Consider the following 57671-nt stretch of genomic DNA (forward strand, 5'->3'; position numbering starts at 1 on the left):
GTGGAAATCGTTCAGGAAGCCCCTGTTTCGCTATTACGTACGTGATGAATATGCCAGAAGCAGCTAAGGAACCTACTATAAATTTCCAGTTCCACCCCAGCTTGTAGCGTGCGGCATACATCCCAATCAAGTAGTAGGGAAAATATTGCACTACGGGAAAAGAAGCAAACTTTCTTGTGCCAATCAATAGCCCTAACTGATTCACAGTCACTTTGTCATAAGGGAGATACGTAGTGATTAGCAGCAATAAAACGACCACCCAAAATTTGAACTTTCGCTCAACCAACCAAGTTAATGGCTTAAATAATACCAACCCGACCAACATGATAAGTGAAAAAGAAATCAGAAACTCCGACCAACCAGGAATATCCTGAAGTATCAGAATAGGCTTGATTGTACTCCAATTTAGGGGCTTTCGATCTAAGAACAATCGATAATAAGTACCTGAAATATAAAAAGCAATTAGCATTTTCAACGCGGTTGACAGCATTCTTCCGTATACTGCTTTGAACGGTTTATTGTAATAGGCTAATTGGCCAACGTAACCGAAACTAAATACGAAACCTGTAAACGTGACAATATTAACAACATCGATCACTCGTTGTGCTCCCGTAAAGACCATGGGATCGCTGAAAAACTGCAAAATATGACAGTACACCATCCCTATGACCAATAACCCTTTGAAGATGTCGATGCTGTAATCTCTTTCTTTATTCATGGATTACCCCTTTATACCCGAGAAGCTCAGACCTTTTACTATTTGCCGCTCGAAGAACAAGAACGCAACCATGACAGGAATAGATGCTACCGAGTTAATGGCCATAGGTCTTACATAATCTTCCGAGTACTGGGACATCAGGGTGGGAATCCCCATCGGCAGTGTAAACAATTCTTCTGAAGTAATCGCAATGAACGGCCATAGGAAGTTGTTCCATTGGGCAATAAACGTAAGAATTACAATGGAGGCCAAAGCAGGTTTAGCAAGCGGCATCACGATACTGGCGTAAACCCTTAACTTGCTTCCCCCATCCATCTCAGCGCTTTCCAGTAATTCATTGGGAACCGCGTCAAAAAAACTTTTCAGAACAACAACTGCGAATGGAGAGGCCACAGCCGGTAATATTAATCCTTGATAAGAATCTAACATCCCAAGTTCTTTCACAACCTGATAAAGCGGAATCAGAATCGCTTCGCCTGGGATTAATAGGCCAGCCAAGATCAAGACGAACATGAACTTTTGATATCGGAACTTGATTTTGGACAAGGCGAATGCGCTCAGAGAAGAAATTAACAGCGTAAGCGTTGTAACGGCAATAGCAACAACAAGAGAGTTGAACATCCACCTGACCAGAGAAGTTTCTTGAAAAATATACGCGTATGTCTCAAAGGTGTAAGGTGGTTTATACCAATCCAGCACACCTGTAATCTTCATACCTTCATCTTTAATAGAAACAATCAGCATCCATGAGATGGGAACAAGAAAAAATAGAGCAAGAAGCACCGATAAGGATAAGCGAAGAGCCCGCATCTTAGACCGCCTCCTTCTTCGCACTCATTTTCAATTGGGTCAACGACAAGACAAGGAGTATGGCAAATAGCGCATAGGACATGGTAGCTGCATAACCCATATGGTTGTTTTTGATTCCTTCCTCGTAAATATACTGAATAATTGGCCGTGTATCTGTACCCGGTCCACCCCGCGTAATAATGTAAATTTGCAAAAACACTTTATACGAAGCAATAATTTGAAGCAGTAATATCGTTTTTGTAATGGGACCTAGCAGTGGAAGCGTAATTCGAAAAAACATTTGTCTCTCCGATGCGCCATCGAGTCTCCCAGCTTCATAAATATCATCTGGAATATCCTGCATAGCCGATAAATACAAAATCATGTTAACCCCAACAGTCCACCACAGTGTAATGGCTGTAATGGCAATCCAAGCAAGGGATGATTCCGTCAACCAAAATATCTCTTGATCTACCGAAAGAATACCAACTAATTTAAGTAAATTATTCAGAAAGCCTGTGTAAGGCTGTATAACAAACAGACCTACATATGAAACGACAGAGACAGATAGGACACTTGGCAAGAAAAAGACACTGCGGAAAAATTTCTGAAGTCTCGTTTTTTGGTTGGCAATGACCGCGAGCAGTAAAGCAAATATAAGCATACTAGGCGTAGATAAGATAACAAAGTAAGTTGAGTTCCAGAGCGCTCGCCAAAAATTTGCATCCTGTACCATAGCGATATAATTATTAAGGCCAACAAAATCCATCTTTTTAATTAGCGTCCAGTCGTACAGACTCATCTGCAGCCCTTTGATCATCGGGAATATCGAAAACACGACGTATACGGCAAGAAAGGGCAAAAGAAATAGAAAAGCCAAGATGTCCAGCCGCCACTGCCTTGTTTTCGTTTGAGAACGCGCAGTGACCGATGTTTTATTCAAATCAACTTCATTTGTACGCATGCAGTATCGCACCTCTCTTTCTTGAAAATAACAAGCTTGAAGTATGATACTCCAAGCTTGTTATCCGGTTTAATGGCATTTATTTAGAGAGCAATGTTTTTAACTCACCATCAATCTTCTTAAACACAGCGTCCGATGGCGTTTTATTCAACCAAATTTCATCCAGATATTTTTTCAAAACATCATTCTTAGGCCATGTTTTGTCTGATACCTTAGGGAATACAACATCACCAGCTACACTTGCGTAGTCACTACGGTATTTCAGACCTTTGTATTCTGCTGTATCGAAAACAGTTTTGTTAGCAGGAATGTGACCTGCTTTTGCCCAAACTTGACCGCCTTTTTCAGCAACATAGTTGGCAAACGTCAATGCAGCTTCGCGCTTCTTAGGATCTTCCTTCGCGGTCACTGGCAAGATGATTGTGTGGGAATCTCCCCATGTTTTCGTATTTCCGAAGATATTAGGAATTGGCATAGCACCGAAATCAAGATCTTTGGTCGTTTCCCAAGTTCCTGTAGCCCACACACCTGTCATCATAATTGCGCCTTTGCCGCTTTGGAACGTTTTGTAAAAATCAGGGTCCTGCGGTTTAATTACTTTACTTGTATAATATAAGTCCTTAATATAGTTTGCAGCTTTAATCGCCTTATCCGTATCAATCGCAGGTGTCTTGCCGTCATCCGAAATAACGTCATTCCCGCCTTGTTGGGAATAGAGCGCCCACCATAATCGATATGGATCATCCGCATTATTAGAAAAAGCGAATGGCGTTACATCTTTAGGAAGCTTATCTTTCAGCGTTGTTAAGAATTTGACGAAGCCATCAGCACCTGTCTCCATTGTAGGTTTGCCATCAGCGCCCAGCAATCCAGCTGTTTGTAAATGCTTCTTATTGTAATACATGATGAACGGATGCGTATCGATCGGTACCGCATAATGCTTTCCATTTACTGTAGCGGAACTCAAAATATTGCTGTTATAGTTATCCCAGTTGAGATTAATGGCCTTACCAGTCGTATCTAGCTCAGATACAACCCCCGCCTTAATTAGCTCAGGTAATTTAGATGTATGGGAAATCCCGATATCCGGACCTTTACCGCCTGACACACCAGTCACGAGCTTGGTGTAATATTCTGCCCACTCCAACTTGACGTTCTTGATTGAAATATTGTCCTGCGATTTATTAAAAGAACTAATGATCTGATCCATGTATTCGCCATCGCCGCCCGCAAACAGCGTCCAGAATACAAGCTCTGTTTTCTTGCCCCCGGCACTTTCTGTTTTCGCCGTCTCTGCTGCTTTTTCAGTGGTGGCTGGAGTTGCGTTTGAACCACCGTTACTTGAGCAACCTGCCAATAGGGATACTAACATTGTGGCACCTAGCATTGACGTTAATACTTTTTTTGTTTTCAATTCAATCGCTCCCTTTTTAAATTGAAAGATACAAAACAATAATTTTGTATTATAACCATTTTTATGTATCTTATAAGAGAATAATAACGCTTACATAGCATTTTGTCAACGTTTATTTTAATATTATTGTATTAAAACGGCGTTTTCATTTCATTATTACATTATATTTGTACATAAAGAAAGGTCAACACAACATTATTGTTGGTATGACCTCATTTCCCATCATTTAACCGTATAGAACACTTTCATGACGATCCCTTGTTCATAATCCCCGAATTTGTTACCGAATAAGTTAATACCGCCCTTATGTGTTGCATCATCTTTCACGCCTAATCTTAAATCGATGAAGCTATTATTTCCAAGCACTAATTGATGCAAATTGACCGAAGACACTTGAACGTTATCAATTGCAGTCATGGTACCATCCACACTCAACGTTTTTAGCAATCCAAATTGGGTCGAAAATTCTTGCCACCATCCTGGATTTAACTTCCCTTTTCGCCCTCCGAAATCGCCAGGAGAGGTCCATGTCCCAACGTCAACCCCGTTCACCCAAAACGAAATATCAGATGGCCAGTTGTTATCATAATTTGGAGCTTCTGAGCAGATTTCAAAACTGAACTGGATCGATTGAATTTTAGCACCTTTCGGAAGTTCCAACGGAAAACGGTAATCAACGAATCCTTTGCGGAACCAGATGATTTGTGCAGAAAAGCGATCGGGATGAAAGAATCCGGCAGGCGAATCTTCCTGAATAATCATTTTCTCCGTATTGGCCATCCCACAGGTAGGCGACACCTGGCAATTCGTAAAGTATCCGATGGGCATTTCGATCTCATAGCAGTTTTTATCCGGCTGAACATGATAGAACTGTGAATTTAATATGATATGAATGTCATGGTAAGTTCGTGTACATACTTTCATAGCTCCGCGTGTCGCCGGCAACAGCTCAGTTTCAATGAGACGAGCCTTTTCTAATATCTTCACATTGGAAGCTGCCGTGGATACAGGAATCTGAAGTGCGTCAGCAATTTCATTAATATTCAACTTCTTTGTATTTAAAAGTTGGATGATGTTGACCCTTAAATCAGTGGATAATGCATGAGCCACAAGAACAAGCTCATCTGGATTTTCTATATTTAACTCTAGCATCGAATTCACTCCCGATTTTTTGTATGAATACATATATCATATAATAAATGATGATATACGTCCATGGATGCATATTCATGAAATAAAAAGCATAAAAAAAACCAGTCAGAACACTAGAATAAAGTGTTGACTGGCTTTTTTTAGTTCACCACGCAGCGGAAACCGATGTTTCCTGTAGAACTATCCGGCGTATTTTTGCTTCTTGCCGCTACCCGGTAGCGATTACAGTAAGACTTATGACATAGATAAGATCCCCCGCGAAGCACTCGGTTATCACCAGATGACGGACCGAGCGGGTTAACTTTAGTGCTATTCAGATGATATGTCGGGCTGAACCAATCCGCGCACCATTCCCACACGTTGCCAGATACGTTATACAACCCGTATCCGTTCGGCTCAAACGAATTCACCGGTGCCGTTCCTGCATACCCATCACTTTGATTGTTTTTATCCGGAAATTTCCCCTGCCAAATGTTACAGCGGTGAACACCTCCCGGCTTTAATTCGTCTCCCCATGGATATCGTTTCTGTTCCAGTCCGCCGCGAGCGGCATATTCCCACTCCGCTTCCGTTGGCAAACGCTTTCCCGCCCAGCGGCAGTAAGCCGTCGCGTCATTCCAGGAGACGTGGATAACCGGATGGTTCAGACGCTCTTCGATGCTGGACTCCGGCCCCTCTGGATGCCTCCAATCAGAGCCTTCCACTACCAACCACCAGGGTGTATGCTGCGCTTTGTTTTTCACCTTCGCGGCTGTTTCCGGAGAAACAAACAGATGGAACACAAACGACCAGCCAAATTTCTCCGCTTCAGTAACATACCCAGTAGCTTCGACGAAAGTATGAAATTCTGCATTCGTAACCGCAAACGGATCGATATAGAAGGAACTGATCTCTACTGTACGGATAGGTCCTTCGCCATCCGCAGGAAAGCCTTCCCCATCATCCGTTCCCATCAGAAAAGAGCCGCCCGGCAAATAAATCATGTTATCTTTGGACGTTCTAGCCGTTATATCCAACGCACCGGATTTCTGTTCAAGATTACCAAATTTCACCAAAGCCGTTTCTATCTGATTTCTTCCTGCACCGCAGCAGGATGGTTTGTAAGAAGTATGATCTGACATCCTCTGTGCCTCACTTTCTATTTAAGCGTGCCAAATGCGTGGCATGGGCATCGATTCTTTTCCCAACTCCGCCCAAGCGTATTTCAAGAGCAATTCGGATTTAAGTGCAGCGTACTGTGGCTCATCCCAAAGGTTCTTAAGCTCTCCGGGATCCTCTTGAAGGTCGAAAATTTCACCGTATGTTTGATTATAGTAAACAGTGATTTTATACCGTTCATCGACATACGTCTTCTGATGAATGGTCGTTGGCTCGTGCCGGAACTCGCAAACGGTATGATTTCTGGCCTCCGGTTGTGTACCCAACCAGACACCGCTTTGATCCACCCCTGTCATTACTGGAGGAATCGGAATACCGGAAAGCGATAGGAAGGTGGGCGCAAGGTCGACAAGCGATTGAATCGCCGGGGAAACGCGGCCTTTCGGGACGTGGGCGGGATAACGGACAATAAAGGGTAGCTTGATCAAATCTTCATAGTGAAAGCCGCCTTTGTACTGCAGCCCATGCTGACCAAAGAAGTGCCCATGGTCCGTCGTAAACACGACAATCGTGTTGTCTGCAAGACCAAGCTCATCCAGCTTATTGAGAATTTTGCCGATATATTTGTCCATACAGCTGATCATTCCGTAATAAGTCGCAACCAGTTTTTTACGTTCGTCCGGGGATTGCAGAGAATGAGATTGGTAGCCGTGAATCCCTTGGCCGGTTTCGCGCCATGCGGAGAAATCAGGATTCTCCTCCTGTGTCATCCGGAAGTGCGGCGGATTCCGGTCATGCTCTCCTGGGGTAACCGCCGGTATCGTAAGCTGGTCCGGATCATACATTGTATCCCAAGGCTCAGGCACGAGATAATCCGGATGCGGATCGAAGAAGCTTGACCATAGGAAAAATGGCTCGTTATTCTCCTTGTACTGCTCGAGCAGAGCATTTGACCGTTCAGCGATCCAAGTATTGTAGTGAAACTTTTCCGGTATCGGCCATTTGTGCATAATGCTTTTATCCATTGTACCGGTTGGGGGGAGAAAATAATCACGCCAATTCTTGCAGCCCTTCTCCTCCATCCAAATGGCATAATGCTGGCCTACATGCGCTTCATTTGTATGATTTCGGGCTAACTCCACATGGTCAAAGCCATAGAATGGCCCCGTAAATTTCCTCCATATATCCAAATCCTGGAGTAATGGGTATGCTTCAAGCGAAGGATACTCATCTGTACCGCGCAGGGGTTGAAAGTGAGCCTTACCGATCAAAGCTGTTTGATAACCGTTCTTGTTGAAATCCTCCCCTACGGTATGCCGATCTTCCAGCAGCTTGGTGCCGAGTGTCCACGCCCCGTGTTGACTCGGATACATGCCGGTAATGATCGACGATCGGGTCGGAGTACAGGTCGGATTCGGACAATATGCTCTCGTAAATGTCGTCCCATCCCTAACCAATCGATCCAGATTAGGGGTATGGATTTCCTCGTTAAACGCTCCTATTGTATTCCAATGCTGCTGGTCGCTGGTGATTAGCAGAATGTTGGGTCTGGTCACAAACTTCAGCTCCTTTAACTATCCATATATTTCTTTGTAAACATCCTATACTAAACTTCACGATCTGAAAATAACAAGATGATTTGCTGACTGGTACGGTAAAAGTATGACAAGACAAATCACCTTCTCCTGTGCCAGATAGGCCACAGAAGAGGGTGATTTTGCCGTTTATTCCGCCGGATTCGGCGTGACTATGAAGTTATCGATTAAGCTTTCACTGTTGAAGCTTCTAACTCCTATTTTGCCATGCGTGAAAGCCGTCCCGCTCTGATCCGTGTAATCAATTAGCGATTTTTCCATGTCCCCAACATAAACCTTGATCCTAGTGCCGCTCGCAACTACCTTCATTTGCTGCCAATTCCCAACCGTGCCCGCTAGCGCCGTTCCGGTCAAGTACTGGAAGTTATAATTGAATTTACCCAGATGCACGCCATCTGTGGTCAGGTATGCGATGTAACCCTGAAGGAAATCGTTTCTGTTCTGCCCTAATAACGTTCCGTCAGCGGGATTGTTTACACGGAAAATGATGCCTGCATTACCTCCCGCTTGCGTATTTGCGCCCAACTTGATATCCGTCTCCACGATATAGTCCGACCAGCTGCTGTCGCCGATAATCGATTTCGGATACCCTTTCGGCTGCGATTTGTATACGCCTTGTTTAGGAACGATCGGGTCATTGTGGAAACGGAAGCTGTAAAAGTCGAACTCGCCGGTTACAATTTCCACCTTGATGGTGTGATTGCCTGCGGGAAGGGCAACTCCTTCTTTCGTTACCGTCATCCATTCGTGAAAACCGCTGGTGTTCGGAACATTGATAATACCTGTAAGGTCGGTTGTATCATCAAGCCAAAGTCTGACTTGACTGCCCTCCATGCCTGTAGCCACTCGCAAATCCAGCTTGTATGAACCTGCTTCGGTGACATTCACATTGTATTTCATCCACTCGCCGGTCTGGTTCCAACCCGTCGTGACCCCTTCCGGGAGCATACGGATATCGACGGCATCGGTACGGTATAGACGACCAATGTTGTCCGGCGTGTTGTCATGGTACGCAACCCCTTCCCCTCCATTCATGTAATCCACGGCAAGAACGGTCCCAGGAAGCATCTGGGATTCATGTAACGTATTAAACGAGAGACTAGCGAAATCATATTCGCCCTGGACGATTTCAACCTTGATGGTATGGTCGCCTTCCGGAAGCATTAGGTCTCCAAGCTTGACGTTTCTCCAGTTATTCCATCCTCCGGTATTGGGAATATCCACGACACCAGTTAAATCGATCGTATCATCAAGCCACAGCCGGACTTTCCCGCCGTCAAGCCCCGTTGCGATCCGGACACTGACGTCATAAACAGCGGGCTTGGCAACGCCCACGTTATACTTCAGCCACTCGCCTGTCTGGTTCCAACCGACATTCCAGCCTCCTTTCGGATTGACGCGAATGTCGACCGCATCTTTGCGATATTGGCCGCCGATATTCGTTGACGTATTGTCATGGTAACCGACACCCTCGCCACCTGTGTTATAATGAACGGCTTCTACAACGCCCGGAAGAGATTTGGGTACGTCGAAGGAAACGAACTTCAGCCTTGCGAAGTCATACTCGCCTTTAAGCGTTTCGAAGGTAATCGCATGCCGGCCCTCCGGCAAATAGACGCCTTCGGACACCGTTGTCTGCCAATTGTTCCAGCCCCCGGTACTCGGTATATCAATCGCACCGGTCAGATCCGTATGATCGTCCAGCCATATACGCGCTTGATTATCGTTGAACGTGGTTGCTGCCGTTACTTCGATCTTATACATTCCTGCGCGTTTCACGTCGATGTTGTATTTGAGCCATTCGCCGGCCTGGTTCCAGCCGACATTAAGACTGTTGAAATTATTGTTCGTACGGATATCGACGGAATCGCCTCGATATGCACCGCCGATGTTTTCAGGAGTATTATCATGGTAGGCTATACCTTCACCGCCCGTATTGTAGAAAGGCGCTTCGATGATACCCGGGACCAGTTTCGGAATGTCAAACGGAGTTGCTTCCCCGGTATCTACCCGCCAGCCCTGTTCGAATTTCATCCAGTCGAAATCATTGCCGTCATTGAAATCATCGGATATGGGTGTCGTAGCAGCGGAGCGGCCAAACTTCAAAGAGGCCAAATTGAACGGTCCCCCGACAGTTATCACTTTGATCTTATGCAGCCCTTGCGGAAGCTTGACATCCTGTATCACCAGATTGTTCCATTGATCCGCACCTCCTGTTGAAGGAAGCCGTACCGTATCCGTCAGTTCGGTCGATTCATCAAGTTCAAGCTTCACTCGCGCATCGGTTGCTGCGGCATACCTGATTACGACATCATAGGTTCCCGCTTCGGATACATTTACGTTATATGGCAAATTCCCTTTATTGAACAATGCGACATGATAACCGCCATCCGGATCTTCGGCGATATTGGATTGATCGAACTTTCCATCGGACTTGCCATTTCCATTCGGGTTGAAATGGACGGCCTGGATCTCGCCGGGAATCGGCTTGTAAGCGGCGTTGGCACTGTTTCCGCCAACCTTGTTGCTAAATGCGACATATCCGAAATCCGCTTGCGCATCTGTTGTCGTGTAACCGATCTTGCCCTTGCCAAGGCGTTCGACGGATCGGGTTTGCTTCAGCATGCCGTCTACATGGATGCGATAGTCGGAGCCCTCCTTCTCAACACGGATCTGATGCCATTTCGTATAATCATAGCCATCCGGAAGAGGGGTAGTTACCTGGTCTGTATCCTTGCCGTCCACGCGGAACACGGTCTCCAAACGATTTTGTTTGGGGTTAAGTACGGCAACACCATAATTGTTCTCATTCTTGTAGGAGAATACTGCACCCATCAGCGGGTTCGCGCTGTTCCCCTTCTCTGATTGCTTGAGGTTGAACTCCGCTGTGAAGTTGTCATCCGTCGCTTTCTGGGATAGAAGCTTATGAGATTGTTCCGGTTCACCCATTGCATCTTGATACAATGTACTACCGTCCCGGATTCCCCAATTTCCTCCGCCTACAACCCTCCAATCATCACCCAATCCATTTCTTTGGAACCGGTCGCTGAACTCAGGCATTGCCGGGTCGGGCTGTTCGGATGTCGTGGGACCCAGCACGAGCAACTTATCCCCGTTCCATACAATCCGGTCAAGGTTCAGATTTCGCCCCGGATTGGCATGACTGTGGTATACCATATAATCGGAATCCAGATCGGGACCACGAACAATGGAGTTATGCCCAAGCCCGACATGATCTCCTTCCGCATCGAGAAGAATCGGGTTCTGGGATGCGGCCGACACAAAGCCCGTAACCGGACTCGAGCTGCTTGCATAATCCACCCTATAAGCATCGCTCCATACATGGTTTCCGGTATACGTCATATAGTATTTTCCATTGCGTTTGATTAACGTCGGACCCTCGGTCCAGCCCTTCATCACGGCTCCCGTATTCGCTTTCTCTCCGAACGAATACGGATCGGACATCGGACGAACGTCAATATTGCCATTGCCCGTGCTGTAGAAGTACCATTGTCCGTCATCGTCAATGAATACGTGCCCGTCAATGCCATTTACCTTGTTGCCCGTTTGGTCCGTGAAGGGACCCGTAGGACTGGAGCTCCTCAGCACGCGATGACCGCGCTGCGTGGTACTGTCATCCCGAAGCAGAGCCGTATACATGTAAAAATCGCCGTTCCAGTAAACAACCTCCGGTGCATAGGCTCCTTTCGTAACCGGTTCCGCAGCGCACAGACCGCGATATTCCCAATGCACCAGGTCTTCCGACGACCAAACCTTCACACCTGGCTTATCGTCCACCGTACTGGTGTACAGATAGTAGACTCCGTTAAATTTCAAGATGAACGGATCACCTTCCCCATAAAAATCCCCATTTTCCCAACGCCATGAGTCTGGTACGATTTGCGGATTGCTGTATGCGAATCCTGATGCCGGAAAAGACATGATCAAGACAAAAGCAAGAAGTCCCGTCAACCATTTTTTCATTTATCATCAGCTCCTATTCCTGTTACCGTAACAGTGAGACCTTTACTCCCGTTAGCGAGTGATTTCTAATACATAAACGGATGACGCCCTCAGCTGACAGGTCACTTGAGATTTCATTACTGATAATTCATGAGCTTCGCAGACCACCGCATCCGGATTATTCACACTATTGAAACATTCGTAATCATCCGCCGTTACTTCCAACAGACGAGCTGTGCCCGATTCGGCAAATCCGTCCAACTGCACGTCGGTTAGCGTAGCTTCGAGACTTCGATTCACCATAAAGATCGTCAGTTTATCGCCACTAACATTCGTACAAGCCACGACGTCCAAATTCGGCAGGTTATCAAGCTGGAGTGCAGCAGGCGCAAGGCTACCCACTTGAAAGCTGCCGCAATCGGTATAGCTCTCCACCACATAGAACAAGTCTTGGTTTGCATACATTTTCATGACATAATAGCTTGAAGTGCCATATACGGTTAAGGAATTCTCGCTTCTGCCAGCGGACTTACCGCGAAACTGATCCGCATAGAAATCCCCTACTCGGATACATCCGCCAAGCCAGCCGTTGACGAGGTCGGAGAAGCTGCCTATTTCAATCAAATCGCTATTTCGAATGTATTCATTTAAATTCGCTGCATTTGCAGCTGCAGCTTCTAAGGTGTGTTCATTCGGAAGACCCTTGCGGATGGTATTCGGATAATACATCATATTGTATTCGGTGATCGCCAATTTCAGGTGAGCATAACGGGCGGATGATCCGAACATCTCCCTTAATTGCCTTACGGTTTCCCTCGTCCATTCCGGATAAGAGAGGATGGCCTTATAGCGCTCTTCTTTCGACGTATGAGCATTCATCCCAAAACGATTGTATCCATGATACAAATGCAAGGTTAAGTAATCGATCTGCTCAGCAGCTCGTTCCAGCAAGGTTTTGTTCCAATCCATTTTCTCATAACCGCAAGCGAGCAGCCTAATCCCTGGATCGATTGCTTTCATAGATTCGGCAAATCGCATGTAGCGTTCCGCGAATTGCTCGGCGCTGCAATGTCCGACCTGCCACCCACCCCATACCTCATTGCCGATCTCCCAGTACTTCACGCCATACGGCTCGGCGTGCCCATTAGCAGCCCTCAGTTTTCCCATGGGGGTATTCGCATCGCCATTACAATACTCAACCCACTCGGCCGCTTCCTCCGGAGTACCCGAACCATCGTTTACACAAATCAGAGGCTCCACATTCAGTTCACGGCAAAACCCAATAAACTCATCCGTTCCAAAATACTTATTCGTCCAGCCCCCCCATGCTTCATTGATGACACTGGGGCGCTCATACAAAGGGCCAATCGCCTGCTGCCAATGATAGGCACTAATATAATTCCCTGCAAGCCGCATCATGCCGGCATTCAAGTCCCTAGTCATATCCATAACTTCCTTGCGAACATTGCCTACACTGTCAGAAGGTAGCAGCGAAATATGATCAAGCCAAAGCATCCCCGTGGATACATGATCCAGCCAGCGTTCATGCTCCAAAGGTACATATAATCGGAACTCCGCATGCTCACAAGACCGACTGACCGTCAGTCTCGATTCATAGTGCTTCCAATTATGGCTCACCACATCGATTCGTGTTGAACCAAGCACTTCTTCACTTTTCTTATCTACAATCTCTGCTACAACATACTTGATTTCGATAGAAGCTCGTGCATACAGAGTCAAATAACAGCCATCCGGGTCCTGTTTTACAGCAATTGCTTGGCTTAGACCTGCGTAAGCCTCATCGTCGCTATAGATTCGTACCCGCTGACTATGTCCGGAATGATGCGCAGCAGCGGGTTCGAGCGCATAAAGAGTACTCTTCCCATTCGTATAAGGACGCCAGCGTCCGGAAAGCCCCCTGCATGTCACATCTGCACTTTCAAAATCCATATCCGCAAGCGGATAGGCCAACATCGCATCCATATGATCACGGATATCTTCCACAAAATGTCCGAATATATAAGGATTAATTCTGTCTTTACGGACTTCATTCGTCTTCACCTGGATCTTAGCTCTTGCTTGCATGAACACAACGCTTCCTTCCATCCGTTATCCTTTTAATGAACCAATCATAACGCCCTTCACAAAATGCTTCTGTACAAAAGGATACATCAGCAGTACTGGCAAGCTGGAAATAATAATCACCACATATTTAATACTCTCAGCCAGTAGTATTTTGGATTCCAGACCAACATTGCTGTCAACCGCATCCGCCTGACTGACCATCAGCACTTCGCGCAGCACAAGTTGTAACGGGTACATATCTTTGCTGCGAATATAGATCAAGGCATTGAAGAATGAATTCCAATGACCAACCGCATAAAACAGGATCATGACAGCCAAAATTGGCTTGGATAGCGGCAATATCACATGTGTTAACAGCTTCCAGTTCGAACACCCGTCGATATGGGCTGCTTCCTGAATTTCCCAAGGGATGCTGGATTGAAAATAGGTTCTCATGACAATTAGATTATAGGTGGCAATTGCGCCAGGAATAACTAGCGCCCACATCGTATCCACCATACCTAAATTTTTCACAAGGAGATAAGACGGAATGAGACCACCGCTGAAAAACATCGTAAGCGTTACAAAAAACATAATGATTCCCCGCCCGGGCAGGTCTGGTCTCGACAGCGGATAAGCTGCTAATGTCGTCATGATCAGGTTGATGACCGTACCTACTGCTGTATACAGAACGGTATTTCCATATCCGTTCCAGATTTGATCGTTTTGAAAGACATTCCGATAGGCCTCCAAAGTGATCTGTTTAGGCAGCAAAACCACTTCCCCATTCAGTACCAGTGCAGGATCACTGAAGGAGGCACTAACGATAAATATTAGCGGGTACAACACTACTGCTACGATAAGGACGGCCAATGCGCTTACCACGGCATCGAATATTTTTTCATCCGACTTCCTTTTCTTGAGCGTATGTTCCTTCATCTCATGGCCCTCCTCACCATAAACTTGTCTCCGCCTTTTTACGGGCAAAGCGATTCACGAGTAACAGCAGCGCCAGGTTAATTACAGAGTTAAACAAGCCTATGGCAGCGGTATAGCTGTACTCCCCTTTTAAAATACCTGCCGAATAGACGAAGGTAGATATGACATCGCTTGACTCTAAATTCAAATTATTTTGCATGAGCAAAATTTTCTCAAAACCGACATTCATGAAATGTCCGACATCGAGAATGAGCAAAATGACGATGACCGGGAGAATGCCTGGAATGGATACGTGCCAGATGCGCCGCAACCGGCTTGCTCCATCCATTTTGGCCGCTTCATACAGCTGCGGATTGACTCCGCTGAGCGCTGCAATATAGATAATCGATTGCCATCCCATATTTTGCCATATGTTGGAACCGATAAAGATCGACTTAAACCAGGCCGCCGAATCGAGAAATCGAACCGGAGATCCGCCAAATGCCTCAATGATCGTATTTACAGGACCTCCTCGCGGAGATAAAAACACCATCAGCATCCCTACCATAACGACGATGGAGATAAAATGAGGGATATACGTAATGTTTTGCACAATTTTGCTGAATGCTTTGTTACGAATTTCAGTAATGAGTAAAGCCAGAAGGATGGGAATTGGAAAAGCAAACAATAAAGAGAACAAGTTAATCGAAATGGTGTTCCACAGCAGCCTCCAGAAATAATAAGATTCTATGAAGCGCTGGAAATGATCAAAGCCCACCCACGCGCTGCCGCTGATCCCTTTGGCCGGACTGAAGTTTTTAAACGCGATTTGCAAACCATACAAAGGCCCATAATGGAACACAAGATACCATGTAATAGGAATGAGCAGCATCAGGTAGAGATCGTATCGACTACTCAGTGATTTAAAGAGGCTGGAGCGCCTCGATTTGGATCGAGACGAGGCGCCCGCCGTACTTGCTGTATTGTTCATCTGTAGCCCTCCAGCTCATTGGTGCTTATTTTTGCTGTTTGAGGTTGTCGTAGGCGACCTGGTACAGCTTTTGCAGCTCGTCCATTTTCATTTTCTTCAACGTGTTCTGGAACTCTCCCCACTTATCGAAGCTAAGAGCGCCTGCAATAAATTTTGTGCTCTGCTCTTCGTAATATTTATCAATATCGTTACGCAGCACATTGATTTGTTGGGCTGTTTGCTCGTCAAACATAGGGACTGCATAGCGAATCTTCGGCATGTAAGGATCCAATTTCTTTTGGGCTTCCTGAACCTGCGGCGGATTGATGTAAGAAGCTACATTCTCGCTGATCAGATGCGGCGCCCCACCTCCGGCATAAGGGGTGATTTTGGATTGATTGCCTGTCGCCAGGAAGGCATTCGTATAATAAGGAATCCCATCGCGTAATTCATAATTCTCGCCTTTGCGACCGAATCGGAGTAACGTGGATCCTTCGTCGCCGTAGAAATAATCCACCCAACGCATCGTTGCTTCCGGATTTTTGTTCACCGAGGTGATGGCAAAAGCTCCAAAATCCCTTGGTATCGGAGCGGCCAACTGCAGTCTGTCACCATGCGGGCCTTTGACCGGAGCTATACCGATATATTGATCGGCCACTTTCGTATCCAGCATGGGATTGTTCGTCTGATCAAAGAAGAAGCCGGTATTTCCTGTCCCTTGTTTCGTCAAATATTGAGCTTCCTTCTGGGTAAAAAGCTCCGGATCCAGCAGTTTTTCCGAATACAGCTTATTTAAATACATCAACAATTCTTTATTCCGATCGCTTCCCATCCAAATATTAACTTTGTCATTCTCCAGGTTAATGTTATAACCTAACTGAAAATCCAAACCAAATGATCCGGCCATGATCGGTACGATACTCAAGGCGTTACGTGCAGTCATCGGAAGCTCGTCTTGTTTGCCGTTGCCATTCGGATCTTTATCCCGGAAAGCTTTCAGCACCTCGTACAGATCATCCGTAGTCTCAGGTTCCTTCAGGTTCAGCTTCTTCAGCCATACTTGGTTCATCCAGCGTTTATCGGTTCTGGCAGCGTTTACAGTTACAATACCCGGCAGGGCATAAATATGACCTTCAGGTGTTGTAATGGCGGAACGAATCTCTGGATACGTATCCATTAGCTTCTTGAGGTTAGGCGCGTACGAATCTATCAGTTTCTCTAGCGGGATTAATTGACCGCCAGTGCCATAGCGAATAGCCTCCAAAGGAGTAAGACCTGAGCGGTACATAGCATCAGGGAGCTCATTCGATGCAAACAACAGGTTCTTCTTCTCATTAAAACCGTCCGTTGGTGCCTCGATAAATTCAACTTGAACATTGCTCATTTTTTCGAAATCCTTGAAAACGGGCATATCCTTAAAAGGTCCATTGGTTGGCGCAATTCTTGTGAACATCTTCAGCTTAAGCGGCTCTTTCACAATGGGAAATCCAGCTGAAGACACACTTTTCACATCATCGGCTTGAGTTTTGCCCTCTTTCTCTTTGCTCGGGGTATCCGAGCTGCAGGCGCTTAGTGTCATACTGGATACTACTAAAGTTGAAAGCAGTACCGTCCCCCAATTTCTTTTCATTCTTTCGTTCCTCCGATCAAGTTGTTTTCACCCTTATAAGAAAGCGTTTTCTAAGGGGTGATCTAAGTATAGTTAATTCATTCTTTGGGATGATTCAACATTTATGACTTTCCATTCTACTTTTTTGACGGTTTTAGATGATCCATGTACGCCTGAGGTGTCATTCCTGTTATGCTTTTAAACACTTTAAAAAAGTACGTATAACTCAAAAATCCAACCTCACTGCTAATCTGTTTCAACGCATAGGTGCCGGATTCCATAAGCATGCAGCTCGTTTTAATACGAACCCGGTTCAAATACTCTGTGAAGGTCATAGCCGTTTCCTCTTTGAACAATCTGCTTAAATAGGAAGGATTCAGATTAAGGGCACTCGCCGTAATGTCCAAGGATATGTTGGAGGCATAGTTATCGGTGATAAACTGTATGGCTTTCGAGATATGGCGCGAATAGGATCCCCCTGCATGCTCTTTCTTGATGGCCCCAACAATTCGCGCATAGTAGTTTAACAACCATCTCTCTAGCTCAGCAACGCTTCCCATTCGCCCAAGCTCATTCCTCGAGGGGATGAGCCCGTTATCTTCTAAGGATGAATGAGGAAAATGCCGCTTCCATGCCCTTTCAACAAGATGAAGCATTTCGCTTACAATGATTTGCACTGTCATTGCGTAGACTGGCTGACTACGCAGTGCAGCAAAAATGGTTGAAATGATTTGATTTATTCTTTCCCCATCCAACTGCTCCAGAAAAAGCAGCAATTGCTTCTGTTCATCCATAAAAAGAGAATCTTTCAGGATGGATGCGTTCAAGCCTTGATCGAACATGACGTTTATATCCTGGTTTGCTTTGGTATAGCTGGAGCCAACCAACCGCAAATTTCCGCATAGCGGCCCCATGGCATAGACGCATTTTAAGTTAAGGAATTTCTCGAGAGAATGAGCAAGGGAGCTCGTGGCTTGATTGATTTGGGTTGTAACCGTATGTTCACTTCGATCTTCCGAAGAAAACAGGACAATAAACCGTCCCTCCCCCACATAGCCTACCGTCCGCTTCTGAATGTCGCCAATTGCCATTTGCATGACTTCCGTGGCTTGCTGAACAAACCGATTTTTCTGCACATCGGTAAAGGACTCTGTCAACAACAGAAAAGGTACGATTTGTACAGCTGCGGTTCCATAAGTGATGGAACTGGTATACAGATCATTGTCCCGTGCATAAGACTGCAGCACTTCCCCGGCTTCTTGTACACCTCTAGCCAAATTAGCTACATGCTCGCGAAGAATAACCGGACTTAGACGTTCAATCATTTGGGTTTGAGCACTTCGAGCTTCATGCTCCCGTTCTTCACTCTGCAATTCCTGAACCGCTTTATCCAGAAGCGTCAATAGAGCTCCCGCGTTCAAGCGATGCTTGAGCAAATAATCCATAGCCCCATTCATGAGGCAGGTCCGAACATAATCGTAATCGTCAAAGCTGCTCAGCATGATCATTTTAACCTTGGGAAACCGCTCTCTGATCATACGGCTCAGTTCTACCCCATTCATTAACGGCATGCTCACATCCAAGATAGCGATATGCGGAGGTTGCTGCTCCATCATGGAAAGCGCCATAGATCCGTTATGTGCTTCACCCCATATGGTGAATCCATGCTTTTCCCAATCCAACATACTCTTCACATCGTTACGTGCCAACGCCTCATCATCAACCAATAATACCTGAAACATTCCTCATTCCTCCTGCCCTTTTCGATCCGTACCCGGCACCAATGGAAATCTGATCTGCACAGTGGTATAGGTATCTGGCTCACTATAAAGAAACACGCCGTAAGGCTCCCCGAACAGTCGAACAATGCGTTCGTGCACATTGCGAACTCCCATGCCGCTGAAGCGTGTGTTCGTCTGGACTTTATTCACTTCAAACAGCGCATCGATCTGTTCCTTTGACATCCCTTTGCCGTTATCTCTTACTTCGATTCTCAGTTCTTTGTTTTCCTCGTAGATGCGAATCAACACCAGGCCCTCGTGCTCCGAGGAGGAAAGCCCATGAATGATGGCATTTTCCACAAGAGGCTGCAGCATTAACTTCAATACGCTGAACTGTAAAAGCTCTTCATTTTCGACTTCTATCTTCACATGGATGGGCTCCACATATTTGTATTTTTCAATATTGACGTAGCTGCGGACATACTGCAGCTCTTCTTGCAGGGAAAGAAATTCATTCGTATTCCCCAATACACCGCGCATGAGCTCGATCAAGGACTCCGATACCTCAACAATATTCGGCACTCCGTTAAGTTTGGCCAAATACTTGACCGTATTCAGCGTGTTATACAGAAAATGGGGGCGAATTTGAGCCTGCAAAACAGCCAACTCCGCCTCACGCTTCTCTTTCTCGGTCGTCACGATTCCCTCAAGTAAACGTTTTAATTCCTCTACCATACTTTTGAATACGTGATAGAGTTGACCTATTTCATCCTTGGAATGAATTTCGATAGTCGGTAGCGTCAAATTGCCTTCCATGACATGCATCATCATGGATCTCAGCCTTCGAATATTTCTTGTGATTCTCGAGGAAACCTGTAAAGTGCCGATGACGATAATTATAAACACAATAATGGCTACAGTGGCTAATACATTTCGGATCCGCGTCGTTTCAGTTAAGAGAGACTTCATAGGAACGAGTGCCACCGTGGACCATCCCGTATAATCCGATTTCCGTGTGATGACCAGGTAAGATTTCTGTCCGATGACCCTTTCAACCGAACGATCTGAACCGGACGTCTCCTGATTGAGCCCAATGATCACTGCCTTGTCAAGGGCGCTTGTTTGGGGTTGATAAATAAATTCGTTGTTCCTATCAACCACATACAACATACTGTCCGATGTAGGTTTGACATCATATATTTTCTTAATGAACTCGTCATTTAGATCGAACATCACCATTCCGATTAAGTTACGGTTATATCGGAGCTCGCGCCCGGTAACAATAGAGTCACTTAAACCGGTTTGATGAAAATAAGCATGCCCTGAGCCATTTTGAAGTAAATAATCCATCATCGGTGTGTATAAAATGTTCTTGTCGAGCCATGGGGATCCGACAAAAAACACCTTTTCGTTCAACCCTATGACGGCAACTCGTGAAATATATGGCTTGTAGGCAATCAAAGCGGATAAAAACTCCTCGATCCGCTTTTGCTCCTGGAACCACTCGTAGCTTGGTTCCTCCGTCTTGCTAAGCAGCGTATCCAGCACCGTTTTATTGGTAGCGACCACCGTATTTAATCGACTAACTTCCTCCAACCGGAGATTTAAGGATTCGTCCGCCTGGCGTATGCTTTCCGTAACGGAAGTAATCGCATTATTCTTCACCGTTTCTCTCATGTACAAATAAACAATACTTGTCACAGCAACGATTCCAATCAGAGTAACCAGACTGAATGCGACAAAGATTTTCCCCTGTATGCTTACCGTAGGTGAAACCAACTTTTTTACGGAGAAAAACTTCATGGACCGGCAGCTCCTTTCCATTTCACGAATATTAGAAAAAAACATGAATCCAGCCCGATCAGGGTCATGATTCATGTTTTTATATTACTCACAACAAGGCTCTATGCATAGCCCCTCTCCATCCTCTTCGGCCCCCAGCAGGACAATTCCCACACGAGTCCGAAATGGAGCGGTCCGATCATTACCAAAAAATGTAGACATGAGTCTGCCGTCACGATCGATAAACATCGTTCCGTGGCCTCCATGGGGTACTGCCATCCGTCTTGGGGTATAAGGGCCGTACAACTCATCCGCAACGGCATACATCAAATCATAAGTACCGTCCACTCGTTTATCGCCATTCCATTCCGCAGCACCAAGAATATACTTGCCTTTATACTTCACGATGAATGCACCCTCATAGCCTACGTGCTTTCCATCCGAGCACAGCAACTTGCGGGGGTCCTCCGCAAAGCCTGTCATATCCTTCTTCATCCTGGCAATTTTACCGTCCTGCCATACAAAATATACTTGACCATCATCATCCTGGAACAGGCTGGAGTCAATATCCGTATTCGTCATGCGACCCATATCGATATACGGTCCTTCTGCATTTCCAGATATACTTTTAATCAACCCGGTGCCTCCGCCTTTTAGCGAATAAGTAATCCAGAATGTTCCGTACAAATAGATCATCTCTGGGGCCCAAAGACACGGATTCTCATATATGTTGTTCTCCCATGTGCCATTCTCGGATAAATCCCATACTTTGGCCACATGGTTCCATTCCTTCAGATCATTTGAGCTCCACAAGTGAAGCTGATTATTTCGGTCCCAAAAATTTCGATGCGGCTTGTCTGAAGTCCCCGTCAAATAATACATCCCATCCGGTCCTGTGCTAATATGGGGATCCCGAATCAGGAAATCCCCGACGGGTCTAAGACTTCCCACAGCTCCCTTCTCCAGCACTGTTCCCTCCATCGGTCTGATGAATCCCTGGCCTGCAAAGGACATGGGTACAACGGAAGGATAATGTTCCACCGGTGAATAGCTGCCACAGCCCGTAAAGGATGCACACAGCTGATTTTCCGGTCCGGTAAATAATGAGACTTGTCCGCCATTGGGAAGTGCCAGATACCGTCGGCTGTATGGACCATAGATCGATTGGCTCACCGTTACAAAGGTATCTACTGCATCGCTGCCCATCCTCTCAAGCTCATCTGCACAAAACATATAGTAGTACCCATCCCGCTTGTATAAAAAAGCCCCGTAACTTCCTACCTGCAGATTCCGTATGTACGATGGATGATCCTCCCGCCCCGCGACCTTCCAAGGCTGCACTTCTACCATCCGGGGAATTTCCTCAAGACCGGTCATGTCCTCATTCATTCGGGCGATTTTTCCATTGCTGTAAATCCAATAAACAACTCCGTCTTCATCCTCAAATAAAGAGGCATCCTGCCCGTCGGTTGTTATCTTCCCCATATCCTGGTAAGGGCCCATGACAGAGGCTGACAAGCTTTTGAGCAAACCGGTGCCGCCTTGTTTCAACCCGTATGTGATCCAGAACGTTCCTTTTACATAGTGGATCTCCGGCGCACAAATACCAAAGGGGCCATCGCTCTCCTTTTGCCACGTTCCCTCTTGTTCCAAGCTCCATACGGCGGCTGGCCCCGTCCATGTTTTTAGGTCTGCGGATGTCCATACCTGCAAGCTTGAACCATCTGTCGTACCTGTCAAATAGTATAGATGATCCGGCCCTGAGCAAATACTGGCATCTTTTAGGGAGACATCCAAAATCCGTTCTATCATTACTGCAGATTCAGAATAGCCTGTACAGGCGGACCACTCCGTTTCAGGATGAGGTGGTTGACTAATAAAATCACTGTTCATTGTATTTTTCCCTTCATAAAATAATCTGGATTAAGTATATCGTGGTTTGTACAACTTTTTAATAGAATAAGCAGTACGTCGGGTGAAGATTATGGACATCAATTACTTTTCTATAAAATAAAAACATGCCGTGAAGAATCATTCTCAATTCCTGAACAATTCGCGGCATGTCTATTGAATTTTAATAAATTGCTTTCGGAAGACGCTTGGTCTCACTCCGGTTTTGCTTTGGAACAGGTTCGAAAAATAATGCGGATCGACATATCCAAGCTTATAACCAATATCACTTATGGTCAGATGTGTGTCGAGTAGCATTAGTTTAGCGGATTCTATCTTTTTGGAGATGACATAGTTATAGATGGTCGTTCCGATTTCTCTTTTAAACAAGCGATTTATCTGCTTATTGGAAATGCCCATTTGTGAAGAGAGCTGGGTCGGATCGAAAGGATGAAGGATACTGTTATCCAAAAATTGCTTTATAGCTTGAACCGTTGATGTTAACGCTTCCCCTCTTTTACGTAAAGTTTCGGAGAGGCTGACAATGATTCGCATAAGGATGATCTGCAGCTCACTTTGCATTTCTTCTACTGATTTTTGATTAGCGCTTTCAATAGCCTCATTAAACAAGTGCTCCAATCCGCTACTGGACGTCACGACATGGGAAAGCAGTTGGTAGGCTTCAAGCATCTTCAGAATCCAGCTTCCGCTAATGTTTAGCCATATATAACTCCATTGCTCCTTATGGTCTAGGTCTGAGGCAACTTCATGGTAATAGCCTGCAGGTAGGATGAACATGTCTCCCTGACGAGCAATACAGGCTTGGGGACCGACTTGAACACTGCCTTGCCCTGATAGTACAAAACCGAAAACGGTAATTTGTGCAATCTTTCGAATATTGCGGTAATCCGTATCACAGTAATTAACCCCTAAGAACTGTACGCTCAGAGGAGGAGGCTCTCCTAACGGAGGCAGGTGATATACGGGCCCGTGCTTGCCGGGTTTATTTATCATCGTCATTGGACCTCTCTTAACAACTTGGTTCTTAGTTCCCATGCCTATATTTTAGCACAATTCCAAGTATTGAGACATGGAGTGGGATGGAAGAAAGAGCCATATGAAACTATGAATATACCACTGCCGTTCGCTCTCCGTTAAGATTATCTAATAACAATATTTTTCACCAAGGTAAATCTAATTGGTCAAAGACGTCTGCATTGCCGGTACCATTTTCATTGAATAAATCAAACAAATTATTGAAAATCAAATAACCGAAACCCTTATTTCTCAAGGAGTCCCGGTCTAAACTTCTTTACACAAACGCCCATCCCGAAACCGCATAATTAACGTAATCTCATTCCCCTCTTTGTCCGTTCCAATGGGATCATACATATGACAGTTAGCGCCTCTATTGGAATTAACGATAATCGCAACATTATCCTCGGCGTGAACCTTTATGTAAAGAGGCGCTTCATTTTGACTTTTTGCTCGCTCAGACATATATATGTCCTCCTTATATCATGATCCCGGTCTCACGGATATCATCAGGGTCGGAGTTAACACCAAGCCGATTAATCTCGTTGTAGGCCATCAGCAGCGGTGCTACACCATGCCCATTATTGTCCACGATTTGTTCTGCGAAGAAATAATACGCAAGACTGCCGTCTCGCATTTGTCCGGTTTCCGGCTTTTTGCCAAGGCCGGCACTTCGGCAAATGCCGCCTAGCAGTACTTCACCCTCTTCTTCCCTCAGGTAACGAGCAATCGTTCCGTTAAACGCCTGTATGCCGTATACGGCATACTCCTTTGGCAGATAACCCAATCGCGCACTTTTGAGAATAGCATAAGCTAACATCAGCGTACCGCTGGCTTCGAGATAATTGCCTGGATGCTCCTTCTTATCCACGACCTGATACCACATACCCTCGCTATGCTGGTATGGCAGCATGTCATCTATAAGCTCCTTAATATAGGCTTTGAGGATGCCAGTGTCTGCCGGCTCTCCTTCCAGCAGCTCAAGCACATCCACCAATGCCATCGCGAACCAGCCGACCGCACGCCCCCACACATTCGGTGATTGCCCTGTTGATTTATCGCACCAGAAAATGTGGCGACTCTCATCATAAGCGTGGCTGTACAACCGCTTCTCATGGTTATATATATATTGGCGGACATTTTCGAACTGCTGCAGCGTATCGGAATAATCCTTCGCCTCAACGAATTGCTTCACGTACTGAACATAGAAAGGCTGCCCCATATATAATCCATCCAGCCAAACCTGGTAGGGGTAGTTTTCTTTATGCCAGAACGATCCGGAACTCGTTCTCGGATAAGTAGCCAACTGCTGATATAACATATCCATGATCCTTTTATATTTGGGATCCCGCTCCCTTTGGTATAGCGTAAACATAATTCCAGCCATCCGGATCTGGTCAATATTATAACTGCAGATTTGGATTTCAGGTATATTGCCGCCCGAGTCAAACAGCTGATCTATATAGCTTTTTACAAAGATATAATCACTTTCACTGCCCGTTTGCTCGTAGCTGTCCAAATACGCCTTTAAGATACAGCCCTCGATATAATGCCACCTTACGGAATACCACTTCTCGCTGGACATATAGGCTGCTTTCAGTTTTTCTACCAATTCATAGGTCAACAGGTGCACCTCCATGATGGATAACGCGATTATGATTCATTCACCGAACTGGTGATTACTGTGATCTCGTAAGGGCATCTCGATACTGGCCCGGTGTCATGCCAGTAGCTTTGCGGAAGGTCCGGATAAATCCAGTGGAGTTGGTATAGTTGAGCCGCTCCGAAATTTCCGTAATCTTCATATTGCTGTCCTTTAACCACAGTTTCGCCATATTCATCCGGTAATTCGTCAAATAGTCGATAAACGTCGTTCCAATCTCTTTCTTGAACACTCGGCTCAAATAAACCGGATGAAATCGGAATTGTGCAGCGCACAATTCCAAAGTAAGATCCTGATCGTATTTTTCGTGAATGAGCTCGATCATTTGGTGTGCGATATTGATATATTGCGAATCGATTCGCCCCTGTAAGAAAGCAAGGGTAGGCGGTATCAGCTCTGTCTTAAACCAAGTCATAATTTCCTCCGCCGTATTCAATTTCATGAATCGGATAATGACCGATTTGGCGCCGATTAATCCATCCAGCATGCCACCTTGCTGCCCAACAAGCCGATAAATTTTGGCGATTAATTGAAGCATAAATATTTGAAAATCATTGAACGAAATGCTCTTCTCCAAAATCGCTGACGCATACTGGTTATAATACTCGTAAGCAGAAGCTGCATCGCCTGTTTTAAGCCCATTCATCAAGCTCTCTTCAAGGTGATTCCATGAAGCAGCAGGCTGAACGCTGTTCCGGTAAACCGGTTCGATATCTTCATAGCCCAGGATGAGCTCATTTCCAAGACTAATTCTGCGTTTCAGAGCCTCCAAAGCCTCTGAGTAGGCATCCATCGCATTCGTGTACCTTTGAAACGGCCGACTGATGCCGATACTGATTTTGAGCTGAAGCAGCTCGTGCACCTTCGATTTCATAAGCTCCGCCATTTGATAGAAGTAGCCCTTCAATTCATCCGGATCCTCCGAATCGCCTAGTAGTATGGTTACCTGAGATTGATCCAGCAGCAAAGTACCCAAGATACGGTCTTTAGGAATTAGCTCCCCAACGACATTGTTGATCGCAAATAACAGCAGCTCCTTATCGCTATCCAAGTATCTGGTGTCCTCTAGAGAATCGATCTGCAAGGCGAGCACCCCTAGCGCTTTCCCCTTTTCCCCAAAGCCATAGGTCTCATACTTATAGGAGAATTCGCTCTCAGTGACCTGTCCCATTAACAACTTCAATAGGAAAAATTCCTTCACCTGCCCACTCTGAACCTGCAGCTGCTGCTGAAGCTGCTTTCTCGTGCTAAACAAGGAAGAGAACCGCTCTTCGATTAAAGCGAATTCATCCCGCTTTTTATTCCCTTTGGACTCTCCTCCGAACTGCTCCATCATCATAAATAACCGATGGATCGGCCTATACATGCGGCGCGTTCCATAGAAAGCGGCGAGTCCGATTAGAATAAAAATAATCACACAGGCATTTAACGTAATAAACGCTATTTTCTTAGATTCCTTCGTAATTGCATCAATGGAAACGACCGAAACATAGGACCAGCCGTTATAAGAGGAAACTCTATAGTTGACCCCCATATCGTTTGTTTCAAAGGCCCCCTCTGGTTCTGTCGCGACATTCATCCTTTGCAGGATGGAAGGCTGGATCCCTACAGTGCTGGAACTGGCTAAGAACGGCTCCCTGTTTCGATTAAGCACATAAATATTTCCTAATTGGGTGTTTTGAGCCAAATTGCTCAGTAATGCATCATGCGACATGTCAATAATCAACAACGCTTTAGGAGTGGTCGTAGAGGCAATCATTGGAAGCTTGACGACCAACCGGATCTTATTTTCATCTAAGGAATTACCGATAGTAGCTAACCAAAATAAATTTTGCGGGCGCTTGGCATAATCGCTCAGTAAATCTCGATTCACAAAATCGTCTGTTGTTGTAAAGCCGAGATTGCTGATCATCCAGTCGTGCTCCAAGTTAATCAGCTGCGTGTCGGCCACACCCGCAATCGAATGAAGATTATACAAGCCTTTGGAGAGATTGTTGATCGTTTGAAAATCATCACTCTGTAAATCATGGTATATGAAATCGCTTACCAACGGTGAATTGATGTACTGTACAGCGCCCATTTCGACGTTCTTTAAGATTTGCTCCATGCGCATCTGGTTTTGCAGCAGGATCTGTACATTCCCCTCATTAACCTTCTTCCCAATATCCTTTGAGGCAATATAGTAGGAGATGAGCCCAATGCAAACAACCGGAACTGCGCTGAGCAGAAGAGAGAAGACAAGCATTCGATATAAGTATTTAGGCAACGGAAACCTCACCTTTCTTCGCTTACAAGGATTCGACATTACCATTATATCAGAGGAATCTACGATGCCTATGCTTACAAATGCTAGAACTAGAGCGTCTTACTTCTTCTGCTTCGCATACTCGGCCGTATATTCTTCAATCACCTTGTCACCGCCAGCTTTTCTCCATTTATCCACTTCAGCTTGCCAACCAGCCTCATCAATTTTCCCCATAATAAATTTGGTTTGGGCATCACGAATTAATGTATCCAATTCTCCGCCTTTTTCAGAATACGTCTTGGAATTCATCGTTAACGCCACATTGGGCACCACATTCTTCAGGTTGTCGGCAATGACCTTCCAGCCCTTCGCCTGCAAATCTGATAATTTCAGAGGCAGCCCTGTTCCGGTCACTTCAAATGAAGGTAGACTGTCACGATAAGGCTTAACCTCGAGATTAAATTGGGTCAAGTCTTTAAACTCCGCTTTTCCGTCAGCCGTCTTAGTAAAATGTTTGCCTTCAATCCCTCTAGTCAGAAGTGTCGACATCTCTGGCTCCAGCAGCTTATCGAAGAAACCCAACAGCCGCTTTAATTCCGCTTCTGACTTGACACTCGATTTTGGGAAAACGAAGAAACCATTATTGCCAGGCTCAGCCGGTACTTGATTGCCTGACGGTCCCATATAAGGCGCAATTTCAACTACGCCATTAGGTACAGCCTTTTTCAGGTTATCTTGAGAGGTCGCAGCCGCCGAGGCCACGGTATTGATCCGAATCCCCACCTTGCCAGCATTCCATTTATTATCGGCATCAGCTGTCTGAACAACGGAAAAGTCCTGATTGATTAATTTTTCCTGATATAGTCTGCGAAGCAGCTTCATGGAATCCAGATATGGTTTGGTCATAAATTCAGCTACCAGCTTACCTCCTTCCATACCCCATTTATTCGGCGCACCTTGAGAAACTGCGAGCCGGGTCAGAAAGGCGCTGCTGGCAGCCGGGTCGTTGTAGGACTTGTCAAGAAACATACCGTACGAATCGTTCTGACCATTCTTATCAGGATCCTTCTCCGCGATGGTCTTCATGATGTTATACCAGTCATCTAAGGCTACCGGAGGCTTCAGGCCAAGTCCATCAAACCAATCCTTCCGGTAAGTGATACCGGCACGGCCGATGTCCCGATACAAGGGCAGACTATATAACTTTCCATCAACCTTTATATTGTCATAATACAACGCGTTGACAGCTGATAAGTTTTTATAATCCTTTAACAAAGGGCCAATTTCCCAAAACAAGCCGGATTGGATTGCGCTAAGCGTAGTGGCGTTCGACGTAATTTTAAATGCTTTGGGCATTTCATTAGAGGCAATCATGATGTTTTTCTTATCTTCGAAAGCAGCGGATGGAATCCATTGAATATCGATTTTTGAATTCGTGTATTTCTCGATAGCCTGCTCCACTTCACTACCTTTTTTCGGAGCTTCTCCGATTTGAGGCGTAGCAATAGTAACTTCCAGCGGTGTATTATCCTGCTGTGCAGTTGGCGAGCTCTTCTCACCTGCACACCCCGCTAATGCACTTACAGTCGTCAACAATGAAAGCAGAGTAATAAAGCGCTTACCTACCATACAAAACCCCTCCTGAATGTTTGTTTATGTAAGAGATACTCTTTGAAATAGAGTTATCCTTTTACCGATCCTAATAGCACACCCTTGGCAAAATGCTTCTGTAAGAACGGGTAGACGAGCACAATCGGGACGGTCGCGACTACAATGGAAGCCATTCGAATAGTCTGCGGTAAATAGTCGGTAGGATCTTGCTGTGACGTGGTGTTTCCGATTTGATCCTGAGATAACAAAACAATTTGTCTCAAAATAACCTGGACCGGAAACTTCTCAGCATCGTTCATGTACATCACCGCATTAAAGAATGTATTCCAATGTCCAACGGCATAGAAAAGTCCGAAGGTAGCCATCGCCGGCATCGATAACGGCAATATGATACGGAATAGTATCCCTAGATCATTACAGCCATCGATCTTCGCTGAATCTACCAAGCTGTCGGGAATTTGCTGAAAAAAGTTCTTGAGCACGATTAAATTAAATGCGCTTATAGCGGTCGGAATCATCAGGGACCAGTACGTGTTGATCATACCAAAAGCTTTGACTACAAAGTAGGTTGGGATCAAGCCCCCGCTGAACAGCATCGTAATCAAAACCATGAGAAGTATCGTCCGGCGCCCTCGTAAGGTGGCTTTAGCCAAAGGGTAAGCGGTAAACGAGGTCAACAGTAGGTTGATCAACGTTCCGAACACCGTGATATATATCGAGATAAGAATACTCCGAACCATCGTGTCGGTTGAAAAGATGTATTTATACGCACCCAAGGTAAACTTCGAAGGAAATAAGAGAAGCCCGCCTTTAGCCACCTCCCCTGGGGAAGCAAAAGACATTGAAACGATATATACGAATGGAATGATTGTGATTAGTGATACAAGGGTCAACAACGAATAGTTTACCGTATTAAACAGCCGATTGCTCCAATTCTTATCATCAACTAGCATATTGACAGCCCCCTGACGCTTTTTAATATACGCCTTCTTCGCCGAATTTTTTCGCTATCCAATTGGATCCGAGTACAAGGACGAGCCCTACCAGAGATTTAAACATCCCGACCGCGGCACTGTAGCTGTATTGTCCTTGCGTCAAGCCTTTCATATATACAAAAGTATCAAACACTTCCCCGACTTCTCGGTTCATGGAGTTAAGCATCAGGAAGATGTGCTCGAAACCTGTATCCAAAAAACTGCCCAAGCGTAGAATAAACAAGATGACGATCGTACTACGAATTGCAGGCAGTGTAATATGCCACAGCTGTCGCCAACGCCCAGCTCCATCCATACGAGCCGCTTCATATAACTGAAGATCGACTCCGGACAGTGCCGCGAGGAAAATAATCGTTCCCCAGCCTGCCTCTTTCCAGATCGACTGGCTGATGATCATCGGTCTGAACCAATCCTCACTCAGCATAAAAGGAATCTTCTCGATACCGATTTTCTGGATCAGTTCGTTTACAACTCCACCTTCAGTTGTAAATAAGACATAGAATATGCCAACCGCTACTACCCATGAAACAAAGTGAGGCAAATACAGTAACGTCTGAGCAAAACGTTTGAATATCCCAATACGAACTTCATTCAACATTAGTGCTAGTACGATAGGCAAGGGGAAGAAAAACACCAAATTATAAATCGCTAACAAAATGGTATTACGGAACAGCATCCAAAACTGAGGCTCTGAAAAAAAACGTTCGAAATGCTTCAGCCCTACCCAGGGACTGTTCATAAAACCTAGATGCGGTTTATAGTCTTCAAAAGCCATGAGTAAGCCAAACATAGGAACATATTTAAAAATGATAAAATACAAAACACCTGGTAATAAAATAAAATACAACCATCGATCCCTGACAATATCCCTTATGAACAAAGATTCTTTAAAGAAACGGTAATTGGTTCTTATTTGTAACTGAGCTTCATACTGCTCCTTCATCCGCCGTCCCCCTGACTGAATTCGTGTGTGAATCGATCACAATTCAAATCATAAGTTTCGCGGGTATGACTGGCAATAGTACTGATCGAACCATCTAAATTCTCAATGAAATTACAGTTTTTAAGATAACTTGGACCCCAGTTACCATTCTTTTCAGTTGCATCGTACTTTCTTAACCTCTGCCCTTTATGGAATTGAAGCGTATATACATTCAAATGGCGGATAGAGTTGAACGAAAAAAGTCTGCTTGATCTCTGTATCGCATTTGCGAGAGATTGGGCAGACTTTTTAATTGAACCGTCATGGGCCGCTTATTCGTTATGATATACCTGCAAAAGCTTATTTCGGACATAACTAAGATGGCGGTACATATGAGTAAACGCTTCGTGTGGATCCCGATTAACGAGCGCATTATAGATATCTGTATGAAATTGGACCGTTACATCACGTTCACGTTCCCTAATTTGTCTGTCCATTTTATCATGGGTGATAAGCAGAGGATCTATCATCCCTTCAATGATCGGATTGTTCGCACTCAATGCAATAATCCGATGAAATTCCTTGTCCGATTCCCCATAGTTGTCATCGACACTGCCCGCGATTTCATCAATGGTTTCCTTTAATCGTTCCAACTGCTCGTTCGTAATCTTTTCTGCCGCTATGGCCACAAGTCCCAATTCTAAAGCCATTCGTGCTTCGATGATCGCTGGAAGGTTGCCAATGGACAAAGCCAGCATCACCGAGAACGGATTACTGCCGATTTTATTATTAAAATGGGTGCCGCCACGGGTTTTTCTCGTAATCACTTCAAGTGCTTCGAGCGAACTTAATGCTTCCCGCAGAACTGGCCGACTCACGCCTAACATTTCGATCAGTTCCATCTCGGACGGCAGTTTATCTCCAGGTTTAAGCTGACCGCTGATCAGCAGCTGAACAATGCTGTCAACGACTTGCTTGGGCAGCGTGTTTCGTTTAACAGTCTCCAGTTCTACGCTTCCTTTAAGTTCTACCATATTTACCCTTCTCTCTTAGCTGACTAAAACGCATAATCATATTGTAAGACGAATTAAACAAAATAACAATGCAGCCCTATAGCCATGATATTATTTCATCTTGATTCCAATGCTTATCAATCTGCATATTCTAGCTGTGGCTGCTTGAATAAGCTCTTCAGCTGATTCTATACATTGCTCTAATTCCATGGGCCGGGGCACAATACTCATAAGTCCGTCGATCCCATGTTGAAGTACATCCTCAGCACCTGAACCTAACCCGCCGGACAAGCAGATCGTCGGGATGCCCGCCTCTTTGGCGATCTTAGCCACACCAACAGGGGCTTTACCGTGCGCAGTTTGAAAGTCGGTGGAGCCTTCACCGGTTATGACTAGGTCTGCCTGCTTAAGCTTTTCAGCGAAATCTGCAGCTTCCAGCACAATTTGAATACCTGGGATCAGCTTCGCATTCGTGAAAAACAACAAACCCGCTCCTACACCGCCGGCTGCACCAGCACCCGGAATAAGTGCAACGTCCCTGCGTGTAGCCAATTGGGCAACTGCCGCATAATTCTTAAGCGCATGGTCCAATTGCGCCACCATGTCGGATGTGGCACCTTTTTGCGGACCGTAAACCGCGGATGCACCTAACGGCCCGTACAGCGGGTTATCGACGTCGCATGCGACCTTAATATCCGTTTCGGCAATACGCTTATCTAAATCGGATAAATCGATTCGTGCGAGCTTGGCAAGAGCCCCCCCGCCTTGGGATAGCTCGTTGTCATCCGAATCCAGGAATTTGACGCCTAAGGCCTGTGCCATTCCCGCTCCGCCGTCATTGGTTGCGCTGCCTCCAATACCTATAATTAGCTTGCGCAATCCGTAATCGAGAACCGCCTTGATTAATTGTCCGGTCCCAAAAGTCGTGGTCAACAGCGGGTTCCTTTGCTCCCTCGGCACCAAAGGTAATCCGGAAGCAGCAGCAAGCTCGATCACCCCGGTTTCTCCATCGCCGAGAATCCCCCAATAGGAGTCGATCACTTCACCCAAGGGTCCAACTATTTTCTGTTGGATTATTCGACCACTGGTAGCCGTGATAAGAGCTTCTACCGTGCCTTCACCGCCATCAGCTATAGGTACTTTGCTCACCGCAGCGTCAGGAAATACGTCCCGAATCCCCCTTTCCATCGCATCAGCAACAGCAAGGGCAGATAAGCTCCCTTTATATGAATCGGGTGCCAATATAATACGCATGGTGCTTCTCTCCTCTCTTTCTTGCACACAAAAATCTGATACTTCTATCTTAACAAAGAAAACCCCTTTTAGGTGATAAGAGGTTTTCAACGGAGGCTTACCTATTAACTTCAACCTTTGCCATTTTCTCATAGTAGCGAATCAAGCTGCTGTGGTCGCAATCACCCATTCCATCCACCTTCAAAGCCTGCATCATCTCCATGACGGCAGCCGTCAGCGGTAGAGGCACGCCTACTTCATGGGAGGTTTCCAAGACGTTGCTCAAGTCCTTTATGTGCAGATTGATACGGAATCCCGGGTCAAAATTGCGGTCCATCACCAGCGGCGCTTTTGCATCTAAGACAGTGCTGCCGGCCAAACCGCCGCGAATCGCCTGATAAACGAGCTCTGGTTGAACGCCAACCTTGCTGGCGAGCACGAACGCTTCGGACATCGCGGCAATGTTAATGGCAACCACGATCTGATTGGCCAGCTTGGTCACATTCCCTGCTCCGATGTCTCCTGTGCGTATGACAGAGGCAGCCATTGCTTTTAACACATCATAGCATTGCTCAAATACTTCTTTCTTCCCGCCAACCATCACGGAAAGGGTCCCTTCGATCGCCTTAGGCTCCCCCCCGCTCACTGGAGCGTCAAGCATTTCTATCCCTTTTTCCGCCAGCTTCCGGGCGATTTCCTGGCTGGTCAGAGGCGCGATCGAACTCATATCGATAACGATGGTTCCTGATTTAGCCCCTTCGATGACGCCATTCGGGCCCAAAACCACTTCATTCACCTGCGGTGAATTCGGCAGCATGGTGATAATGACATCCACCTGCTCAGCCAAAGCTTTAGCTGTTGAGGCCGTCTTGGCTCCCGCCGTTGCAAGCTCCGAACCATTCTTACTTGTATCGAGAACAACTAGCTCATAACCCGCTTTCAACAAGTTTTTACTCATGGGCTTACCCATAATACCTAACCCGATGAATCCTACTTTCATTTTCATTTAAGAGCTCCCATCTGCTTCAATATGTCAGCGAGCTTATTTCTATTGATTTCGGAGCAGCTCGTGTTCGGCAAGATCGAGCCTCCCACTTCAAGACCGATGAGGTTCATGGCCTCCTTGGTCACAACCGGAAAACTAGCGAGATTAGAAGCCATGCGAAGAGGAGCCAGCTTAAACTGGGCTTCCAAAGCTCCCTGCAGATCCCCGGCTATGAACTTCTCATAAATTTCAACGACCAATGCCGGCACAATATTCGCCGTCGAAGCGACACATCCTACAGCACCGTAAACCAAGGTGCCTAAGATCATGACATCCCGGCCCGCCATGACCTTAAATCCTTTATCTCGTGTTCTGCGGATATACTCGGAAGTCAAAGTTAGATCGCCGCTGCTATCTTTCACGCCTACAATATTGGGAATATCGGCAAGCCGTTCGATCAAGTTAACGGAAATATTATTCCCCACGCGATCCGGATTGTTATAGAGCAGTACCGGCAAGGCAGTCGCTTCAGCTACTTTTCGGAAATGCTGATACAACTCTTCTTCCGAAGGCGCAAGAAACATAGGAGGCAATATCGTAATCGCCTGAGCATTTAACGATTCACCTAATCTGGCTAACTGAACGCACTCCTTAGTTGTGATAGCTCCTATCCCCATGTAAACCGGCACACGGTCCGCGACCTGCTCAATCGTAATGCGAACTGCCCTCTCCTGCTGCTCATGATCCAGTCCGTAAAATTCGCCATTACTGCCTAAAGAAAGAATGCCGTGAACCCCTCCTGCGATAACGTGCTCAACTACCCTTCGAAGTCCTTGCTCTTCCACGCATTCATTAGCATCAACTGGTGTAACAATAGGCGGAATGACTCCGCGAATAAGACTAATATCCATTGTGATCTCTCCTTCATTCAATTTTTTATCTCGATTACCGTACAAGACAAGGTTGTTTATGATCGAATTTCCAGCCAGGAATCAAATACTGCATAGCCATCGCATCATCACGTGCTCCTAGCCCTTTCTCATTATAAAGCTGGTGCGCTTTCTCAATTTCAACCATATCAATCTCAATGCCCAAACCCGGCTTGTTCGGAACTTCCACCATACCTCCGACAATTTGGAACGGCTCTTTGGTCAGACGCTGCCCGTCCTGCCAAATCCAATGAGTATCGATAGCTGTTATTTTTCCCGGTGCAGCGGCAGCGACATGGGTAAACATGGCCAGCGAAATATCAAAATGATTGTTAGAATGCGATCCCCACGTCAGCCCCCATTCATGACACATTTGAGCTACTCGGACAGAGCCTTGCATCGTCCAGAAGTGCGGATCAGCAAGTGGAATATCAACCGAATTCAGTTGAATCGTGTGTCCCATCTGGCGCCAATCCGTGGCGATCATGTTCGTAGCTGTCGGCAGCCCGGTAGCACGGCGAAACTCTGTCATTACCTCACGTCCAGAATAACCATTTTCAGCTCCGCAAGGATCTTCGGCATAAGCCAGTACATGGTGTTGATCACGGCAAAGGCGAATTGCTTCAGACAAAGACCATGCGCCGTTAGGATCCAGCGTTATTCTTGCTTGCGGAAAACGTTCGGCTAGCGCGGTGACGGCCTCGATCTCCTCTTCTCCGCGAAGCACGCCGCCCTTCAGCTTGAAGTCGTTAAAGCCATATCGCTTGTAAGCCGCTTCAGCCAGCTTAATGACAGCTCCGGGTGTAAGCGCTTCCTCATTACGCAATCGTGTCCAGTCATCCTTGCCATCCTGCCCGCTCAAGTAAGGAAGCTTCGTTTGATTACGGTCGCCGATATAGAACAAGTAACCTAACATCTCTACCCGGTCACGCTGCTGGCCTTCGCCAAGGAGCGCAGCAACAGGAACGCCGAGGAATTTCCCCAGAAGATCTAACAGCGCAGCTTCCAAAGCAGTAACGGCGTGAATCGTGATGCGTAGATCGAAGGTTTGCAAGCCACGTCCTCCAGCATCTCGATCAGCAAACTGCTTGCGTGCTGTGTTCAGAATGTTATTGTATTGACCTATGGATTGACCAATGACGAGCGCCTGTGCATCCTCTAGTGTTTGACGAATCTTTTCACCGCCTGGAACCTCACCAACCCCCGTATGGCCTGCGTTATCTTTAAGAATGATGATGTTGCGTGTAAAGAAAGGAGCATGTGCACCGCTGAGATTAAGCAGCATGCTATCGGTCCCCGCCACAGGGATGACCTGCATTTCCGTAATGATCGGCGTGCCTGAAAAACGGTTATTCAGTTGCTCATGTTTCATTTCCTGCATCAAATTGTTCTCTTCCCTTCATTAAAAAATAATTTAAAATAAGGAAATGGTTATTTATAAGTCATATTGTAAGACAAATTAAATTATACGTCAATTTATTCTTTATGATCTGCGATAGCGGAAGAAATAGCCAGCAGTTCCCCTGTTATGGAGATCCCCTGGCGGTATTTATGCAATGACACATCGTACTTCCACAGAACTAAAAGACACCGATCTCATAATAAAATACTTTGGCACAATGAGGTTCTAAGCTGTAAAGTTTCATCGCGTTCGTGTAGGTACCTACTTCCTCGTCCGTCCAAAAATCATAAACCCGATAGCTCCCATCCAAGCTAATCTCGATATCTTTAGGCTGATCGTCAAAATTGAAGACGCAAATGAGATAACGTTCCTCCAATTTTATTCGTCCAATCGTATACGTATCGTCGTCAAAACGGGCGGCTTTACCAGTTGGAGGCAAGAGCTTCTGCAATACACGAATATTTTCCTCGGACAGAGATGGAATTAAATCTCCGCTTAGGATCATACCTCCGGATGCTAGGATAACGGCTTTATGAAATTCAAACTCTTGATCTGAAATTTCCGATTTCTTCTCAATGATTTCACCGCTAATCGTCTGGTTACGAAACGTTACTCTTTCGAGGACAATGACATCTGGGTCGTTATACCACAAGATGTCGTTTTGCCAGTTCCGAGGAAAGAGCTCCTTCGCATTGCCGCTGACATGCTTCCAGTCCCTTGCAATATCATTGGTCACCCGGTTCCCATGAACTAATCCAAGAAGCGGCCAGAAAGGAGCATTGCACCCAAGAATAAAGCTGTCGTGCCCGACTTCATCGATAATCGCCTTCATTCCACTGCGAAATGCTTCGATTCTTGTTGCCTGTTTGTCGTAACGGCATCCTGGCAAGGCACCGTATTGCAGAAAATCCAGCTTAAAATATCGCCAACCCCATTCATCATGCATAACCCTGACAGCTGACCTCAAATAGTTTTGGGCCTCAGGATGCGTTCCGTCCAGCATATACCATTGCTTTTCCGGCAGCTTCTTTTTCTGGCCGATGCCATTGAACGGTTTGCCTTCCTGATCTTGAACCAGCCACTCCGGATGCTCAAGCATCAGCTTCGACCCCGGTTCTACAATAAAGGGAGATAGGTAGCCGGCAGCTTCAATCCCGGTAGCTCGGATACCTTCACTAATCGTTTTGACGTCTGCTCCAAGCGTGACACTCGGAATTAAGAAGTCGCCGTCGGCTGCTGCATAGCCCCCATCAATTTGAATTCGCTTCAGTTCAGGTATTCGCTGGACCATGCTGCGCGCATTCTCGTAAAGTCCCTCTGCCGTTATTGGACGAAGGCAATAATAGGAACACCATCCCGTAGGAATCTCAGGATAAAGCATGCGCGGGTGGTTCCGATTGAGGCATTCAGCCAATTCTTGAAAGAGCAGATCGCGGTTTGCTCCGGAAGCAAACATGAATTGTTCCAATTCCCACGACTGGCCAGGCCCCAGCTCTAAATCTTCTGTATCCATAATCACTTCTATATAGGATTTTCTGAATCGAAACTCGCCGGAAAAGCGATTGCATGAAGTAAAAGCCATCAGCAGGTGCTCCTCATGAGAGGGAGACAAGGCCATCAGATTGTAAACCGTCCATAAGTTCTCATGAAACGGAGTTTCGGGAATTCGGAAGAAATCCCGATCTTTTCTGTAAGCCCCGATCACATAGGGCAAAGAAAGCGTACCTCCGTATTGTGTAAGCATTTGAAAGCCTTCACCGTAAAATGGCGTATTGGGGGCGAGAGGCATATCACCAGAAAAAAGCACAACCTCTCTTATCCGCAGTGAATGATTGGACCGATTGACAACTCTAGCACTTAAAAGATTATTCGCCCATGATTTCTCTACAGTAACCTCACGGTCTGTAGCTGTTGTGCAATCGGAAAGTCTAACACTAGATTTGATTTTCTTGATATCGTCCAAATTCAGCATTTTAAGACAGCCTCTCTCAGTGCATCTTCCACGGTAAGCATTTTGCCCGTTCTCGACGATACGGCTGCAGCATGCACCAAGCTTTGCGACTTTAAATAATCTCTTCCGTTTGGTCTTGGCTCCCGCTTTTCCTTCAATGCAGTTAGAAATTCATCGATCGACAGCACGTTTCCTACCCCATCGAAGGTGTACACTTCATCGGCCTTTCCTTCCTTCATAAGCTGCACTCGGTTACTCGTTATCGCAATCGCGCCATCCGCTCCTTCGAAACGCCAATCTCCATACCATTCGGTCAGTTTTCCCTTGGCCATCATGCTGCCGTGATAATCCACGACTGTTCCTCCGTCCAGCTCCATCCAAGCGCTAAGGTGGATCGTCGTCGTCTCCGTCCAGCTTCCGGGCGGATTGCTATTCATGGCGAACACTTTCACCGCTTCCTGACCGGTAAAATAACGGATCATATCGAAATGATGAATCGTGACATCTTCCAGCAGTCCGTTTGCCAGCCGGCCAAAATAAGGAACGGGTACGACGTGATAGCGGTCGAATTCGATGTATACCGATGACAAATGTCCGATAACGCCGCTGTCTAAAAGCTCCTTCGCCTTCAGCACCGGGGCGAAGAAACGGTAATTCTCGGAAATCATGAACGGGATGTTTTTCAGTTCAGCCTGACCGACAATATATTGCGCATCCGTAATATCATTCGAAATCGGCTTCTCGCAGAGCACAGGCAGGCCATGCGCGAACGCAATCTCGTTAATCGCAGTGTGAATGTGAGGAGGCGTAACATTAATGACGAAATCGGGGCTCTCGCTGTTGATCGCTTCTTCCAATGACGAATAAAACGGGGTTTCCGGATCGATCGTTTCCCGCAGGTGAGCGTTCGCTTCAACAACGCATACCGCCTGCACGCCCGCATGACGTCTCAGTTTCTTGTACCACCCTGAACCGAAGTTCCCTAAACCGACCAGAACCGCCTTCATATTGCTCATCCTCTCTCGCTTCTCTATATTTGATTTTTGTTGCGGGACGGTCCGGCATGGCACCAAACGACAACTATAGGATCATCCACACTTGAAATGAGATGATGGTCCTCTCCCGGCTCAATAATGACGACATCTCCCGTTTTAACTGGGTACATATGCTCTTTGTTGATTTCAACCTCGCCTTTACCCTGCAGGATAAGGAAAGCTTCGCAATCTTCGTGCACATGATAGTCAATGCCGCCCGGACCGTCGTTCGTATGAGCGCGCGCGCCCGGCTTCTCGAAAGCAAGCCCGCCGTAAGAAAGGTAATCCCCCGGCATAATGTCTTTCAAAATATGTCCTTCTGTAACATCGGCCAACTGCTGTAAACGATAAGTTCTCATTAAATATCACTCCTTCTTTTTATTTAATTACTTCTTGAACAATTCGTCGTATTTTTGTTGGGCTTCCTTCATCACTTGATCGCCGCCCATCTTCTTCCATTCCGCAACGAACGCGTCAAACTCGCTGATTGGCCGTTTCCCGGTAATAAAGTCGATGAAAGCTTTGACAGCAAATTGATCGAGACGATCTTTATTCTCGTTGAACACGGGTCTGGATACGGGCAAGCTCTATGGCTTTCTTCGCATATTCGAATTCGCCGTATGCGCTGGAAATGACGATTTTCAACGATTCGTTATGCTTTCTAAGCGACTTCACCAAGCTTATTCCATCCATGATCGGCATTCTAATATCCGTTATCAGAACATCCACTTCATGATGAAGAAGATAATCAAGCGCTTCTTTACCATTTTGCGCTTCGGTAACGCTAACATTAAAGTTGTATTTGGAGAGCAGAAATTTGATCCCGTCACGTTCAAATTTTTCGTCGTCCACGATCAACACGTTAAACATTGGAATCCTCCCACTCTAAATTAATGTTAGGCCGTTTCAAGTCACAGAGAGCAAAAACATCCGCCAATCCGGGCCGGATGCTTTTGTGCATGTGTTGTACGATGCTGTATTATTTACTTCGCGGACCATTCTGTGATCAAAGCATTGGCGTCCGTTCCGAGGACGGACATCGCGGCTTCGGAGCCATTATCCGCCAGCGGTTCGTTATTCAGGTGCTTCAGGAAATCCTGCAAATCTTTGGCCGCCTTGTACTTGTCGCCTTTGTCCAATTGATGCAAAGCCTGGTTCAAACTGTTGCGCAATTGGTCAACCAATGGCCTCTTCAATTCGCCGGCTTCGACATATCGGTCAATCAAGTTGGATACTCCTTCGAGAGTGGCGGTCATTGTTAAGCCGACAGACTCATCCGTCGTATTGCCGGCCTGGTCGGTGATGACGATCCTCAGGGTATGAAGGCCAAGCTTACCGGCCAAATCAACGGAAGCGCCGTTCGTTAGCCGCTCTCCGTTCAGGGTGAGTTCCTGGCTCGCTATACCGGATAGTGCATCGTTCGCGTTCAGAAAAAGTGCAATCGGGCGATCATCTGAGAAAACTGCACCTTCCGCAAGCGGTTTCCCGTCTGCCGTCAGCACAAAAACCGGCTTCGATTTGTCAATCTGGACGATGAGCTCCTTCGTTTGCTCGATGTTGCCTACGACGTCGATAGAGCGGTACTCCAGTCGGCTTAGGCCGTCATTCGTAAACGCGATCGGCCCGGCATAGGTTTGCCAATTTGCATGATCCCCCAGCCTGTATTCCGTTCTCGCTACACCTGAGAGATCGTCATAAACAGACAGCGTGACGGACGCCTCCTTGTTCAGCCAGCCGTTCTGCGACATCGGATCAATCTGAGCCTCCGTAATCGGTGGAGTCAGATCTCGCAGGGTAACATCGATATATGGCTTAATGTTTTTGGTGTTCATCAAGCTAGTAACGTTAAATCCACCATAAATCCTGTAAGTGCCCATGTTATCAGGGTTATAACCGGCGGAGCTCCATGTAACGTTCACCTTTTCTGTCAACCCCGTACTCAACGTTACATCAAACTGTGAAGGCAAGCTTAAACTTCCAAACGCTGTACCTATGGAAGCTGTAATTTCTTTCGGCCTTGACCACGCTACAATATCCTTAAGTTGTGCTTTTGGATTCCATCCATCATGAAAAATATAGCTGTTTTTATCCCTCTTGATCAAGTATGTATCGGAGAGATACATGGTTGCGGATTGGAATTCATCTGCATAGGCAGCATCTCCTGCGCCATTATACATGCCCCGGTAAAGACCCCATTTGGAACGGTTTTGCTGGCCCGATTCAACAGGCAGGTCGCCTCTTTCGTTTCGGCCGGTAATCGGGTTTTCCACTTCAGGGCGTCTGTAGGTTTCGGCTGTCATACCGCCTTCAAAAAGCACCTTACCTGTTTCCAAATCGATAAGCTTACCGTAGATATAACCGTTATCGGCTGTTAAAATCGTAACATCAAAATCAAGCCAGCGGTCAACGACCTGTTCAAATGGAATCGTGAATAACGGCTTTATTCTGTCCGCATAGCCGCCATCAGGATTGTTCCTGAACTCTAGTTGCCCTTTGCCTTCACTTGAAACCAGAGAAAGGGTGGCCACCGGCTGTCCTGCTGCGTTTCCAGCTATTTCTTTCAGTTGGAAGATGTGCCAAAACCTGTGGGGAGCAATAAAATCTCCGGCATGGTGATCGCCGACATCCTTCTGAAACCTTAAAGTTTCCGACGGGAGCATAAGCCTCCAGTGGTGGGTCAAAATATCGCCGCCCTTACTGTTTGCATCGCTACTTGCAGCGTTGGTGTTGCTTTTAATCTCCAGCCTCTGACGATCGCTGCCCACTGCGCCCCGATCTCCGTCGTCCCGGCTTACGCCGTCCGGGGTAACAAAAGGCATAAATTCGTGATAACGCAAAATGTCGGAGCCTAGTTTGTCGGTTCCTGGAATATTTGCAATCCCGTATTTTGTAAGCGCATTCGAATCATTTCTGCCTATAGTTTGCAAATACATGTTATCCCCCAGCCATGCTTCATTAACTGTCGAAGCCACCGGGTAGTCTCCAGAACGGTCATAGACCGATTGCGACCATGTTTTCCCACTGTAAGATGAGGGTGTGTTCGGGCCTTCTATAGAACCCGTAGTACTGCCATTGCCGATTTTAGATGCGCCCAAAACATCCCATACAAATTCTCCCCCTCGAATATTGAGAGGCAAATACTTGTCATTGGCTCCCATCCCTGTTATCGGGGGCAAAGCCATATCTACAGTAACGGTGATGGTATAGGTTCGGCTGTTATTGCTGTCATTCTTGTCGGCTACCACCAGATAATACAACGTTGTTCCGCTTGTTGAAAATTGGTCCATCTTGGCATCTCCTTTGTTAATGCCGCTGGCAGCGAAAGAGATGGCAGATATTCTGTTACTTCTGAATAGCGTCGCAGTAACGGCCGGGTTTGTCATTACATTCAGCATTTGGTATAAGGCGCCGTAGGGCAATGATATATTAATGGTTGCCTGATTCAAATCAACGACTGCGTTTACCGGCTTGTTCACTTCTATTTCCAAAAAACCTAAGCTGTCTACCGGCGCTGCATGAACCGATGATGCCGGAAAACTGAATAGGCTGATCAGCGAAAGTACAAGGGCAAACGAAAGAACTAAGCTTAATCCCCTTTTAAAAACTTGCTGCTTAGACATTTCGAAGAAGAACATCTAAAAGCCTCCTTTATTTTCGTAAAAAACAGCCTTTAAATAGCAGGCTCAACTTCTTTCCAAATCCAACACCTTCCTCCGTATGATCGTTAATTCGTCAAACGCTTTCAACAATCATTATAATGAATTGATGAGATTTCCTATATAGATTAATTTATGGTCTCCATGTAATTTTTTACGGTTTTAGCCATACTGGAAAAAACCAGAACCCGTAATTCAGAGTTCCGGTCCTATAACTACTAAATGTCTTTATATATTCGCCCAAATCAATAAATCAAAACTAGTGTCCATAACGGTTGCCCTCAAACTCCGCCAATGCGGTCAGCAGAGCCCTTACATAACCGATGGAATAGCCCCAACCGATGCTGGACGATTTCCAACCAATGCCCGAATGCGCCCAATTTTGATCTAAATCGATACTGTCGCCTTCCAACTGCGTAATATGATCCGGATTGATACAGCCCTCGTATCCAACCTTCCGCAGTTCGAGTAAAATTTTGAATACATTCAAATCGCCATCATCCAGAAGCGCTTCTTCAAAAGCTCCCGCTGTTGGAAGGCTGCCCCTCACATTGCGAAGGTGCACCAAACATATTTTTCCTTTACGCCCATAATGATTGATTTCATCCATGACCATCATGCGTAATCAAAATAATCGTCCGACCTTGTGCATGTATTCTCTTTAAAATGTTTAAAATCTCCACACCTGTCTTCGAATCCAACGCTCCCGTAGGTTCATCTGCCAGAATGATCGACGGATCTCCTGCCAATGTTCGCGCAATAGCAACACGCTGTTGCTGCCCGCCAGATAATTCTGATGGAAAATGCTTCTGGCGATCCAGCAAGTCCACCGCTTCCAGTGCATGTAAAACAAGCGGCTCTCTTTCCTTTTTGCTCATCCCCCGATAGATCAAAGGCAACTCCACATTCTCATAGGCACTTAATCTCGGCAGCAGGTTAAAACTCTGAAAAACAAATCCAATCTTCTGATTGCGAATCTCAGCAAGCTGTGAATCCTTAAGCACGTTTATTGCTTGACCATCTAGGTCATAAATACCTTTATCTACCGCTGCGTGCGCTCTTTCCCGCCTAGTTCTAGTCCAAATCGCCCTACAACAACTTCCTTTTCACGATCATCCAATATCTCCAAATCTCATTCCCCTCTTTGTCCGTTCCGATGGGATCATGCAAGGAAACATCTTTGCGCGTTTTCTTCAGCGAGCGCAGATGCATAAGGATCTCGTTCTCAATGCAGCGAGCCGCGAATGTTGCGAGCTTTGTGCCTTTGTTCGGCGAGAACGACTCGATGGCTTTGATCAAACCGATCGTCCCAATCGAGATCAAATCTTCCAAATCTTCGCCTGTATTGTCGAATTTTTTGAGGTTGTGAACACGAAGCAACGTATTTTCCTCGAATAGTACAATGTTAGACTGATTTACCATATTAAAACGAAAACCATGGACAAAAAAAAGGCAATGTGGAAAGATAACATACTCTTTTTACTCCTGCTTTTTTACTTGCCTTAATAATGTCTCCGCATGTTTAAGCTCCTCCCACGGATCTGGGAAAGTAAAATTCGGGTTCACAAAAACACTACCTGGCCCCAAGCTCCAATATCGTAAAAGTACAACGATAAATAGCCCCCACATTATAGCGGGAGCCATTATTTATCAGATCATCCTTGTTATCGGTTCTTCGGAGCGGTTACCGTCAATGTTACTGGTTTCACGTTACCTGCATAATCCGTAGCGACGTAAGTAATGGTGTATACCCGTCCTCCTCCGCTTCCGGATCGCTCAGCCCTCAAATCAAACATATAATCCAGTGTGTCAAAGTCCGCATTTTGAATATCCTGCAAGATGTCTCCGTCTCCAAGACCATCATCTGGTTCGTTGGAGGTGATGGATTTTAAAACAATGGACTGAATGCCGGAAATCGGGTCTATTGCGCCGTAAGTTCCGGCCGTTACGGTCACCATTTTATGATTAGCCGGCCACAGCTCGTTAATATTCTGATTTATTTGCATTTCCGGTGCTGTTTTATCTACTTTCACGACTTCACTCTTTAGCTCTTCCGTGTTTCCTGCATTATCCTTGCTTTGATACTCTACTGTATTCGTTCCTTCAGCTGAAATATCGATGGCGCTATCATAGGTTTGCCATTGGCCGCCATTGATCCGATATTGAACTTTATGGATACCGGATAACGAATCCGACGCATTTAAGGTCAACTTTACATCCGAATGATACCATCCGTTGGCATTGGCCGGAGGTAATTCGGCTTTAGTGACCGGAGCCGTCTTATCTATGTTGATAGACAGGCTCTTCGGTGATTCAGCGTTTCCGGCCTTATCGACGCTCATATACTCCAGAACGGTATTACCCTCAGCGGAAACGGTAATCGGATTCGAATACGGTTGCCACTGCCCGTCATTATTCCGGTATTGCGTGTCTTCGACACCGGATTGATCGTCAGTTGCGTCCAGCGATACCATTACATCCGTATTCTTCCAGCCAGAAGGCGCATCATCGGTCGTAACCGGCGGAATATCATCTTGCACGATATTCCCAGGCTGCGCATATACCTCTAATTCCCACAATGAATATCCGTAACCGATACCTCTTTTTATACCCAGCATTCTTACATACCTTGCGCTAGTTGGCGAGAAAGAGATATCGTCTATTCCTCCATTGCCTGCATAGGTACTGTATACATCAGTCCAGTCTACAGCATTGTCAGAAACCTGTATCTTGTATTCTCTACCAAATGCCGTCTCCCAATTTAGTCTAACCCTACTCACAGTCTTGATTGTGCCGAGGTCCGTATATATCCACTCATTGTCGGTATAGTTCGATCCCCACCTCGTATTTGTCTTCCCATCGAATGCATTCCCGGCAACTAAAGAATCAGTTTTGGATGAACTGGCCGTAACAGGTCTGTCCAATGCGAGGTTAATCCCATAAGCATGTACATTTTCCAAACCGGAGTTGACGATCTTCATGATATTTACCATATCCGTATAAGGCTGATCCTGTTGGTTTACTAAGCCTATATTGAAATTCTCACCGTCTTTACGCCATGTAACCGCTTGATCGAAGTACGAAAACCAGCCTGACCCAATATACAACGGATGCGTTGTTTCGCTTTCCACGAAAGATTTGTAGGCCATACCTCTATCCGCTATACTTGGCACACTTGTAGCCCCATTTACGGGTGACAAACCACGCTGGGTAGTACTAAACGTATATTCCAGATTCAATAGAGGTTTTCCGAAAGCTTCATATCTGGAAATCCAATCAGCATTATTCGTATAATTATCTACAGAAAAAGCATCTACAAACTCCATTGCCGCCGAATCCCAATCCAGACCGGTCCGCCATGTGGGAACTACGGACGAACCCAGGAACAGATGATTCGTATCATGTCTTTTGATTATATTTTTGATCGTTGAGAAATAGGTTCTGGACGCCAACTTGATATATTCCGATATATCCGCAGCAGGCACCTTGGTAATATTGATCGAAATATTCTTTAACTCGTCAAACGATACCGCACTCGTACCCAAAAGCTGGTTGACGGCAGTAATATCATTGTTGTACCTTGGTGCAAGAAAATTCACGAAAGCGCTTTTAGCCGCAGACGACGAATTATATGTCAGTACATCTTTTACGATATCGGTTGTCCATCCGGCCTCATTATCGTAAGTATAACCGATTAGCCACGGGTCATTCTTCGCTTTATCAAGCTGAGGGGTCAATGCGGTTTCTATGATGGCTTCACTCTGCGGGTCAAAAACATCGTAAGTCCATTGAATCCTTTTTAAGCTGCCGGGGTCTTGCAAAACATGAATGTATGGGAACGTTATATTAGTGGGTCTGGTCCACTTGCTGAAGGCGTTAAAGCCCCAATCTATCAAACGTTTCTTTGTGATATCCTCCCATTTCGACTCATAGTTGCTGCCGTATTTTCGCATAATATTGGCGACGACGAAGCTTACTCTTTCGCCATTGCTGTCAGTTACATAGGCAGGAGCATAAGCGATAGGATCAGGAAGTTCCTCAAACACCCGTCTCTGGGTACCGTCAGCTTTTTTAAGCGGCGTTCCGTATCCCCACTCCCACATACTTGTGGCATCCACACCTTTTAGAATAAATTTATATCCATCCGGGGAAACAAACCACCATTTGCTATCGATTTGTTGAAGTCTGAAATAACCGGTGCTTGTGAAATGTCCTCCATTTTTAATCCCGCCGTACGGATCGTATTTTGTAAGATCCAGTGAAACATTTGAAAGTGCATCCGCCTCATTCATATATTCTTGCTGCAGCTGCTCGTCGAATGTTACCTTTCCAGGCCAGGTTTCATAAACCCACTGCCCGTACTTGTCTGCCATTAAGCTGTCTTTGTTCAGTTCGAGAGCCATTTGCTCCGCAGTAAGCGCAGGTCCGGGATTCACGCCTTCCTGTCCGGTCCCTTTATAAATTTGAACTTCAGTGAGGGGGATATGCTGAAAGGCATGAGGACGTTTAATATCAATAACAATAAACCTGGCTGTCTTGTTCGACATCGGTACGTTGACCGAATAGTTCCAGGTTGAGCTTGGGCTCGTTGAGACTATTCCAGGTGTTCTGATGTGTTTGGCAGCAATATAGTAATAATCCGTTACAGCCTCAGGGCGGTATTTTACCGTAAACTCTTTAAATCCCCAAGACGAATTGGGTGAATTCAGGACGACGTTTATACTGTCCAGCGGATAGTCCTTCAGCAGGTCAAACACCACTTGGATAGTCCCTTGGGAAGTCGCGCTTCCCATAAATCCGGCATAGGTTACGGTTGATCCGTCAAGTAATACACCATTGCTTGAGGATACCAGCCCGGTCATTCCTTTATCAGGAAGACTGCCTCCATTCGGAGCGGGGCTGTAGTAATAATTGCCGGTTTTAAGCAAATTTTCTGCCATTAAGCTGTCTTTGTTCAGTTCGAGAGCCATTTGCTCCGCAGTAAGCGCAGGTCCGGGATTCACACCTTCCTGTCCGGTCCCTTTATAAATTTGAACTTCGGTGAGGGGGATATGCTGAAAGGCATGAGGACGCTTAATATCGATAATAATAAATCTGGCCGTTTTGTTCGACATCGGTATGTTGACCGAATAGTTCCAATCTGAGCTTGGGCTCGTTGAGGTTATTCCTGGTGTTCTGGTGTGTTTGTCAGCAATATAGTAATACTCCGCAGCCTCCGGGCGGTATTTTACTGTAAACTCTTTAAATCCCCAAGACGAATTGGGTGAGTTCAGCACGACGTTTATACTGTCCAACGGGTAATCCTTCAACAGGTCAAATACGACCTGTACGTTCCCTGGGGTACCCGTGCCGCTCCCCATGAATCCGGCATACGTTGTGGTTGATCCGTCAAGCAGCACGCCATTGGCTGAGGATACCAACCCGGTCATTCCTTTATCAGGAAGACTACCTCCATTCGGAGCTGTGCTGTAGTAATAATTTCCGGTTTTAAGCAGAGTTCCTGCCCCATGAACATCTCCTGCAGGGATCAACGTTAATCCCATGATGAATGCCAAAAAAAGTGTCAATACACGAGTATGATACCATTTACACATTTTTACCATTAAATATCCCTCCTCTTTTCTTCTAAAAAGGTTTTTGATAAGTTCGCTAGGAAACGAGAAAAACTTACTTCGACAGCATAGAGCTAATCGCGCTACATATAGACCACCTACTCTCATATTTATCATATATTTCCTAAAAATTTAAGCGCTTACATTCAATGGGTTAAACCGGCCATTCATCGAAAATTCTCGATTTCTTGCACCGATTTATTATATGGCTCGTCTAAATTACTCCTCTATCTTCTGTCCATTAGCGTTAAATTGCTGCACATACTCCACCAACTCTGCGAAATTCACCCAAGAAATGCCCACCTTCTGATCTGCAGCGCCATAAGACATAATCAGATCATCTCCTGCAATAATTCCGCCTGTTGTAAACAAGCACGGCGTAGGATAATCGCTCGGCATCTCCCAAGCCTGCTGGGCGTACATTACGCGGTCAGAGCATCGATGCGCCACAATCGGGAAGTCGTTATCCTGCTCGCGTACGATCAGGAAGGATTGGGTGTAACCATAGTGGATATCCTTCTTGCCATGATAAGAAACGAGCCACTCGTTAGCTGAAATCTTGAGCGGTGCCCAGCTTGCTCCGATCCGGTTGTCCTCCCAGTGGAATTGGCTGGTTGCCAGCAGCCGATGGGTTACCCGATCTGTTGCAAAATCCTCTAATTTCTCCGCTGCAGCCAGGTAGATCGACGGTTTCTTTATTTGGGATCCTTGCGGGAAACATGCAGGCGTCATCGGACGGTGAAGCATCACATATTGCAGTCTCCCATCAATCCGCATTTTGTCGGGGAAAAGGAAAACATCGCGGTTGTCGCTTACATGGCCTTCCGTCAATGGGCATACATAGATAAAGGCTTCTTCATAGCGGCCTGCTTTCAGCATGTCCAAATCCAGCTTATACAGGACGGTTACGGTATTGTTGGTCCGAGCTGCAACGGTGAATGCATCATCGCCCTCATTCACCCACTCAGGCACATAGTCGTTGCGAGTATCAATCGAAGGCTCCTGATCAATGAGCCAATACGGGCCCGGCGCAAACATCCGGCATGCCACGGATAGATACAGCTCCCCTTCCACTGGAAATATGCGCGGATCCTCGATGCAGCCGTTGGAATAATCGCGCACCCGGTTACCGTGTATGTCCGTAATGTAGATGTCTTCGAAACCCTCATTCAGAGCAGGAGCAAGTGCAGGCCTGGAAAAATCGGCATCCCACGTCTTGCCCATGTCGCTGCTTACCGCGTACCCCAGAAAGATCGGATACGGGTCGTGCTTACCTTCCTTGCGTTTCTGAGACCATGGACCCGTAGCCCGAAATAGCATATGCAGCTTATCGGAAGCAGGATCTTTTACAATAGCCGGGTTTAGCACCATTTTGCTCGCCCACTCACAGCCGGGAACCGGTTCGAGCACCGGCTGCGGGGAATATCGGAAATGCGGCATCATGAAGTTGTCCCTCCTGTTTTTGAGATTATCAGATCAGATATTTGGCGTCCACGGGTCACATCTACACATCCTCTGCCATAAATGAGACTTCATTATTCCGGAATAGCTGCCCAATTCGTTCCGGCTTCACTGGGATGGTGATGCCCATCTTCCGCCCTTGCTTCTCGCACCAGGCATATAGTGAGCCATCGTTAACTTCGCTGCCGGTTTGCAATTCTTCCACTCGTTCCGACAATGTAAACAAAAACACCCATGCTGCTTGATTCCATTTATGGAAATCGAATTCTTTCCTCAGTCCTTCATAGATAATGTAATCGATGCCTAGGGTGCCTTCTTGCTCTGAGCGGGTGATCGCAATAAGGGGCGCTCCCATGTCCGAAAAGGCGGACAACTGCTTGACCCGCACAGTTTGACTCCCGATGACAACTGCAGCATCGTAATCATGCTTGTTGCCGGATAAATAATCCAACCCTTCGGTATAACCTCCGATTTCGATACGGATCCTGATATCCTCCGCATCCAACACTCCGTTAACAGGATCCAATGCGGGATGCCAATCCCCGAAATCGAGCGCCATATTGATGCCGAACACGATATCACTCTTATCCTGCACCCCTGTGAAGACAGCCGACGAAAAGTCCTTGCCGTCTTTCAAAAAGCGCAGCTGCACATAGGCCGCCTTGCCGTGGTTATCAACATAAGCAATCAGATTTTCTCGTTGGTTCCACATCATGTCCTTTGTGAAAGAGCCTAGACAGTATGCTTCGTGCATGTACGTGGTGGCATAGCTCTGGTACCCCGTCTCCTCTTCGTCGAATATAGGGCAGCGTAAGTGCCGTTCTTCTTCCGAGCTGAAATAAGACAGCAGCTCCTCCGGACAACGGACCGATTGCGGGTCAGGGGCAGGGTCATTTTCCAATACGTGTCTTATTATTTCGTACTCCAAGCTGCTCCTATTAAGCATTGGAGAATAGGAGCGGCTATGCGGACCCGCCCATTCCTTCGTACGCGGGTGGTAACGCTCAGCCGCCATTTTCCAAGCGATGTGCTGCAGCCGCTCTGTCAGCCTTATGGAATCAGGATCCTTGGTCTCCTTATGAATATGGTGGAGCTCCTCAATCGTAATCGGCGTATAGCAGGGGCTATTGAATTCGACAAAAGTTCCCAGCCGCATGGTGTAATCGTAAAGCCGCTGCAGCCGATTCCGGCCGTATTGCACCAGCTTCTCTTGTCCGATTACCTCGCCGCCAACAAGTGTAACGAAAGCCCCCATGACCGCTATATTTGTATAGCCGGGGCCGACATCCCGTTTCACGATCGCTTGACAAGCGCGTCCTATTGCCTCTGTCAATCCTTGTCTGAGCGCTTCGCTTAAACGATTCCCGTAGTGCTTCAGCGCCAAGACCAGCTTCTTGCCGATGAAATCGGCGTAGTTCCAATCCGGAGAGTCCATCTGATCCAAGAGCTCCTCATAATAATAGGACCATAAACCATAAGTAGGACTGTCCTGACGCGTGTCCTGCAATTGCAAAATAACCGATAATATATCTTCCGCCCGTTCCACATAATCAGGCAGCTCACTATCCAACAAATCCAACGCATATACGACAGACAAATAAGTATCATGCACATAAGGATAGGAATCCTTTTTAAGAGCTGTATGGTATGTTTTTGTAATTGGTCCATACTGTAGTTTTACTGCTGGATTGTATGAGGCTTCCCGCTCCGAAAGACTTGCCATAAGATGCTCATTATTGCTGTAAATAGACATCATTTATCCTCCACAAATTAGAAAGTGAACTCATAGAATCAGCCCTTGACCGCGCCAATCGTCATCCCCTTGATGAAATAGCGCTGCAGAAATGGGTACAAGAATATGATCGGCCCAATCGTGATACATACCGTCGATAGCTGAACGCCTGACGCTGAAACAGGAATGTTTACATTCACATTTAAATAATCTAAATTCTGTGCATTGGAAATAATTCTTCTTAACATCATCTGCAGCGGATGATTGTACGGATTATCAATAAACATTAGCGCATTAAACCAGTCATTCCAGTAGGAAAGCGCATAAAACAAGGTGATGGTTGCAATAACAGGCATAGAGATCGGCCAGATGATCCGGAAGAAGATATATAGCTCATGCGCTCCATCCACGGTCGCTGCTTCATTTAATTCGAAAGGAAGCGTACGAAAATAGGAGGTCATCAAGAATGCGTTGAATGCGGAGAACAAGTGCGGCAAGATTAACGCTAATAACGAGTCCCGCAAGTTCAGCCAGTTGGAGATGAGCAAATAATAACCTACCAGACCAGGTGCAAACAGCAACGTGAAATAAATGTAAAAAGAAAGGAAATTCCGATATTTCACCTTAAGATGAGCTGCAACATAGGAGAACATGGAAGTCATGAGCACGGCGCAGACGGTACCGACCACAGTAATAAAAATGGATACAAAGCCGCTTCTGTACACCTGACTGCCCTCAAATAAGAAGCGATAGGAATCAAGTGTAAATTCCTTAGGGAATATTTGAAAGCCTTTGACAATCAGATGCTCCGCTGTGAACGATCCGATATACACAAGCCAGAAGGGAATAAGGCAAATCAGGGCAAACAAACCTATGAATACATATGCCACGGCGGACACGGTCCATTGGGATGTATCTCGTTGTTTCAATAACATACCAAAGCTCCTCTCTAGAATAACTTCGAGTCATTATCAACCCGGCGGACAACCCAATTGAAGAAAAGAATGGTGATAAAACCCATTACCGACTGGAATAATGCTACTGCCGCCGCATTGCTGTAGCTGTTCATGTTTCCGACATCCCTCAAGGATCGGTACGTGTAAGTATCGATGACATCCGTAGCCTTGAAGAGCAGAGAATTGTCTCCTATAATTCCATAAATCAAACCAAAATCACCATAGAAGATACGTCCCAGCGCTAAAAGTGTCAGTACGATAATGGTCGGCCGGAGCAGCGGCAGGGTAATATGCCAGATCTGCTGCCATCTCTTGGCACCATCGATTCTTGCGCTTTCATAATATTCTTCAGAGAACCCGGTTATCGTCGCAAGATAAATAATCGAACCCCACCCGGCTCCCTTCCATACGAATATGAATGTCAAAAGCATAGGCCAGACTGATGGCGTCTGAAACCAATCGACCGTCTGGAAACCGGCATCCTTCAACACCCGATTAATCATGCCATCCTGCCCATTAAAGAAATTCATGACCATCAGGTTAATGACGATAATGGAAATAAAATGCGGCAAAATCACAAGTGATTGGGCTACCTTCTTGAAAAACACTTGTCTAATTTCATTCAGAAGCAGGGCGATTAATAAAGAGCATATGGTACCTGCCGTAATGAATAGAAGATTCAAAAATACAGTATTTAATGTAACCGCCAACCAATCCGGACCTGTAAAAAAAAACGTAAGATTATCGAGTCCCACCCATCGGCTCCCCCAGATCCCCTTAGCAGGTATAAACTGCTTGAAGGCCAATAGATGTGCGGACATTGGTAAATAAGAAAAAATAAATACGTACACAATCACGGGAAGCGCCATAGCATACAGCCACTTGTTCTTCCTGAGTTCCAGTATCATAATGCTCACCTTTCCTTTCGTATCTATTTGAATATTACGCATTCCTGAAGCTGCGCGTATAGTCTTGCTTTTATCAATGAGTTTGAACTGTAACACTCTATAGAGGTTCGAATTCTATCACTCACGGAAGTACGGAGTTTACCAATAAAAAAAAGCCGGAGACCTTGATTTGGTCAAGACCCCGTTTAGTGGACATTGGAAAAAGCCCTATGCAACAAGCTGGCGCCGGTATTCAACCGGTGTCAGCTTGTTTAGTTTTCGTTGAGCACGATCTTCATTGTAAAATTGGATAAATTCCTCGATTCGCCTTTGTGCCTCATCAATAGATCGTATATCATAGGGATAGAGTGCTTCGACTTTAAGATGAGAGAAGAAGCTTTCTATCGAGGCGTTGTCATAACAATTTCCTCGGCGTGACATGCTGATTTGGGCTCCAACCTGTGGCAGCATGTCGTGATAAGCATGAGACGTGTACTGGCTTCCTTGATCACTGTGAATGATCAATCCAGTCACGTCTTTATGTTTTTTGAATGCCTTCTTAAAGGTCTCTAGAACAAGTGGATTGTCGTTGTTCCTACTTATATGGTAGGCAATGATTTCGTTATTCCAGAGATCCTTAACGGCTGACAGATAGATTCTTTCATCCAATACCCGATACTGGGTTACGTCGGTTACCCATTTTAGATTGGGGGCGTCTGCATTGAAATTCCGTTGTAACAGATTCTCTGCGATTCGGCCATCCTCTACGGCTGCTTGCTGACTTGTACGGTGAACATATTTGCGGCGGATAACAGCCTGAATGCCCAGCTCCTGCATTAAACGCAATACCTTCTTATGATTAACCACAAGGCCATGCTGGCGGTACAACTCATCCTGTACGCGTCGGTAGCCGACAGTCTTGTTACGCCGTTCGAATATGGCTGTAATTTGCAGTTTCAGATCTTCGTCAGGATCATGGTTGCTTCTTTTCAGATAGCTATAGTATCCACTACGACTGATGCCAAGGTATTGGCATAATCCTTTTATGCTTTGTCTGTTCTTCATTTGGTCGACAACGATGTGCTTACAGTATGCACCTCCTGATTCAAGATTTGTAACCACTTTTTTAGCACGTCTACCTCCAATTGTAGCCTACGGAGTTCGCGCTCTTGTTCGGTCTCCGTTCGTTTTGGATCTCCCCGACCATCCTTAAATGCGGTGTCTCCAACTTCCCGATACTTCCTCACCCATACCTTAATTCGATCTTTATCCTGAACTCCCAAATGAATAGCAATGGACCTCTGACTCCAGCCCTCCACCGTGTGAAGACGAATTGCCTCCATCTTAAGTGATTCAGGATAATGCTTAAACTTTTGCCCTTTCAAAGCCATAAAAAAACACCCCCTAGAATTTCATCGGTTTAACCCTAGGGTTTTTCCAATGTCTATTCTAAAGGGTGCACTTCAATTCAAGGTCTCCGGCTTATTGGGCCGCTTACTTCTTTTTGCTGGCCAGATATGCATCCAGCTGCTTTTGATACTCCCCTTGGATTTTCTTGACATTGGCATATGCCTTATCCTTAAACTTCGCTAAACCCTCTTTTGGTTCAACCAGACCCAATACAATCGGTTCATAAAGTTCTTTGCCCGCATTGCTCAATTGTGCGACTTCGTTGGATACTGGGCTTGGATCGAAGGTGAATCCCGCGAGAATATCCGTTGTAAAATTATTAGGATCCCGCTGCCACTTGTTCAGCTTGATAACGTCTTCAGGCAAGCTGGCATCGATACGATCCAACTTGGGGTTCCAACCCCAAGCGAAAGGAATGCCGGCATAAGGGCTTGCTTTGATGGGTTTATAAAGGCCTTCGCCCGCATCTTCCCAATTTTTACCTTTTATTCCGTAGGCAAGCAAGTCGTAATTATCCTTCTGGTTCAGCCAATTGATGAATTGAATGGCGCGTTCTTTGTTTTTACTGATAACAGGGACGGCAATAAAGTTTCCTGCTTTGAACGTTGAGGCCAGTTTCATGCTGGGATCAAACAAACTGAATGCTTCCGCAGTTGCTCCCGGAACTGACTTTTCTAGAGAAGTTCGGGTGCTAAGACCTACACCGAAATCAAAGAAGGTTGTTACAGCCGCTTTTCCTTTAGCGAATTCCGCATTTTTGAGCAGAAGGGCATCTTTGGCAAGAATCCCATCCTGATAGAGCTTGTAATTTTGTTCGAAATTTTTCATGATCATAGGGTCCATGTTATCAAAGATATTATAGACCTTTCCATCATTGCCTTTGGTATACAGACTCGGATAATTCAATACTGCGGTAAGATTAGCTTTCGGATCAAGCATACCTGCCATCCTCAATCCAACATGTTCAGAACCGTTAGGGATGTACGGGGTAATCTCAGGAGCCTTTTCTTTCACGGCATACATAAATTTGACCAGATCATCATAGCTCTTGATCGGAGCAATGCCCAGCTTCTCCCGGATGTCCTTGCGTATAACAAACGTCCACGGACGAATGAAATTCACTTCAAGCGGAACCGCGTACAGTTTGCCGTTTACTTTGTTGGCTTCCAGCAGCTGCGCAGAGCGATTGCTCTTAATCTCAGGTCCATACTTGTCAATGAATGAGTCTAATGGTTCGTAGAGTCCGGCGGCAATATTTTGATACGGATTATTGTCCCAGATCAGATCGTAGTCTTCCGCGGAGGACAATGCGACTTGACGTTTTTGAAGAACATCTGCCCATGGAATAAAAACCACATTAAGCTTCACATTGAGTGGATCTGCCAGACGGTTCTCCATCTCCCCCTTGACTTCACTCCAGTTGGCCGGCGGGTCTCCAGGAAACATGATTTTCAATGTAACCGGATTCAATTTTGCAGCCATGGTGGCTGCCGGTTTGCCAGTTTCGGATGGCTCTTCCTGTTTCGAACCGCAACCAGCCAATGTTCCCGCTAGTATAAGCGACACGGCCAATAACATGGATCCTTTACTTCTTAATTTCATCGTTGTAACCCCTCCTATTTAAATGACAAACCGAGCATAGCTCCGTATCGATGGTTTGCATTCTGGCTTCGTGCATCCCGCTTGCTCGGCTTCGTGTTTGTATCATAAACGGATTGTAGATGCTCCGTATAGTCCGGTATCTATCAATCAGTACGAATTGTCACAAATCAGGAGAGTACATAATTTTCAACAAACAAAGTACGAATTTTATGCTTTGCTTATGTTTTTTGCATACGGTATTGGTTCGGCGTCATCCCGGTTGCTCGTTTGAATGTAGAGAAGAAGGTGCTCTTGGTTTGAAATCCGGACTGTTCCGTTATATCTGCTACGGTCCAATCGGTCGTTGTAAGCAGCTTGACGGCATGCTCTATCCGTTGGTTTGTAATAAAATCAGACAATGAGCAATGGAAATGGTCCTTGAATATTTGTCTGGCATAGTTCACCGACATGGACACATGATCAGCGATGTCATCCACGGAGAGCATCGGATTGTGAAGATGGTTCCTCACATATTCGATCATCTCCGCAGCAACATCTTCCTTTCGGCTGGAGACATTCTTCTTGCGGTGCCAGTCTATGATCTGCAGCATCTCCTGATACATCCACAATTTTACTTCCCCAAGGGTTGCAAATTGCTCAAGGAAGGAATGGATATTCTTCATCCCATGAAACGTTGTATGGTTCTTGAAG

At 45.9% G+C, this 57671-nt stretch carries 43 protein-coding genes and 2 pseudogenes (2 of these 45 cut by a window edge); all 45 read right to left on the reverse strand.

Annotated elements, in window-relative coordinates; genetic code table 11:
- Positions 1 to 718, reverse strand: partial view of an acyltransferase family protein gene (locus tag QFZ77_RS30615; protein WP_307445660.1) — the 5' portion only. 314 nt of this gene lie to the left of the window's left edge; the window shows 718 of its 1032 coding nt (coding positions 1-718); its start codon is at positions 716 to 718; its stop codon lies off the left edge, out of view.
- 3 nt (positions 719 to 721) lie between these two features.
- Positions 722 to 1528, reverse strand: a complete 807-nt coding sequence (locus QFZ77_RS30620) for a carbohydrate ABC transporter permease (RefSeq protein WP_307445662.1) — start codon at positions 1526 to 1528, stop codon at positions 722 to 724.
- A 1-nt stretch (position 1529) separates the two neighbouring features.
- Positions 1530 to 2471, reverse strand: a complete 942-nt coding sequence (locus QFZ77_RS30625) for a carbohydrate ABC transporter permease (protein WP_307445664.1) — start codon at positions 2469 to 2471, stop codon at positions 1530 to 1532.
- Positions 2472 to 2550: 79 nt separating this feature from the next.
- On the reverse strand, positions 2551 to 3885 hold the full coding sequence (locus QFZ77_RS30630; RefSeq protein WP_307445666.1) for a type 2 periplasmic-binding domain-containing protein: 1335 nt from the start codon (positions 3883 to 3885) through the stop codon (positions 2551 to 2553).
- A 222-nt stretch (positions 3886 to 4107) separates the two neighbouring features.
- Positions 4108 to 5037: an ArsR/SmtB family transcription factor gene (locus QFZ77_RS30635; protein WP_307445669.1), complete on the reverse strand. Its 930-nt coding sequence runs from the start codon at positions 5035 to 5037 to the stop codon at positions 4108 to 4110.
- A gap of 140 nt (positions 5038 to 5177) precedes the next feature.
- Positions 5178 to 6158 (reverse strand): formylglycine-generating enzyme family protein, encoded by a 981-nt coding sequence (locus QFZ77_RS30640; protein ID WP_307445672.1) that lies wholly within the window; start codon positions 6156 to 6158, stop codon positions 5178 to 5180.
- Between the two features lie 21 nt (positions 6159 to 6179).
- Positions 6180 to 7691 carry a sulfatase family protein gene (locus QFZ77_RS30645; RefSeq protein WP_307445675.1) on the reverse strand — a complete coding sequence of 504 codons (1512 nt, stop codon included), beginning with the start codon at positions 7689 to 7691 and terminating at the stop codon, positions 6180 to 6182.
- A 168-nt stretch (positions 7692 to 7859) separates the two neighbouring features.
- Entirely contained in the window at positions 7860 to 11714 is a 3855-nt protein-coding gene (locus QFZ77_RS30650) for a carbohydrate-binding protein (RefSeq protein ID WP_307445678.1), read from the reverse strand.
- Positions 11715 to 11765: 51 nt separating this feature from the next.
- Positions 11766 to 13778: an alpha-L-arabinofuranosidase C-terminal domain-containing protein gene (locus QFZ77_RS30655; RefSeq protein WP_307445680.1), complete on the reverse strand. Its 2013-nt coding sequence runs from the start codon at positions 13776 to 13778 to the stop codon at positions 11766 to 11768.
- 24 nt (positions 13779 to 13802) lie between these two features.
- Positions 13803 to 14696, reverse strand: a complete 894-nt coding sequence (locus QFZ77_RS30660; protein WP_307445682.1) for a carbohydrate ABC transporter permease — start codon at positions 14694 to 14696, stop codon at positions 13803 to 13805.
- 13 nt (positions 14697 to 14709) lie between these two features.
- Positions 14710 to 15666, reverse strand: a complete 957-nt coding sequence (locus QFZ77_RS30665) for an ABC transporter permease (RefSeq protein ID WP_307445683.1) — start codon at positions 15664 to 15666, stop codon at positions 14710 to 14712.
- A gap of 25 nt (positions 15667 to 15691) precedes the next feature.
- Complete coding sequence (locus QFZ77_RS30670) at positions 15692 to 17275, reverse strand: extracellular solute-binding protein (RefSeq protein ID WP_307445686.1); 1584 nt, start codon at positions 17273 to 17275, stop codon at positions 15692 to 15694.
- 116 nt (positions 17276 to 17391) lie between these two features.
- Entirely contained in the window at positions 17392 to 18996 is a 1605-nt protein-coding gene (locus tag QFZ77_RS30675) for a response regulator transcription factor (protein WP_307445687.1), read from the reverse strand.
- A 3-nt stretch (positions 18997 to 18999) separates the two neighbouring features.
- Positions 19000 to 20778, reverse strand: coding sequence for a cache domain-containing sensor histidine kinase (locus tag QFZ77_RS30680; protein ID WP_307445690.1), 1779 nt, complete (start codon positions 20776 to 20778; stop codon positions 19000 to 19002).
- An 84-nt stretch (positions 20779 to 20862) separates the two neighbouring features.
- Positions 20863 to 22650: a family 43 glycosylhydrolase gene (locus QFZ77_RS30685; RefSeq protein ID WP_307445693.1), complete on the reverse strand. Its 1788-nt coding sequence runs from the start codon at positions 22648 to 22650 to the stop codon at positions 20863 to 20865.
- A 171-nt stretch (positions 22651 to 22821) separates the two neighbouring features.
- Positions 22822 to 23661 (reverse strand): AraC family transcriptional regulator, encoded by an 840-nt coding sequence (locus QFZ77_RS30690; protein ID WP_307445697.1) that lies wholly within the window; start codon positions 23659 to 23661, stop codon positions 22822 to 22824.
- A gap of 288 nt (positions 23662 to 23949) precedes the next feature.
- Positions 23950 to 24147 carry a hypothetical protein gene (locus tag QFZ77_RS30695; RefSeq protein WP_307445700.1) on the reverse strand — a complete coding sequence of 66 codons (198 nt, stop codon included), beginning with the start codon at positions 24145 to 24147 and terminating at the stop codon, positions 23950 to 23952.
- Positions 24148 to 24160: 13 nt separating this feature from the next.
- Positions 24161 to 25315: a glycoside hydrolase family 88/105 protein gene (locus QFZ77_RS30700; RefSeq protein WP_307449978.1), complete on the reverse strand. Its 1155-nt coding sequence runs from the start codon at positions 25313 to 25315 to the stop codon at positions 24161 to 24163.
- A gap of 46 nt (positions 25316 to 25361) precedes the next feature.
- Positions 25362 to 27611 (reverse strand): helix-turn-helix transcriptional regulator, encoded by a 2250-nt coding sequence (locus QFZ77_RS30705; protein WP_307445703.1) that lies wholly within the window; start codon positions 27609 to 27611, stop codon positions 25362 to 25364.
- Between the two features lie 99 nt (positions 27612 to 27710).
- Complete coding sequence (locus QFZ77_RS30710) at positions 27711 to 29219, reverse strand: extracellular solute-binding protein (protein WP_307445705.1); 1509 nt, start codon at positions 29217 to 29219, stop codon at positions 27711 to 27713.
- Between the two features lie 53 nt (positions 29220 to 29272).
- Entirely contained in the window at positions 29273 to 30154 is an 882-nt protein-coding gene (locus QFZ77_RS30715; protein ID WP_307445707.1) for a carbohydrate ABC transporter permease, read from the reverse strand.
- Between the two features lie 22 nt (positions 30155 to 30176).
- Entirely contained in the window at positions 30177 to 31139 is a 963-nt protein-coding gene (locus tag QFZ77_RS30720) for an ABC transporter permease (RefSeq protein ID WP_307445709.1), read from the reverse strand.
- A 311-nt stretch (positions 31140 to 31450) separates the two neighbouring features.
- Positions 31451 to 32152, reverse strand: a complete 702-nt coding sequence (locus QFZ77_RS30725) for a FadR/GntR family transcriptional regulator (RefSeq protein ID WP_307445711.1) — start codon at positions 32150 to 32152, stop codon at positions 31451 to 31453.
- Between the two features lie 90 nt (positions 32153 to 32242).
- On the reverse strand, positions 32243 to 33385 hold the full coding sequence (locus QFZ77_RS30730) for a glycerate kinase (protein WP_307445713.1): 1143 nt from the start codon (positions 33383 to 33385) through the stop codon (positions 32243 to 32245).
- Positions 33386 to 33482: 97 nt separating this feature from the next.
- On the reverse strand, positions 33483 to 34370 hold the full coding sequence (garR, locus tag QFZ77_RS30735; RefSeq protein WP_307445715.1) for a 2-hydroxy-3-oxopropionate reductase: 888 nt from the start codon (positions 34368 to 34370) through the stop codon (positions 33483 to 33485).
- The gene (gene dapA, locus QFZ77_RS30740) at positions 34367 to 35260 is read right to left on the reverse strand and encodes a 4-hydroxy-tetrahydrodipicolinate synthase (protein ID WP_307445718.1); all 894 of its coding nucleotides are present in this window, start codon (positions 35258 to 35260) and stop codon (positions 34367 to 34369) included. The genes garR and dapA overlap by 4 nt, the downstream gene beginning before the upstream one ends.
- 34 nt (positions 35261 to 35294) lie before the next feature.
- Positions 35295 to 36659, reverse strand: coding sequence for a glucarate dehydratase (gene gudD, locus QFZ77_RS30745; RefSeq protein WP_307445720.1), 1365 nt, complete (start codon positions 36657 to 36659; stop codon positions 35295 to 35297).
- Positions 36660 to 36858: 199 nt separating this feature from the next.
- The gene (locus tag QFZ77_RS30750; protein ID WP_307445722.1) at positions 36859 to 38652 is read right to left on the reverse strand and encodes a glycoside hydrolase family 36 protein; all 1794 of its coding nucleotides are present in this window, start codon (positions 38650 to 38652) and stop codon (positions 36859 to 36861) included.
- Positions 38646 to 39647: a Gfo/Idh/MocA family protein gene (locus QFZ77_RS30755; protein WP_307445724.1), complete on the reverse strand. Its 1002-nt coding sequence runs from the start codon at positions 39645 to 39647 to the stop codon at positions 38646 to 38648. The genes QFZ77_RS30750 and QFZ77_RS30755 overlap by 7 nt, the downstream gene beginning before the upstream one ends.
- A 14-nt stretch (positions 39648 to 39661) precedes the next feature.
- Positions 39662 to 40024 (reverse strand): cupin domain-containing protein, encoded by a 363-nt coding sequence (locus QFZ77_RS30760; protein ID WP_307445726.1) that lies wholly within the window; start codon positions 40022 to 40024, stop codon positions 39662 to 39664.
- Positions 40025 to 40051: 27 nt separating this feature from the next.
- Positions 40052 to 40249, reverse strand: coding sequence for a hypothetical protein (locus tag QFZ77_RS30765; RefSeq protein WP_307445728.1), 198 nt, complete (start codon positions 40247 to 40249; stop codon positions 40052 to 40054).
- Entirely contained in the window at positions 40215 to 40535 is a 321-nt protein-coding gene (locus tag QFZ77_RS30770) for a response regulator (RefSeq protein WP_307445730.1), read from the reverse strand. Before QFZ77_RS30770 ends, QFZ77_RS30765 begins: the two co-directional genes overlap by 35 nt.
- A 113-nt stretch (positions 40536 to 40648) precedes the next feature.
- Positions 40649 to 43300 (reverse strand): Ig-like domain-containing protein, encoded by a 2652-nt coding sequence (locus QFZ77_RS30775; RefSeq protein ID WP_307445732.1) that lies wholly within the window; start codon positions 43298 to 43300, stop codon positions 40649 to 40651.
- A 280-nt stretch (positions 43301 to 43580) separates the two neighbouring features.
- Positions 43581 to 43886 (reverse strand): mannonate dehydratase, encoded by a 306-nt coding sequence (locus QFZ77_RS30780; RefSeq protein WP_307449981.1) that lies wholly within the window; start codon positions 43884 to 43886, stop codon positions 43581 to 43583.
- Between the two features lie 37 nt (positions 43887 to 43923).
- Positions 43924 to 44358 (reverse strand): annotated as a pseudogene (locus QFZ77_RS30785) (ABC transporter ATP-binding protein); the annotation flags it as partial.
- Between the two features lie 8 nt (positions 44359 to 44366).
- Positions 44367 to 44731 (reverse strand): annotated as a pseudogene (locus QFZ77_RS30790) (sigma-70 family RNA polymerase sigma factor); the annotation flags it as partial.
- A 254-nt stretch (positions 44732 to 44985) separates the two neighbouring features.
- Entirely contained in the window at positions 44986 to 48924 is a 3939-nt protein-coding gene (locus QFZ77_RS30795) for a discoidin domain-containing protein (protein WP_307445734.1), read from the reverse strand.
- A gap of 228 nt (positions 48925 to 49152) precedes the next feature.
- Positions 49153 to 50376, reverse strand: a complete 1224-nt coding sequence (locus tag QFZ77_RS30800; protein WP_307445736.1) for a glycoside hydrolase family 130 protein — start codon at positions 50374 to 50376, stop codon at positions 49153 to 49155.
- A 61-nt stretch (positions 50377 to 50437) separates the two neighbouring features.
- Complete coding sequence (locus QFZ77_RS30805) at positions 50438 to 52150, reverse strand: hypothetical protein (protein ID WP_307445738.1); 1713 nt, start codon at positions 52148 to 52150, stop codon at positions 50438 to 50440.
- A gap of 35 nt (positions 52151 to 52185) precedes the next feature.
- Positions 52186 to 53061: a carbohydrate ABC transporter permease gene (locus QFZ77_RS30810; RefSeq protein ID WP_307445740.1), complete on the reverse strand. Its 876-nt coding sequence runs from the start codon at positions 53059 to 53061 to the stop codon at positions 52186 to 52188.
- Positions 53062 to 53075: 14 nt separating this feature from the next.
- Positions 53076 to 53990, reverse strand: coding sequence for an ABC transporter permease (locus QFZ77_RS30815; protein WP_307445743.1), 915 nt, complete (start codon positions 53988 to 53990; stop codon positions 53076 to 53078).
- Between the two features lie 207 nt (positions 53991 to 54197).
- Positions 54198 to 55034 (reverse strand): IS3 family transposase, encoded by an 837-nt coding sequence (locus tag QFZ77_RS30820; protein WP_307434634.1) that lies wholly within the window; start codon positions 55032 to 55034, stop codon positions 54198 to 54200.
- Positions 55031 to 55360, reverse strand: coding sequence for a helix-turn-helix domain-containing protein (locus tag QFZ77_RS30825; RefSeq protein WP_307434631.1), 330 nt, complete (start codon positions 55358 to 55360; stop codon positions 55031 to 55033). The genes QFZ77_RS30820 and QFZ77_RS30825 overlap by 4 nt, the downstream gene beginning before the upstream one ends.
- A 103-nt stretch (positions 55361 to 55463) precedes the next feature.
- Positions 55464 to 56981, reverse strand: coding sequence for a DUF3502 domain-containing protein (locus QFZ77_RS30830; RefSeq protein ID WP_307445744.1), 1518 nt, complete (start codon positions 56979 to 56981; stop codon positions 55464 to 55466).
- Positions 56982 to 57199: 218 nt separating this feature from the next.
- On the reverse strand, positions 57200 to 57671 hold the 3' portion of the coding sequence (locus tag QFZ77_RS30835) for an AraC family transcriptional regulator (RefSeq protein ID WP_307445745.1). It continues 1790 nt past the right edge of the window; the window shows 472 of its 2262 coding nt (coding positions 1791-2262); its start codon lies off the right edge, out of view; the stop codon is at positions 57200 to 57202.

The organism is Paenibacillus sp. V4I3 (assembly GCF_030817215.1).
Lineage (GTDB): Bacteria > Bacillota > Bacilli > Paenibacillales > NBRC-103111 > Paenibacillus_E.

Excerpts from the sequence above, each read along its gene's own strand:
- QFZ77_RS30715 (WP_307445707.1), bottom strand. The coding sequence starts at position 30,154 with ATGCTAGTTGATGATAAGAATTGGAGCAATCGGCTGTTTAATACGGTA.
- QFZ77_RS30660 (WP_307445682.1), bottom strand. The coding sequence starts at position 14,696 with ATGAAGGAACATACGCTCAAGAAAAGGAAGTCGGATGAAAAAATATTC.
- QFZ77_RS30665 (WP_307445683.1), bottom strand. The coding sequence starts at position 15,666 with ATGAACAATACAGCAAGTACGGCGGGCGCCTCGTCTCGATCCAAATCG.
- QFZ77_RS30760 (WP_307445726.1), bottom strand. The coding sequence starts at position 40,024 with ATGAGAACTTATCGTTTACAGCAGTTGGCCGATGTTACAGAAGGACAT.
- QFZ77_RS30620 (WP_307445662.1), bottom strand. The coding sequence starts at position 1,528 with ATGCGGGCTCTTCGCTTATCCTTATCGGTGCTTCTTGCTCTATTTTTT.
- QFZ77_RS30710 (WP_307445705.1), bottom strand. The coding sequence starts at position 29,219 with ATGGTAGGTAAGCGCTTTATTACTCTGCTTTCATTGTTGACGACTGTA.
- QFZ77_RS30770 (WP_307445730.1), bottom strand. The coding sequence starts at position 40,535 with ATGTTTAACGTGTTGATCGTGGACGACGAAAAATTTGAACGTGACGGG.
- dapA (WP_307445718.1), bottom strand. The coding sequence starts at position 35,260 with ATGGATATTAGTCTTATTCGCGGAGTCATTCCGCCTATTGTTACACCA.
- QFZ77_RS30670 (WP_307445686.1), bottom strand. The coding sequence starts at position 17,275 with ATGAAAAGAAATTGGGGGACGGTACTGCTTTCAACTTTAGTAGTATCC.
- QFZ77_RS30730 (WP_307445713.1), bottom strand. The coding sequence starts at position 33,385 with ATGCGTATTATATTGGCACCCGATTCATATAAAGGGAGCTTATCTGCC.
- QFZ77_RS30750 (WP_307445722.1), bottom strand. The coding sequence starts at position 38,652 with ATGCTGAATTTGGACGATATCAAGAAAATCAAATCTAGTGTTAGACTT.
- QFZ77_RS30680 (WP_307445690.1), bottom strand. The coding sequence starts at position 20,778 with ATGAAGTTTTTCTCCGTAAAAAAGTTGGTTTCACCTACGGTAAGCATA.
- QFZ77_RS30805 (WP_307445738.1), bottom strand. The coding sequence starts at position 52,150 with ATGATGTCTATTTACAGCAATAATGAGCATCTTATGGCAAGTCTTTCG.
- QFZ77_RS30695 (WP_307445700.1), bottom strand. The coding sequence starts at position 24,147 with ATGTCTGAGCGAGCAAAAAGTCAAAATGAAGCGCCTCTTTACATAAAG.
- QFZ77_RS30635 (WP_307445669.1), bottom strand. The coding sequence starts at position 5,037 with ATGCTAGAGTTAAATATAGAAAATCCAGATGAGCTTGTTCTTGTGGCT.
- QFZ77_RS30815 (WP_307445743.1), bottom strand. The coding sequence starts at position 53,990 with ATGATACTGGAACTCAGGAAGAACAAGTGGCTGTATGCTATGGCGCTT.
- QFZ77_RS30690 (WP_307445697.1), bottom strand. The coding sequence starts at position 23,661 with ATGATAAATAAACCCGGCAAGCACGGGCCCGTATATCACCTGCCTCCG.
- garR (WP_307445715.1), bottom strand. The coding sequence starts at position 34,370 with ATGAAAATGAAAGTAGGATTCATCGGGTTAGGTATTATGGGTAAGCCC.
- QFZ77_RS30725 (WP_307445711.1), bottom strand. The coding sequence starts at position 32,152 with ATGGTAGAACTTAAAGGAAGCGTAGAACTGGAGACTGTTAAACGAAAC.
- QFZ77_RS30640 (WP_307445672.1), bottom strand. The coding sequence starts at position 6,158 with ATGTCAGATCATACTTCTTACAAACCATCCTGCTGCGGTGCAGGAAGA.
- QFZ77_RS30830 (WP_307445744.1), bottom strand. The coding sequence starts at position 56,981 with ATGAAATTAAGAAGTAAAGGATCCATGTTATTGGCCGTGTCGCTTATA.
- QFZ77_RS30650 (WP_307445678.1), bottom strand. The coding sequence starts at position 11,714 with ATGAAAAAATGGTTGACGGGACTTCTTGCTTTTGTCTTGATCATGTCT.
- QFZ77_RS30825 (WP_307434631.1), bottom strand. The coding sequence starts at position 55,360 with ATGGCTTTGAAAGGGCAAAAGTTTAAGCATTATCCTGAATCACTTAAG.
- QFZ77_RS30775 (WP_307445732.1), bottom strand. The coding sequence starts at position 43,300 with ATGTTCTTCTTCGAAATGTCTAAGCAGCAAGTTTTTAAAAGGGGATTA.
- QFZ77_RS30625 (WP_307445664.1), bottom strand. The coding sequence starts at position 2,471 with ATGCGTACAAATGAAGTTGATTTGAATAAAACATCGGTCACTGCGCGT.
- QFZ77_RS30685 (WP_307445693.1), bottom strand. The coding sequence starts at position 22,650 with ATGAACAGTGATTTTATTAGTCAACCACCTCATCCTGAAACGGAGTGG.
- QFZ77_RS30720 (WP_307445709.1), bottom strand. The coding sequence starts at position 31,139 with ATGAAGGAGCAGTATGAAGCTCAGTTACAAATAAGAACCAATTACCGT.
- QFZ77_RS30800 (WP_307445736.1), bottom strand. The coding sequence starts at position 50,376 with ATGATGCCGCATTTCCGATATTCCCCGCAGCCGGTGCTCGAACCGGTT.
- QFZ77_RS30755 (WP_307445724.1), bottom strand. The coding sequence starts at position 39,647 with ATGAGCAATATGAAGGCGGTTCTGGTCGGTTTAGGGAACTTCGGTTCA.
- QFZ77_RS30675 (WP_307445687.1), bottom strand. The coding sequence starts at position 18,996 with ATGTTTCAGGTATTATTGGTTGATGATGAGGCGTTGGCACGTAACGAT.
- gudD (WP_307445720.1), bottom strand. The coding sequence starts at position 36,659 with ATGCAGGAAATGAAACATGAGCAACTGAATAACCGTTTTTCAGGCACG.
- QFZ77_RS30795 (WP_307445734.1), bottom strand. The coding sequence starts at position 48,924 with ATGGTAAAAATGTGTAAATGGTATCATACTCGTGTATTGACACTTTTT.
- QFZ77_RS30820 (WP_307434634.1), bottom strand. The coding sequence starts at position 55,034 with ATGAAGAACAGACAAAGCATAAAAGGATTATGCCAATACCTTGGCATC.
- QFZ77_RS30810 (WP_307445740.1), bottom strand. The coding sequence starts at position 53,061 with ATGTTATTGAAACAACGAGATACATCCCAATGGACCGTGTCCGCCGTG.
- QFZ77_RS30655 (WP_307445680.1), bottom strand. The coding sequence starts at position 13,778 with ATGCAAGCAAGAGCTAAGATCCAGGTGAAGACGAATGAAGTCCGTAAA.